Origin of the sequence: Streptomyces griseoflavus (genome assembly GCF_014649995.1) — a bacterium.
Lineage (GTDB): Bacteria > Actinomycetota > Actinomycetes > Streptomycetales > Streptomycetaceae > Streptomyces > Streptomyces griseoflavus.
In genome coordinates this window covers 214,641-272,311 of the sequence record NZ_BMUC01000005.1, presented here as the reverse complement: position 1 = coordinate 272,311, position 57,671 = coordinate 214,641, and the positions used below count along the sequence as shown (strand labels likewise).

The following is a 57,671-nucleotide window of genomic DNA, read 5'->3' as shown; positions in this document are numbered from 1 at the left end:
CCGCGACCGTCTGGGCGCGTCCGCAGTCGCTCTCGACGAGGGTGACGTCCCTGAGGTCCAGCCGCTCCAGGAACTCCGCGATCAGCTCGTTGACCAGGTCGGGCGTCGGCGGCCGGGTCATCGCCCTGCGGTGCGATCCGTAGGGCAGGGTCGGCGCGAGGAGCCGGTGGCCGTCCCGCATCTCGGCGATGACCTTCCGCCAGACCGACGCGTCGTGCACCAGCCCGTGCAGCAGCACGACGACCGGCCCCTCCCCTCCGGTGTCCTCGTACTCGACGGTGCCCGCGCTCAGCTCGATCTCCGGCATGGGGCCAGGCTAGGGGGTGTCTGACACATGAGCGCGGGTGAAGGAGCGGCGTCCGGTGCGTGCGATCGCAAGACGCCGGAGCGTCTTCGTGGCGGAGCCACGTGGACGCTCCGGCAACGCGGCGAGCGTGCGTGCCGGACGCCGCGACGCCGCGGGCATGTGTCAGACACCCCCTGGGGGGTGTCCCCCGTCAGGGCAGCAGGGCGAAGCCGTCGAGCTCGACCAGGGCGCGTTCGTCCCACAGACGGACCACCTGGACGACCGCCATCGCCGGGTAGTCGCGGCCGGCCAGCTCCCGCCAGCGGCGGCCGACCTCGCGGGCGTGCGCGCGGTAGTCGGCGACGTCGGTGGCGTACACGGTGACGCGGGCCAGGTCGGCGGGGGTGCCGCCGGCGGCGCGCAGGGCGGTGAGGAGGTTGCCGAGGGCCCGGGTGAACTGCTCGGGCAGGGTGTCGCCGACCACCTTGCCGTCCGCGTCGAGGGCGGTCTGGCCGGCCAGGAACACCAGCCGGGAGCCGGTGGCGACGACCGCGTGCGAGAAGCCGGCCGGCGGGGAGAGTTCGGGCGGGTTGACGCGCTCGGCGGTCACCGGTCCTCCAGTGTCTTGTACAACTCCTTGGCGATGATGCCCCGTTGCACCTCGCTCGCCCCCTCGTAGATGCGGGGCGCGCGGACTTCCCGGTAGAGGTGTTCGAGCAGGTGCCCGCGTTGCAGGGCGCGCGCGCCGTGCAGCTGGACGGCACGGTCGACGACGTACTGCGCGGTCTCGGTGGCCAGCAGTTTCGCCATCGCGGCCCGCCGGGGGACGTCGGCGGCGCCTTCGTCGTACGCCGTGGCCGCCGCGTACACCATCAGCCGGGCCGCCTCCGTGCGCAGGGCCATCTCGGCCACCTGGTGGGCGACGGACTGCAGGTCCTTCAGCCTGCCGCCGAACGCGTCCCGCCGGGCGGTGTGCTCGAGGGTCGCGTCCAGGGCGGCCCGGGCCATGCCGACGGCGAAGGCGCCGACGCTGGGCCGGAACAGGTTGAGGGTGTCCATGGCGACCCGGAAGCCGCCGTCGGGATCGCCGAGGACGTCGTCGGCGGTCACCGGTACGGCGTCGAAGCGGAGGGTGCCGATGGGGTGCGGGGACAGCATGTCGAGGCGGCCGCCGGTGAGGCCGGGGCGGTCGGCGGGGACGAGGAAGGCGGTCACCCCCCGGGCGCCGGCGCCGGGGGTGGTGCGGGCGAAGACGGTGCAGAAGTCGGCGTCGGGGGCGTTGGAGATCCAGCACTTCTCCCCGGTGAGCCGCCAGCCGGACGGGCCGTCCGGGCGGGCGGCGAGCGACAGCGCCGCCGCGTCCGATCCGGCGCCCGGCTCGCTGAGCGCGAACGCCGCGACCGCGCTGCCGTCACTCACCCGGGGGAGCCAGCGGTCGCGCTGCGCGGGGGTGCCGTGGGCGTGCACGGGGTGGGCGCCCAGGCCCTGGAGGGCGAGCGCGGTCTCCGCCTCGGTGCAGGCGTGGGCGAGGGACTCGCGCATCAGGCACAGGTCGAGCGCGCCGGAGGTGAACAGGCGGGAGAGCAGTCCCAGGGTGCCGAGTTCGGCGACCAGGGCGCGGTTGACGCGGCCGGGTTCCCCCTTCTCGGCGAGCGGTCGCAGCCGGTGTTCCGCCAGTGCGCGCAGCTCCGCGCACCAGGCGAGTTGTGCCGGTTCGAGCGAGAATGCGGTCATCGCCGGTCCCTTCCCTCACCGCCGGGCCCCTCCCGAGGTTATCGCGGACCGTTGACTGCCGTCACCAACACGATACGCTCCTGGTGCGAGCCCACCACGCCAAGGGGGCGAACCGTCATGAATCCACGGGCCACCGCGCACGTCGACACCTTCGCCCGCGACCACCTCCCGCCACCGGAGCAGTGGCCCGAGCTCCGCTTCGACCTGCCGGAGCTGAACTACCCCGAGCGGCTGAACTGCGCCGCCGAGCTGCTGCACGGCCCGCCCGGCGAACGCCCCGTCTTCCGCACGCCCGACGGCACCCCGTGGACGTACGACGACCTGCGGGCCCGGGTCGACCGGCTCGCGCACCTGCTCAGCGGGGACCTCGGGGTCCTGCCCGGCAACCGGGTGCTGTTGCGCGGTCCCACCACGCCGTGGCTGGCCGCGTGCTGGCTCGCGGTGCTGAAGGCGGGCGCGGTCGCCGTCACCGTGCTCGCCCAGCAGCGTCCGCACGAACTGGGCACGATCTGCCGGATCGCCCGGGTCGGCCACGCCCTGTGCGACGTGCGGTCCGTCGACGACCTCGTCAAGGCCGAGGTCCCGGGCCTGCGCATCGCCACGTACGGCGGCGACTCCCCCGACGACCTGCTGAACCGTCCGGCGCCGGCCACCCCGTACGAGGCGGTGCCGACCGCCGCGGACGACGTCGCGCTGATCGCGTTCACCTCCGGCACCACCGGACGCCCCAAGGGCTGCATGCACGTCCACCGGGACGTGCTGGCGATCGCGGACACCTTCTCCCGGCACGTCCTGAAACCGGTGGCGGACGACGTGTTCACGGGCAGTCCGCCGCTCGGCTTCACCTTCGGCCTCGGCGGGCTCGTGGTGTTCCCGATGCGTGCCGGGGCGAGCGCGCTGCTGCTGGAACAGGCCCATCCGCGCCAGCTGTTGGCGGCCGTCGCCGAGCACCGGGTGTCGGTGCTGTTCACGGCGCCCACCGCCTACCGCGCGATGCTCGGCGAGACGGACGGCCACGACCTGTCCTCGCTGCGCCGCTGTGTGTCCGCGGGCGAGAACCTGCCCGCCGCCACCTGGCACGCCTGGCACGAGCGCACCGGCCTGCGCATCATCAACGGCATCGGCGCCACCGAACTGCTGCACATCTTCGTCTCCGCCGCCGACGAGCACATCAGACCCGGGACCACCGGGGTCCCGGTGCCCGGGTGGCAGGCACGCGTGCAGGACCCGGACGGCGTGCCCGTGCCGGACGGGGAGCCGGGACTGCTCGCGGTGCGCGGTCCCGTCGGCTGCCGCTACCTCGCCGACCCGCGCCAGCGGGAGTACGTGCGAGACGGCTGGAACATCACCGGCGACACCTACGTCCGCGACCCGGACGGCTACTTCCGGTACGTGGCCCGCGCCGACGACATGATCATCTCGGCGGGGTACAACATCGCCGGCCCGGAGGTGGAGGACGCGCTGCTGCGCCACCCGGACGTCGTGGAGGCGGCCGTGGTGGGGCGGCCCGACGAGGCGCGCGGCGAGATCGTGGTGGCATACACGGTCCTCAGGGAGGGCGCCGGGCGGGACGCCGAAGCGCTGCGGGCGTTCGTGAAGTCGGAGCTGGCGCCGTACAAGTGCCCGCGCCGGATCGTGTTCCTGGACGCGCTGCCCCGCACGGCCACCGGCAAGCTCCAGCGGTTCCGGCTGCGCGCCCCCGACGGTACGGGAGATGACCAGCGCTGATGCCGGGGAACGGCGCCCGCCGGCACGACCTAAGATGATCAACGTGTCCGACCAGCATGCTCCACGGTCTCTGATCGTCACCTTCTACGGCGCGTACGGCCGCTTCGCGCCGGGCCCGGTGCCCGTCGCCGAGCTGATCCGGCTGCTGGCCGCGGTCGGCGTGGACGCCCCGTCCGTGCGCTCCTCGGTGTCCCGGCTCAAGCGGCGCGGACTGCTCCTCCCGGCACGCACCACGCGGGGCGCGGCCGGCTACGAACTGTCGGACGAGGCCAGGCAGTTGCTGGAGGACGGCGACCGGCGCATCTACGCCGGCGCGCCGCCCGGGGACGAGGGCTGGGTCCTCGCCGTGTTCTCCGTGCCCGAGTCCGAGCGGCAGAAGCGGCACGTCCTGCGCTCCCGCCTGTCCGGCCTGGGCTTCGGCACGGCGGCGCCCGGAGTGTGGATCGCGCCCGCGCGACTGCACGAGGAGACCAGGCACACCCTGGAGCGGCTGCGTCTGGACGGCTACGTCGACCTCTTCCGCGGCGAACACCTCGGCTTCGCCCCCACCTCGCAGGCGGTCGCCCGCTGGTGGGACCTGACGGCCATCGCCGGGCAGCACGAGGCGTTCCTGCGGCGGCACGCGCCGGTGCTGCGCTCCTGGGAGGAGCGCACGGACACCCCGCCGGAGGATGCCTACCGCGACTACCTCCTCGCCCTCGACTCCTGGCGTCACCTCCCCTACGCCGATCCCGGTCTGCCCGCCGCGCTGCTCCCCGCCGACTGGCCGGGGACGCGCTCGGCGGCCGTCTTCGGCGCGCTGCACGAGCGGCTCCGTGACGCGGGAGCGGCCTACGCGGCCCTGGAGACGGCCGGCTGACCCGGGCTTCTCCCCGCCCCCGCGGGTGCCCGCGCGGTCAGTCGTCCAGCGTGAGCCGCGGCCGGGGGGCGTCGGTGCGGCCGGTCTGTGGCCGGCGGCTGCCCGCCCGGTACGGCGCGGGCCAGACGACTCCCGGCCCTTCGTAGCCCTGTTCGGCCGCCGCGTGCAAGGTCCAGTGCGGGTCGTAGAGATGGGGCCGGGCCAGCGCGCACAGGTCCGTGCGCCCGGCGAGGATCAGGGAGTTGACGTCGTCCCAGGAGGAGATGGCGCCCACCGCGATCACCGGCACACCGGCCTCGTTGCGCACCCGGTCGGCGAACGGCGTCTGGTACGAGCGGCCGAACTCCGGCTTCTCCTCGGCGACGACCTGCCCGGTCGACACGTCGATCGCGTCGGCGCCGTGCGCGGCGAAGGCACGGGCGACGGCGACCGCGTCCTCGGCCGTGGTGCCGCCCTCCGCCCAGTCGGTGGCGGAGATGCGGACGGTCATCGGCCGGTCCCCGGGCCACACCGCGCGCACCGCGTCGAAGACCTCCAGCGGGAAGCGCAGCCGCTTCTCCGGTGAGCCGCCGTAGGCGTCGGTGCGGCGGTTGGTCAGCGGGGAGAGGAAGCCGGAAAGCAGGTAGCCGTGGGCGCAGTGCAGTTCGAGGAGGTCGAAACCGGCCCGGGCGGCCCGGACGGCGGCGGCCGCGAACTGTTCGCGCAGGTCGGTGAGCTGGGCACGGGACAGTTCGCGGGGGACCTGGCTGCCCGGCTTGTAGGGCAGCGGGGAGGCGGCGACCAGGGGCCAGTTGCCCTCGTCGAGCGGTTCGTCCATGCCCTCCCACATCAGCCTGGTCGAGCCCTTGCGGCCGCTGTGGCCGAGCTGCACGCCGATCGCGGTGCCGGGTGCGCTCGTGTGCACGAAGTCGGTGATCCGCCGCCACGCCTCGGCCTGCCGGCCGGTGTAGAGCCCCGTGCAGCCGGGGGTGATGCGGCCCTCCGGGCTGACGCACACCATCTCGGTCATCACCAGCCCGGCACCGCCGAGGGCACGGGAGCCGAGGTGGACGAGGTGGAAGTCGCCGGGGACGCCGTCGGCCGCCGAGTACATGTCCATGGGCGAGACGACGACCCGGTTGCGCAGGGTCAGACCGCGCAGCCGGAACGGGGTGAACATCGGGGGCGTGCCGGGCGGGCAGCCGAACCCGCGCTCCACCGCGTCGGTGAAGCGGGCGTCACGCAGCCGCAGGTTGCCGTGGGTGACGCGGCGGCTGCGGGTGAGCAGGTTGAAGGCGAACTGGCGGGGCGGCTGCGCGAGATGGCGGGGCAGGTCCTCGAACCACTCCAGACTGGCCCGGGCCGCGCGCTGGGTGGAGGCGACCACCGGCCGCCGCTCCTCCTCGTAGGCGGACAACGCGGCGTCGACGGTGGGTTGTTCGCGCAGGCAGGCGGCGAGCGCGAGGGCGTCCTCGACGGCGAGCTTGGTGCCGGAGCCGATGGAGAAGTGGGCGGTGTGGGCGGCGTCGCCGAGCAGCACCACGTTGCCGTGCGACCAGCGTTCGCCGACCACCGTGCGGAAGGTCGTCCACGCCGAGTTGTTGGACTTCAGCGGGCGTCCGCCGAGGGCGTCGGCGAAGATCTTGGCGCAGCGCCCGACGGACTCCGTCTCGTCCGCGTCGTCGAACCCGGCGGCGCGCCAGACCTCTTCGCGCATCTCGACGATCACGGTGGAGGCGTCGGCGGAATAGGGGTAGCCGTGGAGCTGCATCACGCCGTGCTCGGTCTCGACGATCTCGAAGCGGAAGGCGTCGAAGGCGAAGTCGGCGGCCAGCCAGATGTAGCGGCACCGGTGCTCGGTGATCCGGGGCCGGAACACGTCCGCGAACGCCTCCCGGGTGGTGCTGTGGACCCCGTCGGCGGCGACGACGAGGTCGTGCGTCCGCGCCAGCCGGGCGGGGTCCGGGGCCTCGGTGCGGAAGCGGAGCTCCACCCCGAGGGACCGGCAGCGGTCGTGCAGGATCTCCAGCAGGCGGTGCCTGCCCAGCGCGGCGAATCCATGTCCTGTCGAGGTGTGCAGGATGCCCCGGTGGACGATGTCGATCGCGTCCCAGCGGGTGAAGTCCTCCTGCAGGGCCGCGTGGACGACGGGGTCGGCGTGTTCGATGCCGCCGAGGGTCTCGTCCGAGAGGACCACGCCGAAGCCGAAGGTCTCGTCGGGGGGATTGCGTTCCCAGAGGGTGATGTGCCGGGCGGGGTCGAGGCGTTTCAGCAACGCGGCGGTGTAGAGACCGCCGGGGCCCCCGCCGATGACCGCGACACGGAGAGGGCGGGGCCGCCCGCCGGGCCGGCGCGGGCCGTCCGCGTCCGGTCGCGTCCCCGCGGCGCTGGCCGCGGATCCGGAACGGTCCCGGGTTCCCCGGGTCCGAGGGGTCCCGTTGGACGGAGGCATCCCGTTACCTCCCCCGCCACTTCGGGGGGCGCTTCTCGGTGAAGGCCGCGTGGAACTCCGCGTAGTCCTCGCCGTTCATCAGGAGGGCCTGGGTGGAGGCGTCCAGTTCGACCGCCGCGGCCAGGGGCATGTCCAGTTCGGCGGTGAGGAGGGCCTTGGTCTGGGCGTGGGCCAGGGCGGGGCCGTCGGCGAGGCGGCGGGCCAGGGACCGGGCGGCCTCGTCGGCGTCGCCCTCGTCCGTGAGCACGCTGATCAGGCCGATGCGCTCGGCCTCGGGGGCGCGGACCGACTCCCCCAGCATGAGCAGCCGGGTCGCGTGGCCGAGGCCCACCACCCGGGGCAGCAGATAGGCCGCGCCCATGTCGCCACCGGAGAGGCCGACCCGGGTGAAGAGGAAGGCGAAGCGGGCGCCCGCGTCGGCGACCCGGAAGTCGGCGGCCAGGGCGAGGACCGCGCCGGCGCCCGCCGCCACCCCGTGGATCGCGGCGATCACCGGGAACGGGCACTCCCGTACCGCCCGCACCACCTGGCCGGTCATCCGGTTGAAGTCGAGGAGCTGGGCGGTGTCCATGGAGAGGGTCGCGCCGATGATCTCGTCCACGTCGCCGCCGGAGCAGAATCCCCGCCCCTCGCCGGCCAGCACCATGGCCCGTACGGCCCGCTCCCGGGACAGCTCCGCGAGCAGGTCGCGCAGGTCGGCGTAGGCGCCGAAGGTGAGCGCGTTGAGCCGGTCGGGGCGGGCGAGGGTGACGGTGGCGACACCGTCGGTGATATCGACGCGCAGATGCTCCCAGTGGCCGGTACGGGCTGCGGAGCCGGTGAAGGGACTCATGAGGGCGGCCTCCTCGGGCGGGCACTGCGCTGCTCACTGAGTTCTGCCCCACGAAGTTATCACTGTTCGGTGACTGTCGTCACGGCCACGCGATACGCGATACGGGATCCGGGGTCAGGCGGCGGGAGAACGGCCAGAGGGCCGGCAGCGGGCGAACGGGCCCGGGGACCGGGGCCGCGCGTCCGTCACGACTCGTCGACACGCCGGTAACAGCGGGACCGGGCGTGCGCGGCGGGCCCGCGGCGCGGGTAGGCCGCCCGTTGCCGGGGCGCGCGCCCCGGACGGCGCCCGGGCAGGGTTCCGGGGCCGCCCCCGCGCGGGGTGGCACCGGGTGCGCCGTACCATTGACGGCTGAACGCAGGAGCACCCGCTCCATGAACGGACCCGCTGTGCACGAACCCTCCGCCGCTTCCTCCTCCTGGCGCGTCGCGCTGCCGCACTCCACCGCGGCAGTGCCCGTGGCCCGTGCGCTGGTCCGTACGGCCCTCGCCGAGCGGGAGCACACCGCCGACTGCGACACGGCGGAGCTGCTGACGGCGGAACTGGTGGCCAACGCCGTGGAACACACCTCGGGGAGCACCCCGATCGAGCTGGTGCTGCGGCTGCTGCCGGCCGGTTTCCAGGTCGAGGTCCACGACGCCGACCCGGCGCCGCCCGGCGACCTCACCCGTCCGACGCCCGGCACGCCCGACCCGTGGCAGGAGCACGGGCGCGGACTCCTGCTGATCCGCACCCTGAGCTCGTCCTGCGGTCACCGCCCCACCGAGTCCGGCAAGGCGGTGTGGTTCCGGCTGCCGGGTCAGCGGCGTCCGGTCTGAACCCCGGAGGGCCCCTCAGGCGAGGGTGGCGACCAGGACCGCCTTGATCGTGTGCATGCGGTTCTCCGCCTCGTCGAAGACCACCGAGTGCGCCGACTCGAACACCTCGTCGGTCACCTCCAGCGACTCCAGGCCGTGCGTCTCGTACACCTCGCGGCCGACCTCGGTCCCCAGGTCGTGGAAGGCGGGCAGGCAGTGCAGGAACTTCACGTCGGGGTTGCCGGTGGCGCGCAGCACGTCCATCGTCACCGCGTACGGCGCGAGGGCGGCGATCCGCTCGTCCCAGACGCCCTTGGGCTCCCCCATGGAGACCCAGACGTCCGTGGCGACGAAGTCGGCGCCCGCGACGCCCTCGGCGATCTCCTCGGTGAGCGTGATGCGGGCCCCGCTGGACACGGCGAGCTCACGGGCCCGGTCGACGACCTCCTGGGCGGGCCAGTAGGACTTCGGGGCGACGACGCGGACGTCCATGCCCAGCAGGGCCGCGGTGACCAGGTAGGAGTTGCCCATGTTGAAACGGGCGTCGCCCAGGTAGGCGAAGGCGATACCGGTGAGCGGCTTGGCGCTGTGCTCGGTCATCGTGAGCACGTCGGCGAGCATCTGCGTGGGGTGCCAGTCGTCGGTGAGACCGTTGTAGACGGGCACGCCCGAGTACCGCGCCAGCTCCTCCACCTTCGCCTGGCTGTCCCCCCGGTACTCGATCGCGTCGTACATCCGGCCCAGCACCCGGGCGGTGTCCTTCACGGACTCCTTGTGGCCCATCTGCGAGCCCGACGGATCGAGGTAGGTCGTCGAGGCGCCCTGGTCGGCGGCCGCCACCTCGAACGCGCAGCGCGTCCGCGTCGAGGTCTTCTCGAAGATCAGCGCGATGTTCCTGCCCCGCAGGTACCGGTGCTCGGTCCCGGCCCGCTTGGCGGCCTTCAGCTCGGCGGCCAGTTCCAGCAGGCCGCGGAACTCCTCCGCGGTGAAGTCCACCTCCTTGAGGAAGGGACGGCCGGCGAGGGCGGTCGGGACAGTCGCCATGGGGCTCTCCAGGGACGGGGACACGGACCCTTGGAAGTGTATACGACTATTTGTATTTCTATACGGCGTCTCGTTCTACGGGACAGCTCATGCAGCGCGGCCCGCCCCTCCCCCGGCCCAGCTCGCTGCCCGGGATCTCTATCACCTCGATGCCCTGCTTGCGCAGATGGGTGTTGGTGGTCGAGTTGCGCTCGTAGGCGACGACGACGCCCGGCTCGACGGCGAGGACGTTGCAGCCGTCGTCCCACTGCTCGCGCTCGGCCGCGTGCACGTCCTGGGTGGCGGTCAGCACCCGGATCTCGCTGAGGCCGAGCGCTGCGGCGATCGCGCGGTGCATGTGCTCCGGCGGATGGTCGGTGACCTTCAGCTCCTTCTCGTCCGAGCCGGGTTCGATCGTGTACGACCGGAGCATGCCGAGGCCCGCGTACTGGGTGAACGTGTCCCCGTCGACCATCGTCATCACGGTGTCGAGGTGCATCAGGGCGCGTCTCTTCGGCATGTCGAGGGCGACGATGGTCCGGGCCGAGCCGGCCGCGAACAGCTTGTGCGCCAGCATCTCCACGGCCTGCGGGGTGGTGCGCTCGCTCATCCCGATCAGCACCGCGCCGTTGCCGATCACCAGCACGTCCCCGCCCTCGATGGTGGACGGGTAGTCGGCCTGCCCCTCGGACCACAGGTGGAAGGACTCCCCGCGGAAGAGCGGATGGTGCCGGTAGATCGCCTCGAAGTGCACGGTCTCGCGCTGCCGGGCCGGCCAGCGCATCGCGTTGATGGACACACCGTCGTAGATCCAGGCGGAGGTGTCACGGGTGAAGAGGTGGTTGGGCAGCGGGCCCAGCAGGAAGTCGTCGAGCTCCATCGCGTGGAAGCGCACGGAGGTCGGCTCCGGGTGGGCGTCCAGGAACTCCCGCTTGGTCGTCCCGCCGACCAGCACCTCGGCCAGGTCCGGCGCCGGAAGCGTCTCGAACGCGGCACGGAGGTGGTCGGTGGCCAGCGGACCGTACTCCTTCTCGTCGAAGACCCGGTCCAGGACGAGCGAGCGTGCCGCCGGGATCGCCAGCGTCTCGGAGAGCAGGTCACCGAAGAGGTGGACGGTGACACCGCGGTCGCGCAGGACGTCGGCGAACCCGTCGTGCTCGGCGCGCGCCCGGCGCACCCAGAGCACGTCGTCGAAGAGCAGGGCGTCCTTGTTGCTGGGAGTGAGCCTTTTGAGCTCGAGATCGGGCCGGTGCAGGATGACGCGGCGCAGCCGCCCGGCCTCGGAGTCGACGTGGTAGGTCATGGTTCCATCCTGACCACCCGGCCGCCCGTTCACCCCCGCTTCGGCACATCCACGCTCCGGCTCCCGTCACCCGTCGGCCGGACTCCCCCGGCCCGCGGACCTGCCCGCGTCACCGGTGGACGGGTGACGCGGGCAGCAGCAGCTCCGGCCGGGCCAGCGCCCGCCGGGCCCCGGGACCCGGTTCCAGGGCGGCCCGGGCGACGATCCAGCCGGCGAGCAGGTGCGGGTCGCCCGGCTCCCGTTCCAGCCCTTCGGCGTACCCCTCGAACGCGGCCGCCGGGTTCCCCGCGGCGAGGTGCTCGTCGGGAGTGCGGGGACGGGCGGGCGGCACGGCGAGGACATGGGTGCGCAGGTCGGGCCAGGTCGTACGGTCGGGGCGGAACCGAGGAGGCGCCGGCGCGTCGCCGGACGGCACGGAGTGCCGCCCGGGTCCGGGCCGGGCCGGCGCGGCGACGTTGCGCAGCCGCCATTCGGTGCGGTGCAGGGTGGCGGCGGTGCGGGCACGGGCCAGGGCGGCCGGGGCGACGGGCTCGCGCAGCCAGGTGTCCAGGGTGCGGGCGAGCCCGGTCACCAGGGCGTGCCCGGTATCCGTGAGGAAACCGCTGGTGAGGAGGGTGCGAACGACGAGCCTGCTCTGCGTGCGGCGCAGGGCGAAGTGGTAGGCGGCCGTCTCGGCGTGCGCCGGTTCGGACAGCCGGTCCCGCCAGAACCCGGCGACACCCGTGAAGGCGTAGGCGCCGTGGAGCAGTCCGGTGAGGTGGCGCGGGTCCGGACGCCAGGGGGCGTAGTAGCGCTCGGCGCGGTCGTCGCGCACCAGCGGGAAGAGGTGGAGCAGCGCGGCGAGCTTGCTGTGCTGGAACTCGTGGACCAGCGCCTCGGCCAGGGCCAGCGGCTCGGAGGGGCGGGAGATGATCATCGCGCCGTAGGAGTCGCCGCTGGAGGCGGACACCCGCACGTCGGGGGGCGGCGGGGGCAGCGGAGCGGTCCTGCCCCAGGGGACGACGGCCCGGATCACGGCCGGGTCCAGCCGCCCGGGCTCCGGCCCGCCGGTGGCCGCGAGGATCGCGACGGCCTCGTCGACCATCCGCTGCCAGGCCACGGCCTCGTCGGCGTCCAGCCGGGCGGGCGGCAGCGGATCGTCGAGGTCCCGGTAGGGGTCCAGGTCCTCCAGGGGCAGGGCGGCGGAGCCGGCCGTGAGAGTACGCAGGGGCAGCCAGCGGGCGTCGTCGGCGGGCGGTGCCGTGTCCACCGGCACGGGCGCGGGGCGGCAGGTCAGCACCGTTCGCCCGCCGGCGCGTGACGGCCCCGTGACGGTCAGCTCCCCGGCACGCGTGCTCGCCGTGCCCGCCGACAGGCCGGCCGCCCCCTCCGGCAGCCGGGCCAGCCCCAGTCCCGGCAGGTGCAGCGCCCCGTCCTCCAGCGCCACGCCCACGGACACCTCCATGCCGGCGTGCAGCGCGGCGACCACCGCGAGGGTGTTCAGCCGGGCCGTCTCCGCCCACAGGGCCGGGCCGGTCGCGGTGCCGTGCAGGCGGCGCAGCATGTGCGCGATCCAGGCGCCCGTCGTCGGCGCCTGGATCAGCCCCTCGACCGCCTCGGGCGCCCGCCCCGCCGCCTCCCTGAGCACCCGCCAGGCGTCCCCGGCCGGGGTCAGCGGCGTGGACACACCCCGAAGCCGGCTGAGCAGCGTGCGCAGCAGCAGCAACCGGCGCGCCCGCTCCCCCTGTTCGAGGAAGGCGACGGCCCGTGCGGAGCCGCCGCCGGCGGCGAGTTCCGCGAAGAGGTGCTCCGGCATGCGCAAGGGGTCGGTGCGCGGCGCTCTCTGCATTGCCGGGAACCTCCGGTCGGTGGGCGGACACGGGCGGACCCCGGGGGGCGCTCCCCTCGTGCGGGGACCGCTATTCGGCCCGGCCGGGCTCGCTGCCTCCTCTGATGCCGCTGCGTGAGCGCAGGACCTCCAGGAGAAGACGGGCGTCGGGACCGAGGGGAGCAAGGCCGTCCACGGCTGTCAGAGGCAGCTGCGCGAGATCCGCCACGTCCGACTCCCGGACAGAAGTCCCCGCCGCCAGGGCCGGTCCCCGGGCGGCGGCTTCCGCGTTGCGCTGAGCGGGCGGCTGATGCAAGGTGCGTCCCCCTTCTCGCACGGTGGCACGCGATGCCCCGTGTCCCTGAAACCATCATGGCCACTGAATCCCGCATCGAAAACCATACGATCACGCCACTCGATCACCATGAACCATGGTGATGTCCTGGAGTACCGGCCAATCCTTGCTGTATACCCACGAGGTGGCGGAGGCGGATCCTGTTTCGCCGTGAAGCAGTTGTGCGCGGACGCCCGTTGTCCCGGAGGGGCACTCCCCGCCCGCACGGCTGGAAACACTCTCTCCTGATCCGCGGTCCGCGGACCGGCGGGCCGTCCGCCCCCGGGGGCGCGCCGACGGCGCACGGCAGCACGGACGGCGGCCGGACGCATCTACGTGGCACAAGCGGAACCGACCGCTACGGGTGTGCCTCCTGCGGCTGACCGGGCTCGCGCGTCGCCGACCCGACGGACCATCAGACACCTTCTATTCTGGGCCAGTTGGTGTCGCATTCACGCACACCTGTCGCCGGCCGCACGGCCGGACCAACAACCGGACCCCGGGGGACACATGAGCCCTGACGCGCTGATCGCGCACTTCGTGGGAGCCTCGGCCCTGATCCTCGTCGCCGCGCACACGGCGGGATGGACGGCCCGCAAGCTGGGGCAGCCGTACATCGTCGGCCAGCTCCTGGCAGGAACGGCACTGGGCCCCTCCCTTCTCGGCAGCGTGGCGCCCGGGGCCTACGAGACGCTGTTCCCGGAACACATCGGCACAGCCCTGTCCGGTTTCGCGCAGTTCGCCCTGGTGGTCTTCCTGTTCGCGGTGGGCTACGAGCTGGATCTGAAGCTGCTGGGCGACCGGGCCCGTACGGCGGTCATGGTGGCCCTCGCGTCGTTCCTGGTGCCGATGGCGGTGGGCAGCGGGGGCGCCCTGCTGTTCTGGGACGAGTTGCGGGCCCTGGGCATGCCGCGTGATCCGTCCCCCTCGACCGTGCTGTTCGCCGGGATCGCCCTGTCCGTCACCGCGGTACCGGTACTGACGGCCATAGTGCGGGAGAACGGTCTGGCCCGCACGGTGCCCGGTGTGGTAGCGATGTCCGCGGCGGGACTCCTCGACGTGGTCTGCTGGACGGTGCTGGCCGGTGCGTTGATGGAGGACGGTGACGACCACACGCCGGGTTGGGCGTGGCGGGCGGTGATCGCGGCCGTGTTCGTCGCCGTGATGTTCCTCGTGGCCCGGCCCCTGCTGCGCCGGCTGCTGTGGCGGCCGCAGGTGGAGCCCTCACTCCGGATGACGCTGCTCATCGGCTTCGCGCTCGGCTCGTCCTGGGTGACGCACTCCCTGGGACTGCATGTGATCTTCGGCGCGCTGCTGGCCGGTGTGGTGACACCCCGGGAGCGGGACGGCACCCTGGACCCCGATCTGCTGCGTCCGCTGAACGACATCAGCGGCCTGCTGCTCCCCTTCTTCTTCGTGGTCTCGGGCCAGGCCGTCGCACTGAACGGAATAGGGGTCGCGGGATGGTTCGCCGTGCTGGTCGTGACGGCCCTGGCGGTGACGGCGAAGATCGGCAGCGGGGTGGCGGCGGCCCGGATCGGTGGTCTGGACCGGCACGACGCACGCACCGTGGGCATTCTCATGAGCGCCCGCGGACTCACCGAGCTGATCGCCCTCAACGCCGGTCTGCAGGCGGGCCTGCTGAGCGAGAGGCTCTACAGCGTTCTGGTGTTCATGGCCCTGGCCACCACACTCTTCACGCAGCCGCTCCTGCTCCTGACCCGCCGCCCGGCCGAACGGCGCGGACACCGGCCCGCGGACCGCGCGGCCCCCTCACCGGCGGCGCCGCCCGAGGACGACGCCCGCACGACCCCGGTGGGGGACTCCCGCTGACAGGACGGCCGGGGCGGCTCGCGGTGCCGCCCCGGCCGGAAGCGCGTCCCCCGCCCCGCGACGACCCGCTACAGCGGCATGGGGGCGATGTCGCACTCGATACGGCGCCCATGACGGGCTGTGACCAGCCAGGGATGTCCCTCGCGGACCACACGGGCGAAGCCCTCCACCGCCTTGCGCTGCGTCTGGTCCGCCTCCGTTCCCCGGCCGAGACCGCGCAGGTCCAGGGCGAGGTTGGCGGTGCAGGACAGGGTCAGCGGGTGCTCCGCACCGGCAGCCACGGTGAGGGCGGCCACGTTGGCCTCGTCGATCTCGTGGGCCCGGCCGAAGTCGAGCCGGGCGTAGGCCGTGTTGGCCCTGCCGATCTCCACCGTCAACGCCATCACGTGCTCGCGTCCCAGCGTGGCCGCGAGACGGTCGGCCGCCTCGTCCTCCAGTTCCGCGGCACGGTCGAGAGCACCGACCGCACGCATGGTGGCGGCGAGATTCGCCTTGGTGAGCAGCGTGTACGCGTGGTCGTCACCGAGCAGCGCGGCGTAGTGCCCCGCCGTCTGCTCGCCCAGCTCACGGGACCTCTCGAGGTCCCCGGCGAGGCGCAGGTCGACCGAGAGGTTGATCGCCGTGGAGAGCGAGTCGGCCTGCACGGGGCCGTACCGGGTCACGAAGTTGCGGAGGGTCTCCTCGGAGAGCTTCAGGGCCTCGGCGAGCGCGCCGTCCCGGCGGAGACAGACGGCGAGATTCCGCGCCGCGCGCAGGGTGAGCGGGTGCTGCTCGCCCATCACGCCGCGGGCCCTTCGGTGCACCTCCTCCTGGAACTCCCGGGCGGCCGGGTAGTTCCCGCTCTCCCTCATGTCGATGGACAGGGCGTTGAGCGTGTTGAGCGTGAGGAAGCTGCGCGGTCCGAAGGTCGACTCGCGCTGCCGGGCGTTCTCCTCGTCCAGGGCCAGCGCCTCGTCGAACTGGCCGCACAGCCGCAGGTCGACCCCCCAGCTGTGAATGGCCCGCAAGGTCGTGGTGTCGTCGGGGCCGAACCTGGAGCGCGCCAGCTCGGTGGCCTCCTGGCCGAGGTCCCGCGCTTCCTCGAACCGTCCCTGGTAGCGCCGGGCGTCGGCCAGCGCGCACAGCGAGTCGACGAGGTCCTCCGGTTCCGCGTCGATGCGCCGGCTGACCTCCAGGGCTCTCTCGGCCAGCGGGATCGCCTCGCCGATCTGACCGACCTGGAGCAGGGCGAAGGCGAACGTCTTCGTGATGCGGATGACGTGGTTGTCCTCCTCCCCGGACGCGGCGAGCCAGGCGCTCCACGCCTGACGGGCGAGGTCCGCCGCACCCTCGTGGTCGCCCCAGTAGTAGAGGAAGAACACGGTGTCGGAGATGAGCTCCCGCACATAGGTGTCGGTGCTGGTGACGGCCCGGGACGCCAGGATGTGCGGCAGGAGCGCCTGGTAGGCGGGCCATTCCTGGGACGAGGCGAAGTGACCCAGTTTGGCCGCGGACAGCAGTTGGTGGGCGGCTTCCCTCATCTGCCGCCGCTGTTCGGGGCCGAGCTTGGCGAGGAGCACCGTCTGCAGCAGGCGGTGCATCTGCAGGGTGTCGGTGCGGGGGTCGGTCTTGATCAGGGAGAACTGGCTGAGGTCGCGTACGGCCCGGCCGAGTTTGACCGACTCCCGCAGTAGCGAGTCCACCTGCGGAGTGATGTTGACACCTCGGCCGCCCCGGAGGATGGACCGCGGAATCGGCTCGGGGGCCATGCTCGCGCAGATGTCGAGGAGCTGGCGGGCGCCGGGGTTGTTCTCCTGGATCCGCTCCAGCGAGATGTCCCAGGCCGCGGCGACCGAGACCGGGTAGTCGGGCGCCGGGTCCAGCTCGAGGATCTCGGGGCTGCGCTGGGCCAGCAGGTCGAGGTACTCCTCGACGAGCATGCCGGTGACCGCGCTCCAGGCGCCCGCCTGTTCGACCGCGAGGGGCAGGTCGCCGAGGGCCTCGGCAAGCCGGTCGGCGTCCTCCGTGGAGAGATCGGGGGAACGCTTCTGGAGCAGCTCGATGGATTCCTGGCGTTCGAACACGTTCACCGGGAGCGGGGTCGCCACCCGCTCCCAGGCGCGGTTGCGGGAGGTGACGATGACCTTGCCGGGGCCGCTGGTCGGGAAGTACCGGCGTACCATCGCGATGTCTTCGGCGTTGTCGAAGACCAGGAGCCAGTTGTCATGGGGTTCGCCGGAACGCAGCGCTTCCAGGACCTTGGCGACCGCCGTGTTGGCCGTGCCCTCCTGTCCCGTCTGGGCGACGCCGAGCCGAGTCGCGAGACTGGCCAGTCCGGCGAGGACGAGGCTCTCCCGCTCGGCCGCGATCCAGCAGATGACGTTGTACTCGTGCTGGTGCGTGTACACGTACTCCAGGGCCAGCTGGGACTTGCCCACGCCGCCGAGCCCGTGCAGGGCGTGCGGCAGCACGGCCGCCGTGTCCTGGGCGGCGAGCTGTTCCTCCACAGCCCTGAGCAGCGCCTGACGGCCGACGAACGAGGTGTTCCTGAGCGGAACATTCTCCAGGATGGCCAGCGTCGCGCTGTTGGGGCTCGGCATGAGCGGTTCAGCCTCCGGGGCTTCGTGTGGGGTCTCGGTCACCAGGCGCGTCCGGGAGTCTCCAGGGGAGACGTGAACGTCCGACGCTGGATGCCTCCCTTCCTGGTCGTCGGGCAAGTCGCCGCCGTACGGGTGGTTCGCCGTCGTGGGCGCCTCCGTGGGCACCCGCTCGGACGGGCCGGGCAGGAGCCGGGAGATGTCCGGCTCGATACGGTTCGCCCTTTCGGAGTAGGGCCCCGAGAGGGCTCGCATCACGGCGAGTTCCGTACGCAGCCAGCCGTGGTCGGCCGGGTCGGGCAGTGTCGCGCCGACCGGGTCGTGCAGTGCGGCGCGCAGCGCGAGTCCCCGTTCGCCGGCGGCGGGCAGGTCGCCGACGACGCTCACGGTGCGGGCGAGCTGGGACCGGGTGGTGGTGGCGAGCAGCGCCTCGCGGACGCCGTCCGCGAATTCGGGCCCGCCGCCGTCGCCCCGGTCCCAGTCGATCAGACCGCCCATCAGGATTTCGGCGAGGTGGTCGGGGCCGGCCTCCGGCATGACCCGCCGCCGTAGCTGATCGACCAGGTCGAAATCGAACGGGATGGCCGCCAGTTGGGCAGCCAGACGGCGGGCTGCGGGTGTGGCCAGCGTCAGGAAGCGGCGCACGGCGGCGGCCGCGGCGCGCGGGGCGCGCAGGCCCGGGGCGGGTGCTCCCTTGGTGAGCATGCCGGCGAGCACCACGGGCAGGGAGCGGCGCACTCCGCGTTCGCCGGTGACGAGATCGGCCCAGGCGGCGACGGACCCGGGTTTGAGGGAGAGCACCGGAACAGGAAGGGACCCGTCGGCCGACTCGGGCAGGGGGCGCAGGGGGTCGGGGCCGCCGGGCGGCGCCCAGTGCCCGAGACAGTCGTTGGGGGCGCCGAAGCCGCCTGCCTCCAGGACCGCCGGGTGGGGGTAGAGGGAGCTGCGGTGGCGCAGGTGGGGCTGGAGGAGGTGGACGAGCGCGGTCGGGCCGGAGTGCCCGAGCCGGCTCAGCAGGGTGTCGGCGGCGGGAGCGGCCCAGCCGTGGGCAAGGCCGTCGGTGACGACGAGGAAGACCCGGCCGCCGCGGCCGTCGAGCAGTTCGCCCGCGTCGGCGACGGCACCGCCGGTGGTCCAGCGGAGCGTCGCGGAGCCGGTTCGCGGCAGGACGAACCTGAGGGTGCGGACACCGCGGAAGGCACCGCTGTGTTCGGCGGCCTCGGCGAGGCCCGCCACCGTCTCCCGCCAGATCCGCATGGTGGGCGCGTCGTCGGCGAGCAGCACCAGGTCGAAGGCCGAGGTACGGGCGGGCCGGAGGAACGGCATCCACATGCCGTCCGCGACGCCTTGCTCGGCGGTGGTCTCCTCGTCGAGTTCCAGCGTGTCGCGGGACGGTACTCGGCGGGCGAGCTGGTGCAGTGCGCGGGCGAGCAGTGCCGTGCGGCGGCCGGGCCCGTACCGCGGCTGGTTGGCCTCGGGCAGCAGGGGGCGGCCGAAGTGGAGGGTGCCGGTGCCCTCGGGGTGCGGTAAGAGCCTGCCGTCCACGGAGCCCGGCCCCGGGGCGGGTCCGGGGAGGCCACCGGGATCCCCGGAGGTCCGGGGCTCGGTCCCGACCGGGGCGCCGGGCCGGCCGGGGGGTGGGGGCGCGGGGGGATCACCCGGGTCCGGGCCGGGCGCGACATCGGCCGGATCCGTGTGGTCGGTGGGCGCTTCGGGGCCGGTTCCGGCCACGGCGACAGGGGCGGGGGCCGCCTTCCCCGTATCCGCGCCGGGGCTCGTGGTGCCGTCGTCGGGCTCCGCCGTCCCGCCGGGACCGCCGTGGCGGCTCCAGTACGCGGCGAGCCACACCATGTCGCCGATTTCCTGCCAGTGCGGCACATCCTGTGCGTCGCCGTACGGGGTCGGCGGCTGGTCACGGCTCAGGGCTTTCCCCAGCGAGACAGCGACGAGCGGCTCTCCGGCCTCACTCGCGTACTCGGCGGACTCGGAGCACGCCGAAGCGGGCGACGGCCCTGTCTCAGGTCCGCCGTCGCCGGGTCCGGATGCGCGCTCCCTGGGAAAGCCGTCGTCCATTCAGCGGCCCTTCGCGAGGTCGCGGAGGAGCATTTCCACGAGCTTAGACCCGTTGCCGTCGGCCTGGAAACCACCCATGGTAGTGATCTGGACAGCGTTGAGTAACTGGTCCAGGGAGTGCATGCCCCCGGCCTCGACGCGCTGGAGGAAGAGGTCGACGAGGCTCTCACTGTGCCGTGAGCGCTCACCGAGGTGCCGGCTCACCATGGCGAGCAGCTGTTCACGGGTGGGCACACTGAGCTCCAGCGGCAGACAGCGCCTGCGGAACGCGGCCGGAAACTCGCGTTCACCGTTGCTGGTGATCACCACGACGGGGAACTCCGCGCATTCCACCCGGCCCTGCCGCAGCACGGCGCGGACTCCGGGGTCGCTGGTGTGGACGCTCGCGGTGTCGGCGGCGTCACGGACCAGCTCCGGGACGTCATAGCTTCCGTTCTCCAGGACGTGCAACAGGTCGTTGGGCAGGTCGATGTCGCTCTTGTCGAGTTCGTCGACAAGGAGCACTCGGGGACGATCGTAGGGCAGCAGAGCGGTCCCCAGTGGCCCGAGCGTGATGAAATCCCCTAACCGGGGCAGGACATGACGTTCACTCAGCTCCGTCGTCGCCTCTCCGTCGGTGGCCTCGGCGCCGGACGTCGGCGCGTCCCTGAGCCCCGCCTGCCAGGCGGCGATGGCCTGGGCGCGTCCCATCGCGTCGTGCACGTAGAGGCCGTCGCGCAACGACGTGCGACTGACGATGTTCCACTCCAGCACCCGGCCCAGTCCCAGTTCCCGGGCGATGACGTAGGCGAGGGTCGACTTGCCTATGCCGGGCGGTCCGCTGATCAGCAGCGGCCGGCGCAGCAGCAGCGCGGCGTTGACGGTGTCGATCTCCTCCGCACCGAGCTGCGCGGTGACCTCGCCGGGGCCGAGCCGGCGCAGCGCGGCCTCCGGGTCGTCGGGTGGGGCCGGCTGCGGCGGGGCGCCGCCGAACCGCCGCCAGGGCGGGGGCTCGGGCAACTCGACGGCGGAGGCCGGGACCTGGCCGGTGGCATGGAAGATCCGCCAGTCCTCCGGCGCGGTCTGCTCCTCCTGCGCGGTCATGCCGATGCCTCCTCGTTGGCGAGATCGCCGTCGTCGGTGTGGATGTCGACCACTCGTGTCGGATCGTCCCAGAAAAAGGCGATGTGTCTGCCCAGCAGGTCCGGGCTCTGTGCGGGGTCGACGGCCTTCTTGCGCAGCCGGTGGATGGCCATGGGGATCTGGGCGGCGATCGGGACGGAGGCGAAGACGGCGGTCACGACTTCGCGGCGCTCCTCGATGAAGGCACCCCGGCGGTCCCATATGGCCAGGGAGATGCCCTCCGCGATGGCGGCCTTCAATGCTTCCAGCGCGGGCGTGTCGGCGGGGGCGTCGAGGACCACGGCGGTGCGTGCGGACTCTCCGGCGAGAGCGGTCTGCCAGGCGTCGAGCCGCTGCGCATCGGCGTCCGTCCACCCGTGCACGGTGACTCCGTGCTTCCGCAGACTGCTCCAGCGCTCCCGCCACTGCCGCCGGACCAGCACGTCGTCGGTGCGCATCCGCTCCAGACTGCGCAGGTGGACGCCGTACTTCAGACCGAGCGGCAGGGGACGGCCGTGACCGACGCGGAAGCTGAGGCCCGCCACGTCGTGGTTGAGGAGGTCGTAGGGCAGGACGAATTCGACGTACGTCGGCTGCTCGCGCCCGTCCGGGTCGGCCGGGACGGACCAGAGGGGGGCACCCTGCCGCAGGGCGCTCTCCACGGCCTGGCCGAGGCCGTCGAGTGTGGTGGTGGCGGGTTCACCCGGCTGCGGGTCCCAGCGGCCGGGGACCGTGTTCAGCCAGGAACGGACGACGATCTCGCCGGTGCCGTCACGAGTGGGCTCCACGGCGACGATCAGGCAGCACGGGGTGTCGGGGTCGGCGGGGGTGCTGCGCCGCAGGGCGCGGCGCCGCGCCAGTGCCGCCGTCAGGTCCGAGCGCTGGGCCCAGCCGTCGACCCATTTGAGGAGGGTCCCGCGGTGACCGGGCGACGCGGCCAGGGTGGCGGCCGTGTCGACCAGCAGCACCGCGGGCGGTAACCCGTCCGGTTGCGCGTTCCACTCCAGGACGTGCGCGAACAGCTGCTCGGGCGTGAGCCCGGAAGGCAGGTAGAGGCCGTTGAGTTCCTCGGCGAGGACGTCCCGCAGCCGGGAGGCGGACACCTCTCCCTTGGCCTCGGCCAGCAGGACGTGCGCGGTGGCGGTGTCGTGCCCGGAGAGCGGGCCGGGAAGGGCCGCGCCGGCCGGCGCGGCGGGGGCGAGCAGCCGGTCGAGTTCTTCGGCCGGCGCGGGTCCCTCGAAGAGCTCGACCACCTTCACCAGTACGCGTTCCCCGCCCTCCGCGTTCAGGGCGGCGCGCACCATGGCCACCACGTCCTCGCGCAGCCGGACGCCGCGTACGTCGACGGTGCGGGCCATCTGTTCCCCGAGCACGGTGGCGAACTGGACCCGCCCCTGGGCGTCCTCCATGCAGCCGAGTTCACACAGGGCGGTGGTGAGCCGGGACAGCAGTTCCAGAGCCTGCGCGCGCGGGATCCCGGCCTCGGGACCGCTGGAACCCTCGCCTCTCTCCACCGACCGTTCCCCCATGAGTCGGTTCATCTGCCTGACCGGCCTGCGAAGTTAGCACGGTAACTGACGGTTAGCCAGGGACAGGTGGTACCGGCGGAAAGGCACCCGGCCGGACTCCCCCGTAAGGGTGAAATCCGGCCGGACTGGTAGGCACGCGTGCGACGGGGTGTCACAAACGCGGGTCGACCGGTTCCGATTCCAGGGCCAGGACGGCGAAGACCGGCTCGTGGACGCGCCACAGGGGTTCGCCCTCGGCGAGGCGGTCCAGGGACTCCAGGCCGAGCGCGTACTCGCGGATCGCGAGGGAGCGTTTGTGGTTGAGGAAGCGGCCGCGCAGGCGGGCCAGGTTCTCGGGTCGGGTGTACTCGGGGCCGTAGATGATGCGCAGGTACTCGCGGCCGCGGCACTTGATGCCGGGCTGGACCAGGCGGCCGGCGCTGTCGCGGACCAGGGCGTCGACCGGCTTGACGACCATGCCCTCGCCGCCGCGTCCGGTCATCTCCAGCCACCAGTCGACGCCGGCCCGCACCGATTCGGGGTCGGTGGTGTCGACGTAGAGGCGGCGAGTGGTGTGGAGCAGGCCGGTGGTGTCGTGTTCGACCATGCGGTCGATGAGGGCGAGCTGCCGGTCGTGGGGCAGGGCGGCCAGGCTGCGGCCCTGGGCGGCGAGGATCTGGAACGGTGCCAGGCGCACGCCGTCCAGGCCGTCGGTGGTCCAGCAGTAGCGGCGGTAGGCGTCGGTGAACGCCGAGGCGTCCTGGGCGCGTTCGCGCTGGCGGTCCAGCAGGTCCCCGACGTCGACGCCGCGGGCCGCCGCGCTCTCCAGGGCGGCCAGGGCGCCCGGGAAGACCGCGCCGGAGGCGGCACCGACCGCGGCGTACTGCGAGCGGAGCAGGCCGGACGCCTTCAGGGACCACGGCATCAGCTCGGCGTCCAGCAGGAGCCAGTCGCCCGCGCCGGAGGCGCCGTCGGATGCGGCGAGTTCGTCCCAGAGGCCGGCGTCGGTGACGGCGGTGCGCAGCCGGGCGAGGATCTCCTCCGTGACGGACGCGTCGTCGAAGAAGGGCCGGCCGGTACGGGTGTAGAGGGAGCCGGTCCCGCCGCCGGCGACGCCGAAGCGCCGGGCGGCGACGTCGGCGTCGCGGCAGACCAGGGCGACCGCGCGCGAGCCCATGTGCTTCTCCTCGCACACGACGCGGGTGACGCCGTCCCGCTCGTACTGGGCGAAGGCCTCCACCGGGTGTTCGAGGTAACCGTCGAGGTGCGAGGTGGCGGTGGGTGCCATCGTCGGCGGGAGGTACGGCAGCAGGCGCGGGTCCATCGCGAAGCGGCTCATCACCTCCAGGGCCGCCGCCGCGTTCTCCTCGCGGACGGACACCCTGCCGGTGTGCCGGGTCTCGACGACGCGGCGGCCGTGCACGTCCGCCAGGTCCAGCGGGCGTCCCTCGTGGCCGCCGGGGGCCTCGGTGCGCAGCGGGCGGGACGGCTCGTACCAGACCCGCCCGGCCGGTACGTCGACCAGTTCGCGCTCCGGCCAGCGCAGCGCGGTGAGTCTGCCGCCGAAGACCGCGCCGGTGTCCAGGCAGATGGTGTTGTTGAGCCAGGTGGCCTCGGGGACCGGGGTGTGGCCGTAGACGACGGCGGCCCGGCCGCGGTAGTCCTCCGCCCACGGGTAGCGCACCGGGAGGCCGAACTCGTCGGTCTCGCCGGTGGTGTCGCCGTACAGGGCGTGGCTGCGGACCCGGCCGGAGGTGCGGCCGTGGTACTTCTCCGGCAGTCCGGCGTGGCAGACCACGAGCCGGCCTCCGTCGAGGACGTAGTGGCTGACGAGGCCGTCGATGAACTGCCGTACCTCGGCGCGGAACGCGTCGCTCTCCTCGTCCATCTGGGCGATGGTCTCGGCGAGTCCGTGGGTGTGCTGCACACCCCGGCCCTTCAGGTACCGGCCGAACTTGTTCTCGTGGTTGCCGGGCACGCAGAGGGCGTTGCCCGACTTCACCATGGTCATCACGCGGCGCAGCACGGCGGGGCTGTCCGGGCCGCGGTCGACGAGGTCGCCGACGAAGACGGCGGTGCGGCCCTCGGGGTGGACGCCGTCGGCGTACCCCAGCTTGGCGAGCAGCGCCTCCAGTTCGGCGGAGCAGCCGTGGACGTCACCGATGATGTCGAAGGGCCCGGTGAGGTGGGTGAGGTCGTTGTACCGCTTCTCGGTGACGACGGTGGCCCGCTCTATCTCCTCGGTGCCGCGCAGTACGTGCACCTTGCGGAAGCCCTCGCGCTCCAGGTGGCGCAGGGAGCGGCGCAGTTCCCGGGTGTGCCGCTGGATGACCCGGCGCGGCATGTCGGCGCGGTCGGTGCGGGCCGCGTTGCGCTCGGCGCACACCTGTTCGGGCACGTCGAGGACGATGGCGATGGGCAGTACGTCGTGCCGCTTGGCGAGGTCGATGAGCTGCCGCCGGGCGTCCTGCTGGACGCTGGTGGCGTCGACGACGGTGCGGCGGCCGGCGGCGAGGCGCTTGCCGGCGATGTAGTGCAGCACGTCGAAGGCGTCGCGGGAGGCGCTCTGGTCGTTCTCGTCGTCGGCGACCAGGCCGCGGCAGAAGTCGGAGGAGATGACCTCGGTGGGCGTGAAGTGCCGTCGGGCGAAGGTGGACTTGCCGGAGCCGGAGGCCCCGATCAGCACGACGAGGGAGAGGTCGGTGACGGGCAGGGCGCGAGCGCCCGCGGTGGTGCCGGCGGTGGTGTCGGTGGTGGTCATGCGGCCTTCTCCTCCTTCGCGGTCCCGGTCCGGAACACGGCCATCTGGGTGGGCGGCCCGACCTCGGGGTCGTCGGGTCCCACGGGTACGAACTCCACGCCGTAGCCGTGCCGTTCGGCGACCTTCCCCGCCCAGGCGCGGAACTCGGCGCGGGTCCACTCGAAGCGGTGGTCGCCGTGCCGGACGTGGCCGGCCGGGAGGCTCTCCCAGCGCACGTTGTACTCGACGTTCGGGGTGGTCACCAGGACCGTGCCGGGGCGGGCGGCACCGAACACCGCGTACTCCAGGGCGGGCAGCCTGGGCGGGTCGAGGTGTTCGATCACCTCGCTGAGCACGGCCGCGTCGTAGCCCTTGAGCCTCTTGTCGGTGTAGGCGAGGGAGCCCTGGAAGAGGGTCACGCGCGCGGACTGCCGCTCCCCCATGCGGTCCAGTTTCAGCCGCCGGGAGGCGATGGTGAGGGCCCGCACCGACACGTCGACGCCGACGATCTCGGTGAACGACGGGTCCTTGAGGAGCTGCTGCACGAGCTGGCCCTGACCGCAGCCGAGGTCGAGCACCCGGGCGGCGCCGGAGGCGCGGAGCGCGGTGAGGATCGCCTCGCGGCGCTGCACGGCGAGCGGGGTCGGCCGCTCCTCCTGCTCGGTCTCCGCCTCGACGGCGTTGTCGATGGCCTCGACGTCGCTGTCGTCGGCCTCGGCCAGCCGGACCAGTTCCAGACGCTCCCTGGCCTGCCGGGTCAGCGACCAGCGGCGGGAGAGGTAGCGGCTGGTGATCAGCTGCTGCTCCGGGTGTCCGGGCAGCCAGCCCTCGCCCGCCCGCAGCAGTTTGTCGACCTCGTCGGAGGCGACCCAGTAGTGCTTGGCGTCGTCGAGGACGGGGAGCAGGACGTAGAGGTGCCGCAAAGCCTCGGCGAGGGTGAGCGTGTCCGCTTCCAGCACCAGGCGCACGTAACGGGAGTCGCCCCACTGCGGGAACTCGCCGTCCAGCGGCACGGGTTCGGCGGTGACCGTCCAGCCGAGGGGTTCGAAGAGGCGGCCGACGAGTCCGGGGCCGCCGCGCGCGGGCAGCGCCGGTACCTCGACGCGCAGCGGGCGCGGCTGCCCCGGGAGGTGCGGGCGCGCGGCGCACACACCGCGCATGGCGCTGGAGAAGACGCCGCTCAGCGCGACGGCGAGCAGCGAGGACGCGGCGTACGGGCGGTCGTTGACGTACTGCGCGAGGGCGGCGTCGGGTGCGCCGCCGCGGCCCTTGCCCTTGCCGCGCCGGACCAGTGCCACCGCGTCCACCTCCAGCAGCAGCGCCGCCGTGCAGCGTTCGGCGTCGGCCTCGGGGTAGAGGACGTGTGCCGTGCCGTAGGAGGTGGAGAACGCCTGCGCCTTGTCGGGGTGCTTGTGCAGCAGGAAACCGAGGTCGGTCGCCGGGCTCTCGGCGGAGCCGGTGGTACTGATCGTCAGGAACACGGTGGTTACACCTCTGACACCTTCTGAACTGGGATGACGCGCCAGGACTCCGGCGCGTGCGCTCAACGTACAGGGAAGGTCTCGCGAGGTCGCACGGAATTTCGGGAGGCCGGTGGGCGGGTCCGCCGCCGGCCTGCGGCGGACCCGTTCGCCGGGCGCGGGTGCTACGGGAGCTGGGACCGCACCTGGGTGGAGATCAGTTCCAGGTGGTCGAGGTCGGACAGGTCGAGGAGCTGGAGGTAGATGCGGCGGGAGCCGGTCTCGGCGTAGCGGCCGATCTTGTCGACGACCTCGGCCGGGGAGCCCGCCAGACCGTTGGCCTTGAGTTCGTCGACCTCGCGGCCGATCGCGGCGGCGCGGCGGGCGACCTCCTGGTCGTCCTTGCCGACGCAGACCACGAGGGCGTTGGAGTAGACGAGGTCGCCCGGGTCGCGGCCGGCTTCCCGGGCGGCGTCGCGGACCCGGCCGAACTGGCGGGCGGTGTCCTCGACGGAGGCGAAGGGCATGTTGAACTCGTCCGCGTAACGGGCCGCGAGACGGGGGGTGCGAGTGGCGCCGTGGCCGCCGATGAGCACCGGCACCTTGGCCTGGGCGGGCTTGGGGAGCGCGGGGGACTCGGTGAGGTCGTAGTAGGTGCCGTGGTGGTCGAAGGTCTTGCCGGGCTCGGTGGCCCACAAACCGGTGACGATCTCCAGTTGCTCCTCGAGGCGGGCGAACTTCTCCTTCGGGAAGGGGATGCCGTACGCCTTGTGCTCCTCCTCGAACCAGCCCGCACCGAGGCCGAGTTCGATGCGGCCGCCGGACATCTGGTCGACCTGGGCGACCTGGATGGCGAGCACGCCGGGGAGGCGGAAGGTGCCGGCGGTCATCAGCGTGCCGAGCCGGATGCGCTTGGTCTCGCGGGCGAGTCCGGCGAGGGTGATCCAGGCGTCGGTGGGGCCGGGCAGGCCGTCGCCGGAGCCCATGCTGAGGTAGTGGTCGGAGCGGAAGAAGGCGTCGAAGCCGAGGTCCTCGGTGGCCTTGGCGACGGTGAGCAAGGTGTCGTAGGTGGCCCCCTGCTGGGGCTCGGTGAAGATGCGCAGATCCATGCCTCCATCCTGCACGTTTCCGCGCGGGGACGGCTCCGCCCGGCCCTCCGGCGCGCCCCGCGCCACGCGGCGGGTGACGTCGGACGGCGTCCGGTGGCGCGGCGCGGTGCGGGGTGGCCGGGCCTCCGACCGGTCCTGGTGGGGGCCTTCGGCCCGGGCGGAGCGCCGGAGCGTGGGCACCCGGGCGGGGGCATCGTCATGCCGGTCCTCGGCGTGCCACCGGCCGGGGCGGCCGTCGTGCCGGAGGCACCGCCGCCGTGCCGGAGGTACCGCCCCCGTGCCGGAGACACCGGGACGGGATGCCCGGGCCGTGGGGCCGGGGAGCACGAAGGGCTGACACGGTGGCGTGCCCGGAGGGTGGGCCCTGGGTGGCTCGGGTAACCGGGGTGCCGGAAGGCTCGGGTACCTCTGGGCTCAAGGCCCTGAGGCCCTGAGGCCCTGAGTGTCCCGGTGTCCGTCGCGGGAGGCGTGGTGTTCAGCCGGCCTCCCGCACCGGTGGGAGCTCGTCGCGGTCCGCCAGCCTGCGGAGCATCTCCAGGACGCGGTCCCGGGACTCGTCCGCCGCGTCGATGGCCTCCATGCACTGCCAGTACATCGCCTCGTCGTCCACGGAGCAGGCGACGGCGACCAGGGCGATGCCGACCTCGCCGAGCAGTCCGCCGAGGCACATCAGGGCCTGGCGGGCGTCGCCCAGCTCGGTCAGCTGGGCCGCGCGCAGTTCCCCCGGGGCGAACTCCGGGGCGTCCAGCACACCGCAGCCGCGGCCCGCCAGCTCGGTCAGCCCCCGTGCCTCTCCGCGCAGTTCGGGTGGGCCGAGGACCGCGAGCCGGCTGCCCATCGCCTGCGCCAGGGCCTGCGCCTGCCACACCTCGGCCAGCATCTCCGGCACGCCGCCGCTCGCGGCCAGCGCCCTCCTGCTTGTCACGATGAGCCGCACAGCGTCCATGCGCTGCCCCCGTCTGTCCGACGCGCTGCCCACGCGTCCGCATCCGTTGCACTCCTCAGTTCACTACCCAGAGTGAGGGGACGTGAGACAAAAAGCCAGAGGAAGACCGAAATCTGCGGACAACAATTCGATCGCGACCCGTTTTTCGAACACGGAGAGTGAGAGCGGAGTCGGCGGCTCCCTACTCACCGGGCGGCTCGGGGACCGGGAACCTGAGCTCGTTCCGGTCGATCTTCGCGGCCAGGGCGGCCAGCAGGTCGACGCCGAGGACCTCGCAGAACTGGAGGAGGTAGGCGAGGACGTCGGCGACCTCGTCGGTGACGCGGTGCGCGGTGTCCGGGTCGTCCATGACGCGGGCGGACTCCTCGGGCGTCAGCCACTGGAAGATCTCCAGGAGTTCGGAGGCCTCCACGCTGAGCGCGGCGACGAGGTTCTTCGGGGTGTGGTACGGCTGCCAGTCGCGGGCGGCCGCGAACTCGGCGAGGCGGTGCCGGAGTTCCGGGAGACCGGGCGGGCGCGGGGTGTCGTGGTCGTGCGGATCAGTCACGGTCCAGGTGTACCACTGTCACCCCGGCCGCTCCGGCGGCCCAGGAGGCGTCGGTCACCGTGCCGGTCGGACGGACGTGTCCGCGCGCGCACTCGCGCGCCGCCAGGCCGAGCAGTTCCGTGCGCCGGCGGGGGTCGAGGGAGCGGTCCAGACCGTCGGCGAGCACCGTGAGGGTGCGCAGCGCGTCGGGCAACTCGCCGGGCACGTCGGTCTCCAGGACCCCGGGTCCGGTGAGCAGCGCCAGCGCGAGGGCGGTGTACCTCAGGTCGCCGTCGGCGAGCCCGCGCAGCTCGGTGCGGCCGCCGTCGGCCCGGTCGAGCAGGGCGCGGACCAGGCGGCCGGGATCGTACGGTTCGGTGAGCAGGTCGGCGACCGGTTCGGTGAGCAGGTCGGCGACCGGTCCGGTGCGGCGGGCGCGCACCGCGTCCACGAGGAGGGCGTGCCCGCGTCCCTGCCCGGCACGGGTGCCCGCCAGGACGTCGGCGAAGTTGTCGCAGCCGCCCGGCAGCGGGCCCGGACCGGCCGGTACGGGCCCGCGCGTCCGGTCGGGGCGGGGGTCGCAGGGGAAGACGGAGCGCAGCGCCACCACCATCTGTTCGGCGGCGGCGAGGACCGTGCGCTGCCCGGGGGTCTTGCCGGCGACGCGCAGCGGCAGCAGTGCGGTGCCGAGCCGGTCGTCCGGCAGCGGGGCGCGGGTCACGGGCGCGCTCCCGGCCGTGTGCCAGGCGGCCTGCACGGCGCGGCGGCGCGGGTCGCTGAGCGCGGTCCGCAGCAGGACCTGCCCGCCGGCCGTCAGCCGCTCCCCCACGACGCGCAGCTCGGGTTCGGCCTGTACGGCGACCTCCGGCCGGACGGGGCCCTCGGGGCCGTCGGCCGTGCAGCCGATGCGGAAACCGCGGCGCTGCTGTGCGTCGGGGCGGGCCCGCTCCGGCACGCAGGCGCCGGGCCGCGGGAACACCTCGTGCAGTTCGGCCCCGGCGCCGAGCCGGGCGAGCGCCTCGTACGCCCGCAGCGCGCTGGTCCTGCCGCTGCCGCTGGGGCCGGCGATCAGGGTGAGCGGTCCGAGGGGAAGCGTGACGCCGCGGTGCACCGCGAACGCGGACAGCAGCAGCTCGGTGACCCGCGGCGGCCCGGGCGGGCGGGCGCTCCCCTGAACGGCGACGGAAACCGGACCCGGGGCCGGAGCCGGAAGCGGGCACGCGCCCGGCGCGCGCTCCGCGTCCGACGGCACGTCCGGCCCGCCGTGGGCCCGGGCCGGGGCCGGGAAGGCGGGGGGACGGTCCGTGGTCCGGGCGGGCGGCGCGGGTGACGAGGGGGTGCCCGGGAGGGACAGGGGCGGCGGGGTCATGTGGGGGACGCCAGGGGATGGGCCGCGGGCGAACCGTTCCGCTGGGTGGACCTTCCTACGATCGGGCGGCGCGGGCCCCGTGACCGCTCGCGCCCCCGCCACCGTGCGCGCCCCCGGCACCGTGCGCGCCCCCGGGGGTCGCGGCACCCGCCCGCGTGGCCGGGCGCCCGGGGCGCCGCGTACCCGGGGTCCGCGGACGGTCAGCTGTCCGGGAGGCCCATTCCCTGCATCAGGCCCGTGACTTCCGTGCCGGACGGGGTGAGCAGGAAGACGTTGCGGTCGACGCGGTGCATTCCGCTGGCCAGGCCGAAGACGACACCCGTGCTGAAGTCCAGGACGCGTTTGGCGACGTCGGGCTCCGCGCTGGTCAGGTCGAGCAGGACGGGTATGCCGGACATCAGGGTCTCGGCGACGTCGCGGGCGTCCGCGAACACGTTCACGCGCAGGACCACGAAGCGGCGCCGCGCCTCGGTCTGGGCCTCGGGCAGCGCGCGGTGACCCACCGCGGACGGCCACGCGTCGCGGCCCCGCAGCGGAACGACCTGGGCGAGCCCCTCCCACTGCTCGTCGGTGACGTCGTGGCTGCTCACCGGCATGCTCCATCCCCTGTCGCGCTGGCTTTCTGCATCGGGCAATTCTTACTCATGGTCACCCGATCGGCCGAATACGACACGCTCCGCCATCGCACCGCGCCCGCTCCCGCCGCCGGCGGAGGTGAGCCGACTGCCCTACGGCGCACCCGCGTTGACCCGTTCGTCCCGGACCTGTTGCATGAACACATGGCTGGTGACGTGGAGGGTGTGGTGGGGCCGGTGCGCGCCTTCGGGACGCGGGAGGACTGGGAGGCGTGGCTGGAGGAGCACCACGAGGACACCGGCGGGGTGTGGGTGAAGATCCCGCGGAAGGGCTCCGGGATCCCCGGGGTCGACTACGCGACCGCGCTGGAGTCCGCGCTGTGCTACGGCTGGATCGACGGGCACAAGAAAGGGCTGGACGACACCCACTGGATCCAGCGCTTCACCCCGCGCCGCCCGCGCAGCAGGTGGTCGGCGGTCAACCGGGAGAAGGCCCTCGACCTGATCGCCCGGGGACGGATGCGGCCGCCCGGCCTGCGCGAGGTGGAGAGGGCGCGGGCGGACGGCCGCTGGGAGGCCGCGTACGCGAGCCAGAGCAGGGCGACGGTGCCGGACGATCTGCGGGCCGCGCTGGACGCGGTGCCGGGCGCCGCCGACTTCTTCGGCACCCTCGACAGCCGCAACCGGTACGCGATCCTCCACCGGATCGAGGAGGCGAAGCGGCCGGCGACCCGCGCGGCCCGGATCGAGAAGTTCGTCGCCATGCTCGCCGAGGGGAAGAAGCTCCACCCCTGACGTCGCGGCGGTCAGCCCGCGACGACCGCCTCGGCCGCCGCGACGCCGCAGACGCGGGCCGCGCCGTGGGTGGCGATGTGCGGGGCACCGCGCGGGGCGGACTGCGGTACTCCCATCTCGACCACCACGGTGCGCGGGTCGGCGGCGAGCAGTGTGTCGACGGCCGTACGCATCCACGGGTGCCGGTGCTCGTCGCGGACCACGGCGACGACGCGCAGGCCCGCCGCCGCCCTCAGCGCCGCCTCACCGGCGCCGGGGCCGGTGAAGTGGCCGGTGGTGGTGCCGGGCAGCAGCCGTTCCAGCTCCGCGCCGACGCCCCACGGGGTCTCGTCGCCCACGGCGATGTTCGGCGCCGGGCTGAAGGTGGCCACGTACACCGGCCCGGTGACCGGAGCGGAGCCCGCGGCGCGGGTGACGGTCACCGCGCGGCGGGCCGCGGTGAGGCCGATCTCCGGCCGGGGGTCGGCGGTCGCCGCCGGGGAACGCCGTACGCCGGCGGTCCACTCGGCCAGCGCGCGCACCCGGGCGGCCGCGTCGGCGAGCCGCTCCTCCGGGAGTTCACCGGAGCGTACGGCGCCCACCAGCGCGTTCTGCAGGTTGCGCACGGTGTCCTCGTCGCACAGCCCGCCGCCCACGCAGATCGCGTCGGCGCCGGCGGCGATGGCGAGGACGACCCCGTGTTCGAGGCCGTAGGTGCCGGAGATGGCACGCATCTCCATGCCGTCGGTGACGATCAGGCCCTGGTAGCCGAGTTCGCCGCGCAGCAGGTCGGTGAGGATGCGCCGGGAGAGCGTGGCCGGGCGGTCGGCGTCGAGCACCGGCACCCGGATGTGGGCGCTCATGACGGCCCGGGTGCCGGCCGCGATCGCGGCGCGGAACGGCTGGAGTTCCCGCTCGTGCAGCGTGGTGGTGTCGAGGTCGATCTGCGGGAGCGCGTGGTGGGAGTCGACGCTGGTGTCGCCGTGACCGGGGAAGTGCTTGGTGCAGGCGGCGACGCCGGTGGACTGCAGACCCTCCACGTACGCGGCGGTGTGCCGGGCGACCAGGGCGGTGTCCCGGCCGAAGGAGCGCACGCCGATCACCGGGTTGTCGGGGTCGGCGTTGACGTCCGCGGAGGGCGCCCAGTTGAAGTTGACCCCGCACTCGGCGAGCCGGCGGCCCAGTTCGCGGGCGACGTCCCGGGTCAGGCCGGTGTCGTCGACCGCGCCGAGTGCGTGGTTGCCGGGGAAGGAGGAACCGGTGCGCACCTCCAGTCGGGTGACGTCGCCGCTCTCCTCGTCGATGGCCACCAGCAGGTCGTCCCGTTCGGCCCGCAGTTGCGCGGTGAGGGCGGTGACCTGCTCGGCGGTGGCGACGTTGCGGCCGAAGAGGGCGACGGAGGCGAGGCCCTCGCCCAGCCGGCGGCGCACCCAGTCGGGCGCGGTGGTGCCGGCGAAGCCCGGCTGCAGTACGGCGAGCGCGTCCCGGGTGAGGGTGTCGGTGCCGGTGGTGAATGTCGTCATCGGGTGGCGTTATCCCTTCACTGCGCCCGCGGTGAGGCCGCTGACGGCCCTGCGCTGCAGGAAGACGAAGAGGATCAGGATCGGGATGGCGAACAGGGAGGAGGCGGCCATGGTCGCGCCCCAGTCGTTGCCGAACTGGGTCTGGAAGCTGGACAGCCACAGCGGCAGGGTCTGCGCACCGCCGGATTCCTTGCTGAGCACCAGGACGAGGGGGAACTCGTTCCACGCGGTGATGAAGCCGAACATGGACGTGGACATCAGGCCCGGCGCGAGCAGCGGCAGGATGACCCGGCGGAACGCCTGGCCGCGGGTGCAGCCGTCGACCATCGCCGACTCCTCCAGCTCCTTCGGCACGGCGGCGACGAAGCCGCGCAGCGTCAGGAGGGTGAAGGGCAGGATCATCATCATGTAGAAGGCCGTGAGCGGCACCAGGCTGTTCAGCATGGAGGCGTCCCGCACGATCATGTAGATCGCGATGACCATGACCTCCCAGGGCGCCATCTGGGCCAGCATGAAGCCGATGACGAAGCCGCGCCGCCCCTTGAACCGCATCCGCGCCAGGGCGAAGGAGCCGGCCAGCGCGATGATCAGCGAGAACACCACGGCCAGGCAGGTGACGGTCAGCGAGTTGCGGACGTAGGTCCAGAAGTGGTCGGCGTCGGTCGCGGTCCTGAAGTGCTCGAACGTGACGTTCGTGGGGAACCACACCGGGTTCTCCGCGATGATGTCGCCGGTCGGCTTCAGGGCCGTGGCGAACATCCAGTACACGGGGAAGACGCAGGCGATGAACACGACGACGGCCGTGGCGTTGGGCCACACGCGGCCGAAGAGCGAGCGCTTCACAGCTCGTCCTCCTCTTGCTTGAGCACGATCCTGAGGTAGTAGGCGGTCAGGCCGAGCATGATCAGGATGGTCAGTACGGCGATCGCCGCGCCCATGCCGTAGTGCTGGTTGCCGACGCCCTCGACGTAGGCGTAGACGGGCAGGATCTCGGTGAGCCGGTCGGGCCCGCCGCCGTTGAAGGTGAAGACCTGGACGAACGCCTTGAAGATCCAGATGATCTCCAGGAACGTCGTGGCGTACAGGAACGGCCGCAGGAACGGCAGGGTGACCGTGGTGAAGCTGCGCCAGGCGCCGGCGCCGTCGAGGGCGGCCGCCTCGTACAGTTCGCCGGGGATGGTGGTGGTCGCCGCGTAGAGGTTGATCGCGACGAAGGGGACGGACATCCACACGATCAGCAGGGTGACGACGAAGAACGTCGACATCTGGCTGCTGGTCCAGCTGTAGTCGGCCATGGAGTGCCAGCCGAGCTTGTCCAGGACCCAGTTGACCACGCCGAAGCGCTGCGCGAACAGCCACTGGTAGACGGTGGTGGCGGCCACCACGGGCATGGCCCAGGCCAGCACCAGGCCGATCAGCAGAGTGAGCCGCATCCGCTTGCCGAGGCGGGCGAGCAGCAGACCGGTCAGGGCGCCCAGGACCATGGTCAGGACGACGTTGACCGCCGTGAACAGGATGGAGCGGAGGGTGACCCGCCAGAAGTCCTCGCCGGTGAGGACCTCCTTGTAGTTGTCGAAGCCGTTCCACTCGGTGACGTGCTGGATCAGCTGCGCCATGTTGAGGTTCTGGAACGACAGCAGCAGGTCCTTCAGCAGCGGCCAGCCGAGCAGCAGCACGGTGGCCGCGCAGGCGGGCAGCAGCAGGAGGTACGGGGCGAGCGCGCCGGCGCGCGACGCGGCTCTCGGTTTCGGCCCGCCGGGTCCGGTGTCGTCCCCCTTGCGGACGTCCGCAGGGCCGGAGTGCGGCCGTTCGGTCTGCACGGTCATGCTCGCGATCTTTCTTCTCGGCGTGCTCAACACGGGGCGGGGGCCGTCGCGTCGGTCGGCCCCCGCCCCGGTCGGAGCGCGTGCGCTACTACTGCTGCTGCGCCAGGCGCTTGTTGAACTCGCCCTCGACCTGCTTGGCGGCTTCGGCCGGGGACTTGCCGTTCAGGACGGCGGTCAGGTACGTCTTGATCGGGTTGGGCGCGTTCTCGACCGCGGCCCACTCGGGGATCAGCGGCGTGGTGCCGCCGACGGCGGCGGCCGGTGCGGCGGCCTCGGCGGGGGCGTTGCCCTGCAGGTTGCTCTGCAGCGACTCCTTGTTGGGGATGACGCCGTTGAGCTTGGCCAGCTGGCCCTCGAACCGGTCGGAGAGGGCGATCTTCAGGAACTCCTTGGCGAGTTCCTGCTTCTTGCTGCCGGCGGCGACGGCGAGGTTGGAGCCGCCGAGGAAGACACCCTCGGGCTTGTCGGCCGCGGCACCGGGGATGGTGAAGTAGCCGATGTCCTGCTCGATCTTCGGGTTGGCCTTGATCGCGATGCCGGCTTCCCAGCCCATGCCGATGAACGCGCCGACGTTGCCCTTGGCGAAGACCTCGCCCTGCTGCGGGGTGGCCTCGTCCTTGTCCTTGGGGGCCTTGGACAGGGCCTGGAACTTCTTGTACGTCTCGGTGGCTGCGGCGACCTTCGGGTCGTCGAGGTTGGAGACGTACTTGTCGCCGTCCTTCTTGACCAGTTCGCCGCCCTCGCCGATGACGAGGCCGACGAAGTGGTACCAGTTCTGGCCGGGCAGGTAGATCGGCTCGGCGTCGGTCTTGTCACCGATGGTCTTGAGCGCGGTGTAGAACTCGTCGCGGGTCTTGGGGGTGTCCTTGAGACCGGCGTCCGCCCAGACCTTCTTGTTGTAGAGGACGACGCGGTTGGCGAAGTACCAGGGCGCGGCGTACTGCTTGCCCTCGAAGACGGACGACTCGTTGAGCGACTCGGTCCACTCGCCGCCGATCTCGGACTTGAGGTCGGCGAGGTCGGCGAGGCCGCCGGTCTTGGCGTAGGCCGGGGTCTGGGTGTTGCCGATCTCGAAGACGTCCGGCGGGTTCTCCTCGGACAGCGCGGTGGTCAGCTTCTGCTGGATGCCGTTCCACTGCTGGATCTCGAACTTGACCTTCGCCTTGGTCTTCTTCTCGAACTCGGCGGTGAGGTCCTTCTGCCACTGGTCCGGCGACGAGCCGTCCATCACCCACACGGTGAGCGTCTCGCCGGCGTACCCGTCCGCTCCGGCCTTCTTGTCGCCGTCGCCGCTGTCGCCGCCGCACGCAGCGACGGAGAACAACATGCCCGCGACCCCGATCGCGGCTATCAGCTTGCGCTTCACGCGCCACCCCTCCTCAGGAATGCCTTCCACACCCACGCCCTCGGCGGTGACCCTGACAACGGCGCAACGGCTCGGGGGGCTGGGACCCGGCTTCCTCTAAATGGTTTAGACCAGCAAGGGGAGCTTGGCCTAGACCTATGGCCCTGTCAAGGGTCGTGAACTCACGCCTGGGTAACGGCTCGGCCGCTCCTGGCGGTCCGTAGAACTCCACCCAAACGGGGACGGGTCGCGGGTTGGACTAGACCAAAGCGAGAACTCACCGTTATAACGGGACCGCCGAGCGTGCGGCGCCGAACCCGGCCGTCCGCCGACGGGCACCGCGGCCGGCTCCCTGCCGTCCGCGCGCCGGACACCGCAGCCGGAAGGCAGGTCATGAGCACCGACGTCATCAGCGCCCGGGCCGGAACGGGGGCACCGGACCGTATCGGCCGCGTGCCCAAGTACTACCGCATCAAGCAGCGGTTACTGCAGATGACCGACGAGCGCGCGCCGGGCGCCCCGATGCCGGCCGAGCGCCTGCTCGCCGTCGAGTTCCGCACCTCCCGCACCACGGTCCGCAGGGCGCTGCAGGAACTGGTGGGCGAGGGCCGGCTGGACCGCATCCAGGGCAAGGGCACGTTCGTCGCCCGCCCGAAGGTCTACCGGACGCTCCAGCTCACCTCGTACACCGAGGACATGCGGGCCCAGGGGCTCCGTCCGGCCTCGCAGGTGCTGGACATCGGCTACATCCCCGCCGACGCGGAACTGGCGGCCCTGCTGGAGGTGGAGCCGGAGGACAGGGTGCTGCGCATCGAGCGGCTGCGGCTGGCCGGCGGGGAGCCGATGGCGATCGAGGCGACCCATCTGTCCGCCCGTCGCTTTCCCCACCTGCGGCGCAACCTCTCCCGTTACACCTCGCTGTACACCACCCTCGCCGAGGTGTACGGGGTGCGGCCGGCGGAGGCGGACGAGACGATCGAGACCTCACCGGCGACGCCGCGGGAGGCCGGGCTGCTCGGCACGGACGTGGGGCTGCCGATGCTGCTGCTGTCCCGCCACGCGCGGGACGAGACGGGAAAGCCGGTGGAGTGGGTCCGCTCGGTGTACCGCGGCTCGCGCTACAAGTTCACGGCGACCCTGACCCGCCCGACACCCTGACCGGCGGATTCCTGTTCAACCTTATTTATTTATACGGGAGTTGGAAAGTCGTTTCTTGACAGGGCGCATGGGGCCGGTCCACCATCCAATGGTCTGAACCATTCACGGCGCCTTCCCGTCGCGGACGCCGCGTGACATCGATGTCACCTTCCGTCCGCCGTGCCCGGCGCGCGGGGCGCGCTCCCCCGGGGGCGCGCCCCGATGCCGTCTCCGCGCACGCCGCCGTCCGGCCGTGACGGACCGCGTGGCGGACCCGCGTGACGCCGACAGGTCACCGGCCGGGCCGTCCGCCCGTCCCCCTGTTGTCCGCATGCCGTGAGCGAGCCCGAACTCCGGAGTACCGCATGACGACGAACCACCGTTTCTTATACCGCGCCGCCTCCGAGCGCCCCTACTTCAGCGCCGACGGCGAGACCTACCTCGCCGGGACGCAGCTGAGGCACCTGAGGAAGGACCTGCCGCTGCGGGTGCTCACCGAGGAGCAGTTCGCGTCCTGGCAGAGCCACGGGTACGTGGTGGTCCGGGAGGCCGTCTCCCCCGACGCCGCCAAGCGACTGCTCGCCTTCGCCTGGGAGTTCCAGGGCCTGGATCCGCAGCGCCCCGACACCTGGTACGAGGAGCGCGCCTTCCGCTCGGACCTCGACAGGGACCTGTTCGTCTACGGCTTCGTCGAGGCGTACCACCACCAGCTGATCTGGGACAGCCGGCAGTCGCGGCGGGTCCACGACGCGTTCGTGGACGTGTGGGACTGCGAGGAGTTGTGGGTCACCCTGGACCGCCTCAACCTCAACCCGCCGAATGTGAGGAACCGTTCGCGTGCCTTGATCGACCCCGCGGACGAGGGCTTCGACATCGAGCTGCACTGGGACGTGGACACCACGGCGAGCATCCCGCCACAGCGGGTGCAGGGCATCATCGCGCTCACCGACACCGAGGACGACCACGGCGGTTTCCAGTGCTCGCCGGAGCTGTTCCGCCGGTTCGACGAGTGGCGGACGGGGCAGCCGGCCGACCGGGACCCGATCCGGCCCGGCACCGACCCCGCGGAGTTCCCGGTGGTGCGCCCCCGGTTGAAGGCGGGCGACCTGCTGATCTTCAACGGGATGCTGGCGCACGGCGTGGCCCCGAACTCCTCGGCCGACGGGGTGCGGGCGGTGCAGTACCTGTCGATGATGCCGGCCCTCGAGGAGCACGAGGAACTGCGCCGCTCGCGGGTGGAGTCCTGGCGCACACTCGGCACGCCCGACTGGAACGCGACCCTGCTCGGCGACCCGGTGAAGCACGAGTCGCTGCGCTACGGGCCCGCCGAACTCGACGGCCTCGGACGCAGACTGCTGGGCCTCGACGCCTGGCACGGGCGGACCCGATGAAGCGGGGGGACGACGTGCACCGGATATGCCTGGCGCTCCCCACCGACCGGGAGTGCTCCGCGACCATCACGGCCGTCGGCGCCGAAGCCGCGTACGCCGCGGGGAACTTCGACGTCGAGGTGGTGCTGCTGGTCCTCGACTCCTCCGACGCGCCGACCCGGGCGGCCCACGCCCGGACGGTCGCCGCGCTGCCCGAGGTGCCGCACGTCCTCGTGCGCCACCTCGACGAGTCCGCCCAACGGGACGTCCTGCGCGGGGCCGTCGAGCGGGCCGCGCTCCCGGAGCCGGAGCGGATCCTCGGTCTCATGCTCCCGGACGCGCTCTCCTACGGCGCCTGCACCAACCGGGCGTTCCTGATCGCGGCGGCGCTGGGCTGCCGGTCGGTGCACCGGCGCGACTCCGACTGCGCCTACCAGGTCTTCGAGGGCGCGCCCGTGTACCCCGTGCACCACGAGCTGACCTCCCTCGGCAAGCGGGCCGCCGACGCCCGCACCGGGGTGTCGGAGGTGGCCCTCGACCCCGCGATCGACCACCGGCCCGTGTCGATGGTGGGCGCCTCCTTCATCGGGGAGCTCTCCGTCGACATCGGCGGCATCCTGGAGCTCGACAAGGAGGTCTACGAGGAGGTCGTCGGCCTGTGGGCGCCCGCCCACTGGTCCGCGGAGCAGCGGCGGGAGCTGGCCGCGGAGTCCTTCCGGGGTGCCGGGCTGCTGCCCTTCGCGGGCGACCGCTCGACGCTGACGGTCGTCGACCCGATGCGTGTCGACATGTCCAACATCGCGTTCACCCGGGACGTGTACGAGCGGCTGCCGCTGCCGCCCGCCACCGCCACCATCGGCAGCGACTACTTCCTCATCCACGCCGTGTACGACGCCGCGCTGCCCGGCGTCCTGCACAACCGGCACATCGAGAACTACTACACCGGGGAGCGCCGCACCCCCGCCGGGTTCCTGGCGTACCAGACCCGGTTCGTGAAGTTCCTGCTGTCGATGCTGTACCTCCATCACGTCTACCGGCGGATGGCGGACGCGGGTGACGCGCTGCTGGACGATACCGGCCGGCTCGACCCCGCGCCCTTCGCGGCGTTCCTCGCCGAGAGCGTGCGGCTGGACCGCACGGAGAACGAGCGGCGGCTGGACACCGTGGCCGAGGCGTACGGGCGACTGGGCGGGAAGTACGCCGAGTTCGCGCGCGGGATGACGGCGGACCGGCAGCGGCTGCTGGACGAGGCGGCGCGGGACACCGAGGACTTCGTGCTGCTCATCGGCGCCTGGGAGGCCCTCGTGTACGCGAGCCGGGGCGCGCTCCGGTGAACGGGGCCCTGCGCACCGCGCTCGCGGCCGCCGCCGAGGACGCGCTGATCTACGACCTGGACGGGATCGCCGCCCAGTACGACGCGCTGACCGCCGAGTTGCCCGGCGTCGACGTACGGTTCGCCATGAAGGCGTGTCCGGTCCAGGAGGTCCTGGCCCACCTGGCGGACCGGGGCGCCGGCTTCGACGCGGCGAGCCCCCGGGAGATCGTCCGGGCGCTGGCGACCGGCGTCCCCGCGCGCCGCGTGCACTACGGCAACACGGTGAAGTCCGACCGCGACATCGCCCGGGCGTTCGGCCTGGGCATACGGGACTTCGCCACGGACAGTACCGAGGACGTGACCGCGCTCGCCCGGCACGCGCCGGGTGCACGGGTGTTCTGCAGGCTGGCCACCACGGGCGAGGGCGCGGTGTGGGGGCTGAGCCGGAAGTTCGGGTGCTCGGCGGACGACGCCGTGCGGGTGCTGGAGACCGCCCGGGACGCGGGTCTGGTCCCCGCCGGGCTGTCGGTGCACGTCGGTTCGCAGCAGATGACCGCCGGGGCGTGGCGGCGGGCCTTCGACGACCTCGCCGGGGTGCTCGGGGCGCTGCACGGCCGCGGGATCGTGCCGGACCACGTCAACCTGGGCGGGGGCCTGCCCGCGCTCGGCTACGCCGACCGGCGGGGCGACCGGCTGGACCCGCCGCTGGACAAGATCTTCGCGGTGCTGCGCGAGGGCATGGAACGGCTGGCGGAGCGGTCCCCCCGGCGCCTGGACTTCGTCGTGGAGCCGGGCCGCCATCTGGTCGCCGACCACGGCGCCGTCAGGGCCCGGGTCTCCCGGCTGACGTCCCGGCGCGGGCCGGACGGGGAGCGCGAGCACTGGCTGTATCTGAGCTGCGGCAAGTTCAACGGCCTGTACGAGATGGACGGGGTGCGGTATCCGCTCGTCTTCCCGTCCCATCCCCAGGCGGGGGACGCCGACCTGGTGCCGGCCGTCGTCGCGGGACCCACCTGCGACAGCGACGACGCCTACGCCTCCGGGCACCGGCGGGTGCGGGTGCCGAGGTCGGTGGCGTCCGGCGACCCGGTCTGGGTGCTGTCCGCCGGCGCGTACGCCGCCAGTTACATGACTGAGGAGTTCAACGGCTTCGGTCCGCTCCCCCGCGTCTGCGTCCGCGGGGACGCCCCGGAGGTACGCGTCCGCACCGTCCGCGAGGAGGACTGGGAGCGGATCGCCGCCCTGGAGGCGGCGGTGTACGAGCCGGTGTCCCTGTCCGAGGGGATCGACGCGCTGCGCTCGCGGGGCCGGGCGTCCCCGGCGACGTGCTTCGTCCTGGAGGCCGGGAGCCGTGTCGCGGGCTACGCGCTCGCCCTGCCGTACCCGCGGTACCGCTACCCGGACCTCCGCCGGCCGGAGGAGGGGACGTACGACTCGCGCAATCTGCATCTGCACGACCTCGTGGTCGCCGGCGACCTCCGCGGCCGGGGGCTGGGCAGCGCTCTGCTGCGGCGTCTCACCGACTCCGCCCGGCGGCTGTCGTACGAGCGGATCTCGCTGATCGCCGTCGGCGGGACGGAGCGCTTCTGGGCCGGACACGGCTACCGGCCCGACCCGGGGGCCGGGCTCCCCGGGGATTACGGCGAGGGTGCCGTCTACCTGTCCCGCCCGGTCCGCGACGACCGCTCCGGCGGTCCCGAAGAGGGGTCCTGACCACTCATGCTGCCTCATCCCGGCGACTTCCGCCGTGACCAGATGGCGACGGCCGCACTGTTCTGCTTCCTCGGCTTCCAGTACGCCACCTGGGTCTCCCGGCTGCCCGCGCTCAAGTCCCGTTTCGGGCTGGGCGAGACGCAGCTGGGGCTGCTGCTGATGATCTGCGGGGTCGGGGCGGCGGTGTCCTTCCCGCTGGTGGCGCCGCTGATGCGGCTGCTCGGCTCGCGCGGGCTGGCGGTGTGGTCCGCCCTGGTGCTGGTGGCGGTGCTGCCCGCGCTGGCCGCGGCCGGCAGCTACCCGCTCGCCCTGGCGGTCGTCTTCGTCGACGGTGTCGCGGTCGGCTGTCTGAACGTCGCCATGAACGCGCGGGGCGCCGCCCTGGAGAAGCACTACGGACGGGCCGCGATGGCCCAGTTGCACGCGATGTTCAGCGGCGGGGCGTTCGGGGGCGCGCTGCTGGCCTCCGCGACGAACACCGTCACCCACTCGGTGACCGCGCACTTCGCGGTGGCGGCGCTGCTGCTGGTGCTGCTGCTGGCCGCGTCCAGGCCCCGGGTCCTCGCCGAGGACCCGGCTCCACCCTCCCGGGAGCGGCAGGCGGGCGGGCGCGGGAAGGGACTCGGACGCCTGGCCGGGGCCTCGCGCACCGCGCTCTGGCTGGGGTGCGCCATGGTGTTCGGCACGGTCACCGAGGGCGCCATGAACGACTGGTCGGCCCTCTACCTCACCGAGGAGACGGGCGCGTCGGGGCGGCTGGCGCCGCTGGGCATCGCCTTCTTCTCGGTGACGATGGTGGTGGCCCGGCTGCTGGGCGACGGCCGGCGCAGCCGGTGGGGCGACGCGACGCTGGTGCGGGCGGGCAGCGTGCTGGCCGGCACGGGTCTCGCGCTCGCCCTGCTGTCCGGCGGCACCTGGCCGGCTCTCGTCGGCTTCGCCTGCGTGGGCCTGGGCATGGCGGCGGTGACCCCCTGCCTCTACGTCGCCGCCGCGGCGGAGGGGCCGGGCGCCCTGGCCCTGGTCGCCGCCATGGGCACCACCGGCCTCCTCGCGGGCCCGGCGCTCATCGGCTTCGTCGCCGGCCGCACCGACCTGACCGTCGGCATGGCGGTGGTCGCGGCCTGCGCGGTCCTGGTGGCCGTGTGCTCGTGGCGGGTGGGACGCATGGAGCGGGAGGGGGCGCCCGTGGCGCGCTGAACACCGTGGCCGGGGTGGGCCGTTGTCAGGCTCGCCGGGGCCGCAGGACCGGGGCGAGCACGATGACGAGGAGCCCGGCGAGGGGTACCACCAGCAGGCCCGCGCGCAGGCTGGTGGCGTCGGCGACGAGTCCGACGACGGGCGGGGAGCACAGGAATCCCAGGCGCATCAGCCAGGAGACGATGGTGAGCCCCGATCCCGGCTTGAGGCCGGGCAGTTCGTCGGCTTCGTGCATCGCCGCCGGTACGAGGGTGGCCACGCCGAACCCGGCGGCGGCGAAGCCGAGGATCGTGCCCGGGACCGTGGGCACGGCCAGCGCCAGGCCCATGCCGGCCAGCACGACGGCCCCGCCGGCCCGGGCCACCTGCCGCTGACCGAACCGGTCCACGAGCCGGTCGCCCATCAGGCGGCCGACGAACTGCGCCCCGACCAGGGCGATGAACCCGCAGGCCGCCAGCGTGACCGACGCGTCCAGCGACTCGGAAAGGTACAGCGTGGCCCAGGAGTTGCCCGCGTCCTCGACGAGCGTGCCCGCGGTGGCGATGAGGACGAGGGCGGCCAGCACGTACGCGGTGCGCCGCGACCTCACCCCCGCCCCGCCCCGGCGTCCCGGGTCGAGGTCCGTACCGCCCGCCTCCTCCGCGGCCGGCTCGGTCTCGGGGCCGGGCAGGCAGTGGCGCAGCGCCACGCAGGCGGCGACGCCGAACAGCACGCCGGAGATGAGCAGGTGCTGTCCCCGGGGGAGGTCGAGGGCGATGGCCCCCGCGGCCATGGCGCCGCCGGTGACGGCGCCGATGGACCAGATGGCGTGGAAGGAGTTGATGATGCTGCGTCCGTAGCGGCGCTGTACCCGCAGGCCGTGGGCGTTCTGACCGACGTCCGTGATCGCGTCCATGGCTCCGGCCAGGAAGAGCGCCCCCGCGAAGAGGGCCACCGAGCCGGCGAGACCCGCCGCCAGCACGGCGGCGCCCGTCAGCAGGGTCCCGAGGACGGCCACGCGCGCCGAGCCCAGCTTGCGCACCAGGACGCCCGCGGCGAGGCCGGCGACGATGGCGCCCGTCGGGAACGCCGCGACGGCCAGGCCGTAGGCGGCGTTGCCGATGCCGAGGTCGTCCTTGATCTGCGGGTAGCGCGGCAGCAGGTTGGCGAACAGGGCGCCGTTGGTGAGGAACAGCACCGCCACGGCCGCGCGGGCCCGCCGGTCGGCCCGGGTGGGCTCCCGCAGTACGTCAACAGTCATGCGCGGAGCCTACAGCGAGAGCGTACGTTCGTACATTGCAGGTGGCGCGCCTACGGGCGCCCCTCCCACGAGACGCGCTCCTCACGGTCGCCCAGGCGCACGAGGCACATCGCCGGCAGCGACCCCGCCATGGCGGGCGGGAACCACGCCGTCCTCGGAGACGGCCGCGACTGCCGTAGGCCCGGGTGAACGTCCCGCCGGCCGGCGACGACACCACGGCCGCGGCGCCGGTGGCCGGGTCGTACTCGGTGGTGGTCGCCGGGACCGCCCCACCGACGACCCGGGCTGACCGTGCCCGACGACGGCGCCGGCCCGTCCCCCGGGCCGGCGCCGGGTCGCCGGGGCACGGGCCCGGCCCGCCTCGGGGGCCGGGCCGCCGCGCCGGGCGGCACCCCGCACGCCGGCCCGGAGGGACGGCAGTTCCGGCCGACGGCGGCGCTACCGCTGAGCTGGGGCTGGACAGCACCGGTGGTCCGGGCGGAGGAACCGTCGGGTGCGGGCGGCCTTCCGGGCGCGCCACCGGGCGGGCTCAGCCGCCGGCCGGAATCCTCGCCAGGTCGAGGGCGATGTCGGTGATCATGTCCTCCTGGCCGCCGACCATGCCGCGCCGTCCGACCTCGACGAGGATCGCGCGGGTGTCGACCCCGTAGCGGCGGGACGCTGCCTCGGCGTGGCGCAGGAAGCTGGAGTAGACGCCGGCGTAGCCGAGGGTGAGGGTTTCGCGGTCGACGCGGACCTCACGGTCCTGGAGGGGGCGGACGAGGTCGTCGGCGGCGTCCATGAGGGGGAACAGGTCGCAGCCGTGGTCCCAGTCCATGAGGTCGGCGACCGCGATGAACGCCTCCAGGGGGCAGTTGCCGGCGCCGGCGCCCTGGCCTGCGAGGGAGGCGTCGACGCGGGTGACGCCGTGCTCGACGGCGACGACCGAGTTGGCCACGCCGAGGGCGAGGTTGTGGTGGGCGTGGATGCCCAGTTCCGTGGCGGGGTCGAGGGCGTCGCGGTAGGCGCGGACGCGGTCGCGCACCCCGTCCATGGTGAGCCGTCCGCCGGAGTCGGTGACGTAGACGCACTGGGCGCCGTAGGACTCCATCAGCTTGGCCTGGCGGGCGAGTTCGCCCGGTTCGGCCATGTGGGACATCATCAGGAACCCGGCCACGTCCATGCCCAGGTCACGGGCGGCGGCGATGTGCTGGGCGGAGATGTCGGCCTCGGTGCAGTGGGTCGCGACCCGCACGGAGCGGATGCCGAGGGCGTGGGCCTGCTTCAGGTCGTGCAGGGTGCCGATGCCCGGCAGGAGGAGCGTGGTGGGGACCGCGTGGGTGACCGCGCCGACGACGGCTTCGATCCATTCCCAGTCGGTGTGGGCGCCGACACCGTAGGTGATGCTGGAGCCGGACAGGCCGTCACCGTGGGCGATCTCGATCGCGGCGACCCCGGCGGTGTCGAGGGCGGCCGCGATGGTACGCGCCTGCTCGGCGGTGTAGCGGTGGCGGACGGCGTGCATGCCGTCCCGCAGGGTCACGTCCTGGATGTAGAGAGAGGTCATCGGGATGCCACCTCCGTGGCGCGGTGTGCGGCCATGCGTTCGGCGGTGCGCAGGGCGGCCGAGGTCATGATGTCGAGGTTGCCGGCGTAGGCGGGCAGGTAGTGGGCGGCGCCCTCCACCTCCAGGAAGACGGACACCCTGGTGGCCTCGCCGGTCCGCGAGGCCGCGGGCAGCAGGGAACGCAGCGGGTCGTCGGCCGCCACGCGGTCGAACTGCACGTCCTGCTTCAACCGGTATCCGGGGACGTAGGCCTGGACGCGGGCCACCATCTCCTCCACGGAGGCGGTCACCGCGGTGTCGTCGCAGTCGCCGACCAGGCAGTGCACGGTGTCCCGCATGATCAGCGGGGGCTCGGCCGGGTTGAGGACGATGATCGCCTTGCCCCGGGTCGCGCCACCGACCCGCTCGATGGCCGACGAGGTCGTCTCGGTGAACTCGTCGATGTTGGCGCGGGTGCCGGGGCCGGCCGAACGGGACGAGATCGAGGCGACGATCTCCCCGTAGTGCACCGGCGTCACGGCGGCGACGGCGGCCACGACCGGAATGGTGGCCTGGCCGCCGCAGGTGACCATGTTGACGTTGGGTGCGTCCAGGTGCGCCTCCCCGTTGACCGGCGGCACCACGTACGGGCCGAGCGCGGCCGGGGTCAGGTCGACGACCGTGCGGCCCAGCGCGCGCAGCACCTCGTCGTGGCGGCGGTGGGCGCCCGCGGAGGTGGCGTCGAACACGATCGACACGTCCGCGAACTCGTCCATCGCCACCAGGCCGTCCACGCCCTCGTGGGTGGTCGCCACCTTCAGGCGGCGGGCACGCGCCAGCCCGTCGGAATCGGGATCGATCCCGACCATGGCGGCGATCTCCAGCGACTCCGAGAGCCGCAGGATCTTGATCATCAGGTCGGTGCCGATGTTGCCCGACCCGATCACGGCGACCTTCGTGGTCATGCTCCCGCTCCTTCCGCGGTGGCCTGGCCGAACACGGCTCCGACCGTGCCCAGTCCCTCGATGTGCGCCGAGAACTCGTCACCTTCGGCGGCGACGGCCATCGGCCCCAACGCCCCCGTCAGCACGACGTCCCCGGCCTTCAGCGGATCACCCAGACCGGCGAGGGTGGAGGCCAGCCAGAGGGCCGCGGTCAGCGGGCTGCCCAGACAGTCCGCGCCCGTGCCCCGGGAGACGGTCCCGCCGTTCTTCGTCAGGGTCATGCTCACGGCGCGCAGGTCGACCCGGTCCAGCGGGACCGGGGTCCCGCCCAGGACGAACAGACCGCAGGAGGCGTTGTCGGCGACCGTGTCCACGATGGTGATGTCCCACCCGGCGATCCGGCTGTCCACGATCTCCAACGCGGGCAGCGCGAAGGCGGTGGCCCGCAGCAGGTCGGCGACCGTCGGCTCCCGGTGCGGCAGGTCCGCGCCCAGGACCAGGGCGACCTCCGCCTCCACCTTCGGCTGCAACAGCCGTCCGGGCGCGACCGGCTGCCCCTGCGGCACCGCCATGTCGGCGAACAGCACTCCGAAGTCCGGCTGGCCGACACCGAGCTGACGCTGCACGGCCGGAGACGTCAGACCGATCTTCCGGCCCACCGGACGGCGCCCCGCCGCCACGGCGCGCTCCACGTTCAGCCGCTGCACCGCGTAAGCGGCCTCGACATCGGCCTGCGGCAGCAGCGAACGCACGGGCGCGCAGGGCGACTTGGTTGCGGCGGCCGCCTCCAGGACAGCCGCCGCCTTCGACACGGCGGCGGAGCCGTCACGGCTGGTCATGGCTGCTCCCGGTGTGGGCTGCGGGGGTGCGAGGCGGACATGCGGGATACCTCCGGGAGAGGACTGCGGCGGACGACGGGGGGGGCGGACTGCGGGTTGTTCAGAAGAGCACCGACGGCGGTACGGGGTGGCCGAAGGTGTGGAGTCCGTAGGCCTGGTAGATCGGGTCGGCGTTGTTGCTGGCGTGGTTCATCGCGGCGTGGATGTCGCGCCAGCACCGCTGGAGGGTGGAGTCGCCGCGCAGCGCCGAGCCGCCGGCGTGCAGGAAGAGTTCGTCGACGGCGTTCACCGCGCGGCGGGCGATGCGCACCTGGTTGCGGCGGACGCGCAGCCGCTCCTCGGCCGGGAACCGTTCGTCGCGCTGTGCCTGCTCCCACATCCGCTCGATGTCACCGAACAGCTGGACCTCGCCGGCCTGCAGGTCGGAGATCGCCCGGCCCAGTACGGCGAGCTGGTGCGGATCGTTGGCGGTGCGCACCCCGCGTGCCGTGACCCGGCCGCGCATCGAGGCGACGAACGCGGCGAGGGCGCCCTGCGCCATCGCGACCGTGGCGGTGGTGATGCCGGCGGTGAACATCGGGTGGAACGGCATCCGGTAGAGCGGCGAGTCGCCGCGGCCGACCCGGTGGGCCAGGCCGCCGTCCTCCATCGGGACCGGGTCGAGGATCCGGTGTTCCGGGATGAACTTGTCCTCGATGACGATGTCCTTGCTGCCCGTGCCGCGCAGCCCGACCACGTCCCAGGAGTCCTGGACTATCTCGTAGTCCGCCCGTGGGAGCACGAAGTGGCGCAGTCCGCCCGGGACCGGCTTGCCGTCGCCGTCCACGATCAGGCCGCCCAGGACGATCCACCGGCAGTGGTCGGTGCCCGAGGAGAACGGCCAGCGGCCGGAGAACCGGTACCCGCCCTCGACCGGGGTGGCCCGCCCCAGCGGGGCGTACGGCGAGGCGATCCAGGTGTCCGGGTCCTCGCCCCAGATCTCCTTCTGCAGCGCGATGTCCATCTGCGCCACCTCGAAGGCGTGGACGCCGACCACGCCGGCCACCCAGCCCGCCGAGGAGGACTGCACGCCGATGTCGCGCAGGGTGCGGAAGAAGTCGACCGGGCTCGCCTCGTGGCCGCCGAACTCGGCGGGCTGCAGCATCCGGATGACGCCGCTGGCGCGCAGTACCTCGGCGGCCTTGTCGGTCAGCCGGCCCAGCTCGTCGCTGGGAGCGGCCTCGGCGGCGATCTCCTCGGCGCGGGCGAGGATCCGCTCGTGTACCTCGTGCATGGTCGAAGGGGCCTTTCTTCCTCGGTTCTTCCTCAGTTGTGGAGCAGGAAGTCGGTGACGGTGCGGTTGAACTCGTCGGCGTGCTCCAGCTGGGCCCAGTGGCCGCAGCCGGCCAGCAGCACCATCCGGGAGCGGGGCACCAGGGAGACGAGCTTGAGTGAGCTCTCGTAGTGCACGACCCGGTCGTCGCGGCCGTGGAAGAACAGGGACGGAGCGGTGATGCCGGCGATCTGGGCGTGGGTGGCCATGTGCGGGCGGGGCCGGCCGATGCCGGCGGCGAAGTTGGCGAGGTGATCGGGGCGTTCGACGGCCGCCTTGTGACGCAGGCGGACCAGTTCCTCCGAGGCGTGCGCCGGGTCGAACGTCATCACGTCGACCAGGTCGCGGAAGTTGGCCTCGGTGGGTTCGCGGTAGGTGCGCTGCAGCACCTTCACCCCCTCGCTGGGGCCGCCGCCGGGCACGAAGAGGTGGGCGCCGCCGACTCCGGCTCCCATGGTGACGAGGTGGCTGACCCGCTCCTGGTGGGTCGCGGCGAACAGGATCGAGGTGGCACCGCCCATCGAGTTGCCGATGAACGCCGCCTTGTCGATGCCCAGCGCGTCGAGGAACTCCAGCGCGGTCGCGGCGTGGTCGCGGTCGTCGTAGCCGACCGGGTCGGACTTGCCCCAGCCGGGCATGTCGACGGCCAGGCAGCGGAACCGCTTGCCGAGCTCGCGGATGTTCGCCGCGAAGTTGCTCCAGCCGGTGGCGCCGGGACCGGAGCCGTGCAGCAGCACCAGCGGCCGGCCCTCGCCGTACTCGTGGTAGTGGACGCGCCCGCTCGGCAGTTCCACGAAGCGGCTGGTCGCTTCCTCGGTGAAGGTGTCGGTCATGGTCGGGGGTTCTCCTGGTGTCGGGGTCGGCGCGACGGGCACGCGCCCGGTGGGGAACGGACGGCTGCCGGATCAGCCCTGTACGGGCGGGCCGGCGAGGAGTGTCTGCAGGTCCCGCGGTTCGTCGGAGTCCGGTACGGCGTGGAGCGCGTCGAACCAGGACCGCGTCACGGGTCCGTGTCCCGCGCACTGGTGGAACTTCGCGGCCAGTTCGTCGCGGGACAGCGGCCGGTGGGAGTCGCCGCGGGAGTGGTGGACGTCACGGACCAGGACCCGGCCGTCGTCGGTGTGCAGCCGGACGACGGTGTGGCCGGGCTCGTCGGCGGGGGGCCTTTCGGCGAGCGTGATCCGGGACATCAGGCCGGGCACGCCCGGGCGCCGCAGTGCCTCGTCGGTGAAGTCGCCGAGCCGTACGTCCCCGGTGAGCAGGGCGACGGCGAGGGTGTACTCCAGGGAGAACTTGGCCTCGAGCCCGTTGCCCGGCCGGGTGGTGCGCAGCGGCCGGGTGCCGCCGTGTTCGAGGGTCACCTCCACCCGGGCGATGCCGGCGGTGCCGGTGCCCAGCTCCTCGCGCAGGGAGATCCCCGCGTCGATCGCGCGCTGGGTGGCGAAGCAGGAGGGGTACGCCTTGATCGCGTAGTCGTCGACCCAGGCGGTCATCCAGTGTTCCAGGCGTTGGCCCAGCACCGCGGTGCGCTCGGGGTCGTGGTCACCGAAGAGGTCGAGGAAGCCGCCGCGCGCCTCCAGCTGGGCGGGGTGCGCGGTGAAGCCCCTCGTGGCGAGGCCGACGGCCATCACCGCGTCCCGGGAGGTGAGGCCGGCGTGCATCGGCTTGGTCATCGAGCCGAAGTTGGCGAGGCTCCCGGCCGCCTGGGAGGCGGCGATGCCCAAGGCGTGGGAGGTCGCGCCGGTGTCCAGGCCGAGCAGCCGGGAGGCGGCGGCGGTGGCGGCGAGCCGCCCGGTGGTGGAGGTGTTGTGCCAGCCGCGACCGTAGTGGACGGCGTGCGGCAGGATCTCCGAGACCGCGCGGAAGACGGCGGAGCCGACGCTGTAGGCGGCGACGAGGTCCCCGCCGGTCAGCGGGCGGCGGGCGGCGAGCGCGAAGAGTGTCGGCAGCAGGACCGCCGCGGGGTGCATCGCCATCGAGGGGGCGGCGTCGTCCCAGTCCAGGGCGTGTGCGGCGGTGCCGTTGACCAGGGCGGCGTCGGCCGGGCCGAAGCGTTCCCCCGTGCCCCAGACGGTGGCCGAGCCCGCCGTGCCCGTCCGCGCGCCGGTGGACGGCGCCTGGTCGGCCACCCAGTCGCGCACCAGGACGGCGGCGGGGGTGGCGAGCCCGGCGACGGCGACCCCGACGGTGTCGGCCACCAGCTGGCGCAGGGCCGCCCGGGGTGCGGGCTCCGGGCGGCGGTCCGGGTCGCAGACGAAGCCGGCCAGCTGTGCGGTGGCGCCGGCCTGCTGCGACGTGGGGGAGGCAACGCTCACGGCTGTCCTCTCGAAGGTGGTTCCGCGGGCTACTCGGTGACCCGCGAGGACCAGTCTCGGAGCAGCGCGACCGGATCGGTCGCGGGCTCGCATCCAGCGGAAAGCCAGTTGCCCGGCCGGGGGCGCGGGGCCGCCCGCCGGGAGCGTGGGAGGGTGTCCCGTCCGGGCGGTACGGGTCATCGGCGGCGGGCTCGCCAGGGGCGCGCCGGGACGGAACCGTACGGGCGCGGGTCGGCCGGCGGAGGCCGGGCGCCGGCGTCGCGCCGCACCGGGGCGCGTTCGACGGCCCTCGGGACGGGGTGGGTGCGTTGTCGCCCCCGCCGCCCCTTCCCGTCCCGTCCTCGGGGGCGCCGCCCCCGACCCCGTCACCCCGCTCGGTGGTCACGTCGACGCCACGGCCCGGGCGCGAAAAACGCTAGGTGACCGGCCGCCCGGGGGGTGCCCCGCCCGGGGGAGGGCAAGTCGCCGGTGCCCCGGGGCGCCTTGCCGACGGCTTCGGGCTCAGCCTGTGGCCCTCCCGGCGCACCGGCCGCACCCCGGCGCGTGCAGCGGCCGGAGCCCGTCGGCGAAGTCGACGAACGAGCCACCCGTGCCCCGCGCCACGACTTCCCCCGTCACCCCGGGGACGGGGCCTGCTCAACCAGCGCGACCGCACCCGGCCCCGTCCACTCAGGGCGGAAACCAGCCAATCGGGCCCCCACGCAGCGGCTCCCCCGTCACCCCCGGGACAAGGCCGCCTCAGTCGGCGCGACCGGAACCCGCCGCATCACAGCCTCGGTGTCGGCGCCCGTGCGGCGGTGGCGCCGGCGGGGCGGGTCAGGCGTGGGTGCGGGTGAGTGGGGTGTCGTCGGCGCTGTTGCGGAGGGCGGTGGAGATGTCGCGGGCCGTCGTGCGGGCCAGACGGCCCAGGGACACCGGAGGATGCTCGCCCCGGCGGCCGCCGATCATCACGCAGGTGCTCACCGTCTGGTCGTCGGCGAAGACGGGCGCGGCCGCCCAGACCAGCGGGGAGGTGTGCCGCGCGCCCGTCGGCGAGTGCGCGAACCCGAGCCGGCGGACCTGGGCGAGCTGCTGCCGCCAGGCGAACTGCTCCTCGCCGCGCAGCGGGCGCGAGGCCGGCCTGCGGTCCGGGTCGCCGCTCCAGGCCAGCAGGGCCAGGCCGGCCGGGTGCTCGTCCAGCACGGGTGTCCCCAACTGCTCCCAGACCCGGACCGTGCCCCGCCCGGCGATCTTGTCGATGATGTGCAGCCGGTCGCCCTCGCGGGTGGCCAGGGCGACCGGGAGCCGGGTGCTCGCGTGCAGGTCGACCAGGGCCGGGCGGGCGCAGTCACGCAGCAGGCGGATGTCCGGGACGCCGTGGCCGAGGCGCCACAGGCGCGGGCCGAGCCGGTAGCGGCCGCGGCCGGTGCGTTCGATCGCGCCGTGCTCGGAGAGCGTGGCGAGCATCCGGTGCACGGTGGCCGGCGGCAGGTCGGTCACCGCGCAGATGTCGGCGACCGAACGCTCCGGCTCACCGCCGGCGAAACAGCCGAGGATGTCGAAGGCCCGCGCCAGCACGCCGCGCTTGCCGTTGATCTCGCTCATCTCGACTCCGTCTCGTCACCCGAGGCTCCCGCAGGGAACGGTTTCAGCCATGTGAAAGATGTGTGTACACGGAACGTACGTGACGTCCCGCGTTACGTCGAGGTTTCCGGGAGACGACCGAGATGAAATTCCGATTGGTGAGGGATCCGGCCACGCGCGGGCCGCGCTTTGTCACTGTCGTCGTGCCCGTCACGGACACATCCTCCGCACGAGCCCAGCTCTCGGGCACGACAGAAGGACTGGACCCCTCATGGCTTCCACTCGATTTCGCGCTCTCGCCACGACCGCCGTCGCGGCGCTGGCCCTGTGTACCGCCTGTTCCTCCGACGGCGCCGGCTCGAAGGCCTCGGCCGACGGCCCGCTCAAGCTGGCCGTCTTCGCTTCGCTCAACGGTGTCCCGGCCTTCGCCGCGGACGACGAGGGTGTCTTCGACAAGCACGGCCTCGACGTCGACATCAGTACGGCGAAGACGTCCACCGAGATGGTCCCGCAGTTGCTGGGCGGCAAGGTGAACCTCGCCCTGCTGGACACCGCGACCTCGCTCGTGGCCGCCGGCCAGGGCGTCGACCTGGTCTACGTCGCCGCGGCCACCGACGGAGGCATCCCCGAGGGCCAGGAGGAGTTCAGCTTCGCCAACGTGTGGGTCGAGAAGGACTCCCCCATCACGTCGCTGGCCGACCTGACGGGCAAGACCGTCGGCGTGCCGCAGATCAAGAGCGCTCCGTGGGTCGACCTGCGGGGTTCCGTCGACGAGGCCGGCGGCGACAGCTCCACGATCAAGTTCATCGAGTCGCCCGACACGCTGGCCGCGCTGAAGTCCGGTCAGGTCGACGCGACCACCACCCCCGAGCCGGTGGGCACCGTGGAACGCGCCAAGGGCGAGCTGCGCCCGCTCGCCCCGGTGAACTCCGGCGGTGGCGGCATGGCGTACGTCTGGGTCACGACCCGGGCCTTCGCCGAGGCGAACAAGGACACCCTGAAGGCGTTCGCCGAGGCGGTGCGCGAGGGCAACGCGGCCGTCAACGCCGACCGCCCGCTGCTGGTGAGAACCGCCGCCGAGGTCCTGAAGGCGGACGCCGGCCTCCTGGAGAAGGCGGCGTTCCCGGTCTACGCGGAGAAGCCGCTGACCAAGGACGACATCGAGTTCTCGGTCGCGTACATGAACAAGTACGACATGTTCGAGAAGGCCGCGCCGGACGCCGGGAAGCTGATCCTGCCGTGACCCGCACCCCACTCGCAGCGGCGCCCCCGGGTGTCCGGCGCCTGGTCAACAGGCTGCTGGCGATCCTGGCCGCGCTCGCCGTCTGGCACCTGTTCGCCCGCGGGCCGGGCGCCTCCAGCGGATTCCCGACGCCCGGCGAGAGCCTGGGCTCCGCGGCGGACCTGGCCGGCACCGGCGCCTACTGGTCGAACATCGCCACCTCGGTCGAGACCGCCCTGCTGGGCCTGGCCCTGGCCGTCCTGGTCGGCCTGCCCGTCGGCCTGCTGATCGGCGCCAACGAGCACGCCCGGCGCAGCACCCAGCTGGTCCTCGACTTCGGCCGGACGGTGCCCGCGATCGCGCTGCTGCCGCTGTTCCTCCTGCTGTTCGGCGCGACCCGTGACCTCGGCCTGGTCCTGATCCTGGTGTCGGCCGTCTGGCCGGTCATCATCCAGACCTCCTACGCGGTCGGCGAGATCTCGCCGCAGCTGCGCCGGGTGGGGCGGGCGTACCACCTGTCCCGGTGGCACCGGCTGCGCTACCTGATCGCGCCGTCGATGCTGCCCTTCGTCTTCGTCGGCCTGCGGATCGCCGCGACGATCTCGCTGCTGATGGCGATCAGCTCGGAGTTCCTCGGCGGCTCCGACGGCCTCGGCTACGTACTGCTGCAGGCGATGCAGGTCAACGACACCCACCGGGCGTTCGTCTACTCGTTCACCGCGGCGCTCCTCGGCCTGGTGCTCAACCTGGTGTTCGTGCTGCTGCAGCGCCGCGTGCTGTGGTGGCACCCCTCGGTCCGCAAGGGAGGTGCCGCGTGAAGGGCACGCTGAGGTTCGCCACGGCCGTCGCACGGGAACTGTGGCTCCCGGTGCTGCTGGTCGCCGCCTGGTGGTGGCTCAGTGCCGGCAGCACCTCGATCTACTGGCCGGCGCTGTCGGAGATCACCGACCGCTTCGTCGACCTGTGGTTCTTCGACCACCTCCGCGAGGACGCGCTGCCCAGCGTGATCCGGCTGGTCTCCGGGTTCGGGATCGGGTTCGTCGCCGCCGTGGCGCTCGGCCTGCTCCTCGGGTCCCTGCCCGCGCTGGAGGACGCGACCCGGCCGCTGGTGGAGTTCATGCGGGCGCTGCCCAGCGTGGCGCTGCTGCCGATCATGATGCTGCTGCTCGGCACCGACGACGACATGAAGGTGATCACCATCGCCTTCGTCTCCACCTGGCCGATCCTGCTCAACACCGTCGAGGGCGTCCGCTCCGTCGACCCGGTCCTGCGCCAGGTCGCGGCCGGCTACCGGCTGAGCACCTGGCACCGGATCCGCTACCTCGTGATCCCGGCCGCCCTGCCGCAGGTCTTCGCCGGTGCCCGGGTGGCGCTGTCGATGTCGGTGGTGGCGATGGTGCTCACCGAGATGGTCGGCAGCCCCGGCGGGCTGGGCTACTTCGTCCTGAACGCGCAGCGCACGTTCGACATCGTCGCGATGTGGACCGGCCTGATCGTCCTGGGCCTGATCGGCTACGCGGCCAACAAGGCGTTCGGCCTCGTCGAGGCCCGGGTGCTGGCCTGGCACCGCGGCTACACCAAGCAGAAGGAGGACCAGCGTTGAAGACGCAGACCACCCTGGAGGAGGGACGGCCGGACGGCGGTGCCTCCGGCCCGATCATGCGGATCCGCGGCCTGGGCCACAGCTACGGCGACCGCCAGGTCCTCGAGGGCCTCGACTTCGAGGTCGGGCGCGGCGAACTGATGTGCATCGTGGGCCCCTCGGGCGTCGGCAAGACCACGCTCCTGGAGTGCCTGACCGGGCTGCGCCGCCCCAGCGAGGGCGAGGTGCTGTTCGACGGCGCGCGGATCGAGGCGCCGCCGCGCGGCCTGGCCATCGTCTTCCAGGACTACAGCCGCTCGCTGATGCCGTGGCTCAGCGTCCTGGACAACGTGGTGCTGCCGCTGCGCTCGGCGGGCGTCGGCAAGGCCGAGCGGGAGACGACCGCCCGGGAGGCGCTGTCGGAGGTGGGTCTGTCGGACTTCACCGGCCACTACCCCTGGCAGCTCTCCGGCGGCATGCAGCAGCGGGTCGCGATCGCGCGGGCGCTGGCCTACCGGCCGGCCGTGGTGGTCATGGACGAGCCGTTCGCCTCGGTGGACGCCCAGACGCGGGCGGACCTGGAGGACCTGCTGCTGCGGGTGCGTGAACACCTCGGCATCACGGTGCTGCTGGTCACCCACGACATCGACGAGGCCGTCTACCTCTCCGACCGGGTGCTGGCCCTCGGCGGGAAGCCGGCCGGTATCCGCAGTCTGCTCACCGTCGACCTGCCCGCCCCGCGCGAGCAGGTCGCCACCAAGGCGCTGCCGCGGTTCGCCGAACTGCGCAGCCAGGTCTACAGGTTGATACGCGATGTCTGACACGATCACGGGCGCGGCGCCGACCGCGATCGACCCGCACACGTTCCGCGAGGCGCTGGGACACCACCCCACCGGGGTGGCCCTGGTCACCGCGACCCTCGACAGCGGCGAGCACATCGGGATGGTGGTCGGCACGTTCAACTCCGTGTCGATCGACCCGCCCCTCGTCTCGTTCATGCCGGACCGCAACTCGGGCACCTTCGCCCGGCTGCGGGAGGCGGACACCTTCTGCGTCAACGTCCTCGCCGCCGACCAGGCCGACCTCGTCACGGGCTGGCGCGGCCCGGAGTCCTTCGCCGGCGTGGAGTGGCGGCCGTCGCCGTCCGGCGCGCCGATCCTGCGCGACTCGGTCGCCTGGGTCGACTGCTCCTACCACCAGCTGGTCGACGCCGGTGACCACTACATCGCGCTCGGCGCGGTCCGTGCGCTCGAGGTGCAGCGGCCGACCTCCCCGCTGCTGTTCTTCCAGGGCGGCTTCGGCGGTTTCGCGCCGTCGTCGTTCCTGGTGCCCGGCGAGCACGACCTGATCCGGGCCGCCCGGCTCAGCGAGGTGGCGATGGAGCCGCTGGCCGCGCTGGCCGCCGAGGAGTCGGCCGACGTGTCGCTGCTCGCGTCGATCGGCGACCACGACGTGGTGATCGGCACCGAGCGGGGCTCGGCGACGCCCACCTACTTCGAGATCGGTCTGCGGCTGCCGCACCTGCCGCCCATCGGAGCGGTGCACCTCGACCCCGCCGACGGGGCGGGTCTGGCCCGCTGGCTCGACCGGCTGCCGCGCAAGGACGAGGCCGCGCGGGGGCGCTGCCTGGAGATCGCGGAGCGGGTCGCCGCGCAGGGCCACTCGCTCTGCCTGGTCGGCCACACCCCGGACCCGGACACCTGGCAGGACGTCACCCGCTACATCCACGGCGATCCGACACCCCGGCGCCGGCGGCAGGTGCTCACCATGCACCTGGACCACCTCGACTGCTACGAGCCCGACCTGGACCCGGACGGCACCTACGACGTCCGTTCGATCACCGTGGCGGTGCCGATGGCCGGTACGCCGCGGCTGGCGGTCCGGATGTCGTTCCCGCCGGCCGGGGCCGACGGCCGGACCGTCGACCGGTGGACCGCGCAGGTGCGCGACCGGGCGGCCGAGGTCGCCGACCTGATCCA

At 73.1% G+C, this 57,671-nt stretch carries 45 protein-coding genes and 1 pseudogene (1 of these 46 only partly in view); 16 read left to right on the top strand and 30 right to left on the bottom strand.

Annotated features, from left to right (window positions below; all coding sequences use genetic code 11):
- From IE172_RS14045 to IE172_RS14035, 3 genes are all read right to left on the bottom strand, one after another.
- Positions 1–307: the start of an alpha/beta fold hydrolase gene (locus tag IE172_RS14045; protein ID WP_190097539.1), read on the bottom strand. It extends 518 nt beyond the left edge of the window; 307 of the gene's 825 nt are visible here — the first part of the coding sequence; its start codon is at positions 305–307; its stop codon lies beyond the left edge, outside the window.
- 190 nt (positions 308–497) lie between these two features.
- On the bottom strand, positions 498–896 hold the full coding sequence (locus IE172_RS14040) for a RidA family protein (protein WP_190097538.1): 399 nt from the start codon (positions 894–896) through the stop codon (positions 498–500).
- Complete coding sequence (locus IE172_RS14035; RefSeq protein ID WP_190097537.1) at positions 893–2,020, bottom strand: acyl-CoA dehydrogenase family protein; 1,128 nt, start codon at positions 2,018–2,020, stop codon at positions 893–895. The genes IE172_RS14040 and IE172_RS14035 overlap by 4 nt, the downstream gene beginning before the upstream one ends.
- A 117-nt stretch (positions 2,021–2,137) precedes the next feature.
- On the opposite strand from IE172_RS14035, the gene IE172_RS14030 reads away from it, so the two are divergent.
- The gene (locus tag IE172_RS14030; RefSeq protein ID WP_190097536.1) at positions 2,138–3,748 is read left to right on the top strand and encodes an AMP-binding protein; all 1,611 of its coding nucleotides are present in this window, start codon (positions 2,138–2,140) and stop codon (positions 3,746–3,748) included.
- Positions 3,749–3,782: 34 nt separating this feature from the next.
- The gene (locus tag IE172_RS14025) at positions 3,783–4,607 is read left to right on the top strand and encodes a PaaX family transcriptional regulator (RefSeq protein ID WP_190097620.1); all 825 of its coding nucleotides are present in this window, start codon (positions 3,783–3,785) and stop codon (positions 4,605–4,607) included.
- Positions 4,608–4,644: 37 nt separating this feature from the next.
- Here the strand turns inward: IE172_RS14025 and IE172_RS14020 are convergent, their stop codons facing one another.
- Positions 4,645–7,038, bottom strand: coding sequence for a bifunctional salicylyl-CoA 5-hydroxylase/oxidoreductase (locus IE172_RS14020; protein WP_229886024.1), 2,394 nt, complete (start codon positions 7,036–7,038; stop codon positions 4,645–4,647).
- A gap of 4 nt (positions 7,039–7,042) precedes the next feature.
- Positions 7,043–7,870 (bottom strand): enoyl-CoA hydratase family protein, encoded by an 828-nt coding sequence (locus tag IE172_RS14015; protein ID WP_190097535.1) that lies wholly within the window; start codon positions 7,868–7,870, stop codon positions 7,043–7,045.
- Between the two features lie 374 nt (positions 7,871–8,244).
- On the opposite strand from IE172_RS14015, the gene IE172_RS14010 reads away from it, so the two are divergent.
- On the top strand, positions 8,245–8,688 hold the full coding sequence (locus IE172_RS14010) for an ATP-binding protein (protein WP_190097534.1): 444 nt from the start codon (positions 8,245–8,247) through the stop codon (positions 8,686–8,688).
- 15 nt (positions 8,689–8,703) lie between these two features.
- Here IE172_RS14010 and argF read toward each other — a convergent pair whose 3' ends face one another.
- The 3 genes from argF to IE172_RS13995 form a co-directional block, all read right to left on the bottom strand.
- The gene (gene argF / locus IE172_RS14005) at positions 8,704–9,711 is read right to left on the bottom strand and encodes an ornithine carbamoyltransferase (RefSeq protein ID WP_190097533.1); all 1,008 of its coding nucleotides are present in this window, start codon (positions 9,709–9,711) and stop codon (positions 8,704–8,706) included.
- 58 nt (positions 9,712–9,769) lie between these two features.
- Complete coding sequence (locus IE172_RS14000) at positions 9,770–10,993, bottom strand: arginine deiminase (protein ID WP_190097532.1); 1,224 nt, start codon at positions 10,991–10,993, stop codon at positions 9,770–9,772.
- Between the two features lie 109 nt (positions 10,994–11,102).
- On the bottom strand, positions 11,103–12,821 hold the full coding sequence (locus tag IE172_RS13995) for an aKG-HExxH-type peptide beta-hydroxylase (protein WP_190097531.1): 1,719 nt from the start codon (positions 12,819–12,821) through the stop codon (positions 11,103–11,105).
- 823 nt (positions 12,822–13,644) lie between these two features.
- On the opposite strand from IE172_RS13995, the gene IE172_RS13990 reads away from it, so the two are divergent.
- Entirely contained in the window at positions 13,645–14,967 is a 1,323-nt protein-coding gene (locus tag IE172_RS13990; RefSeq protein ID WP_190097530.1) for a cation:proton antiporter, read from the top strand.
- Between the two features lie 68 nt (positions 14,968–15,035).
- Here IE172_RS13990 and fxsT read toward each other — a convergent pair whose 3' ends face one another.
- From fxsT to IE172_RS13940, 10 genes are all read right to left on the bottom strand, one after another.
- Positions 15,036–19,616, bottom strand: coding sequence for an FxSxx-COOH system tetratricopeptide repeat protein (gene fxsT, locus IE172_RS13985; protein ID WP_190097529.1), 4,581 nt, complete (start codon positions 19,614–19,616; stop codon positions 15,036–15,038).
- Positions 19,617–20,699 (bottom strand): AAA family ATPase, encoded by a 1,083-nt coding sequence (locus IE172_RS13980; RefSeq protein WP_190097528.1) that lies wholly within the window; start codon positions 20,697–20,699, stop codon positions 19,617–19,619.
- Positions 20,696–22,231, bottom strand: coding sequence for a VMAP-C domain-containing protein (locus IE172_RS13975; RefSeq protein ID WP_190097618.1), 1,536 nt, complete (start codon positions 22,229–22,231; stop codon positions 20,696–20,698). Before IE172_RS13975 ends, IE172_RS13980 begins: the two co-directional genes overlap by 4 nt.
- A gap of 166 nt (positions 22,232–22,397) precedes the next feature.
- Positions 22,398–24,986, bottom strand: coding sequence for a polynucleotide kinase-phosphatase (locus tag IE172_RS13970; protein ID WP_190097527.1), 2,589 nt, complete (start codon positions 24,984–24,986; stop codon positions 22,398–22,400).
- The gene (locus tag IE172_RS13965; RefSeq protein ID WP_190097526.1) at positions 24,983–26,446 is read right to left on the bottom strand and encodes a 3' terminal RNA ribose 2'-O-methyltransferase Hen1; all 1,464 of its coding nucleotides are present in this window, start codon (positions 26,444–26,446) and stop codon (positions 24,983–24,985) included. The genes IE172_RS13970 and IE172_RS13965 overlap by 4 nt, the downstream gene beginning before the upstream one ends.
- Before the next feature lie 164 nt (positions 26,447–26,610).
- Entirely contained in the window at positions 26,611–27,534 is a 924-nt protein-coding gene (locus tag IE172_RS13960) for an LLM class F420-dependent oxidoreductase (protein WP_190097525.1), read from the bottom strand.
- 475 nt (positions 27,535–28,009) lie between these two features.
- A complete protein-coding gene (locus IE172_RS13955) occupies positions 28,010–28,480 on the bottom strand; it encodes a DUF6099 family protein (RefSeq protein ID WP_190097524.1) in 471 nt (156 codons plus the stop codon).
- Between the two features lie 181 nt (positions 28,481–28,661).
- A complete protein-coding gene (locus IE172_RS13950; RefSeq protein ID WP_190097523.1) occupies positions 28,662–29,027 on the bottom strand; it encodes a nucleotide pyrophosphohydrolase in 366 nt (121 codons plus the stop codon).
- The gene (locus IE172_RS13945; RefSeq protein ID WP_229886023.1) at positions 29,020–30,375 is read right to left on the bottom strand and encodes an AAA family ATPase; all 1,356 of its coding nucleotides are present in this window, start codon (positions 30,373–30,375) and stop codon (positions 29,020–29,022) included. Before IE172_RS13945 ends, IE172_RS13950 begins: the two co-directional genes overlap by 8 nt.
- A 200-nt stretch (positions 30,376–30,575) precedes the next feature.
- Positions 30,576–30,971, bottom strand: a complete 396-nt coding sequence (locus tag IE172_RS13940) for a cell division protein SepF (RefSeq protein ID WP_190097522.1) — start codon at positions 30,969–30,971, stop codon at positions 30,576–30,578.
- Positions 30,972–31,154: 183 nt separating this feature from the next.
- Here IE172_RS13940 and IE172_RS13935 point away from each other — a divergent pair, with 183 nt between their 5' ends.
- Positions 31,155–31,745, top strand: coding sequence for a YdeI/OmpD-associated family protein (locus IE172_RS13935; RefSeq protein ID WP_190097521.1), 591 nt, complete (start codon positions 31,155–31,157; stop codon positions 31,743–31,745).
- Between the two features lie 11 nt (positions 31,746–31,756).
- On the opposite strand, the gene IE172_RS13930 is transcribed toward IE172_RS13935, so the two are convergent.
- From IE172_RS13930 to IE172_RS13915, 4 genes are all read right to left on the bottom strand, one after another.
- Positions 31,757–33,247 carry a glycoside hydrolase family 3 protein gene (locus IE172_RS13930; RefSeq protein WP_190097520.1) on the bottom strand — a complete coding sequence of 497 codons (1,491 nt, stop codon included), beginning with the start codon at positions 33,245–33,247 and terminating at the stop codon, positions 31,757–31,759.
- A gap of 9 nt (positions 33,248–33,256) precedes the next feature.
- The gene (locus IE172_RS13925; protein ID WP_190097519.1) at positions 33,257–34,090 is read right to left on the bottom strand and encodes a carbohydrate ABC transporter permease; all 834 of its coding nucleotides are present in this window, start codon (positions 34,088–34,090) and stop codon (positions 33,257–33,259) included.
- Positions 34,087–35,073 carry a carbohydrate ABC transporter permease gene (locus IE172_RS13920; protein WP_190097518.1) on the bottom strand — a complete coding sequence of 329 codons (987 nt, stop codon included), beginning with the start codon at positions 35,071–35,073 and terminating at the stop codon, positions 34,087–34,089. The genes IE172_RS13925 and IE172_RS13920 overlap by 4 nt, the downstream gene beginning before the upstream one ends.
- 88 nt (positions 35,074–35,161) lie before the next feature.
- Complete coding sequence (locus tag IE172_RS13915) at positions 35,162–36,439, bottom strand: extracellular solute-binding protein (protein ID WP_190097517.1); 1,278 nt, start codon at positions 36,437–36,439, stop codon at positions 35,162–35,164.
- A gap of 372 nt (positions 36,440–36,811) precedes the next feature.
- Here IE172_RS13915 and IE172_RS13910 point away from each other — a divergent pair, with 372 nt between their 5' ends.
- The 6 genes and pseudogenes from IE172_RS13910 (at position 36,812) to IE172_RS13890 (ending at position 43,150) form a co-directional block, all read left to right on the top strand.
- Positions 36,812–37,576, top strand: coding sequence for a GntR family transcriptional regulator (locus IE172_RS13910; RefSeq protein ID WP_190097516.1), 765 nt, complete (start codon positions 36,812–36,814; stop codon positions 37,574–37,576).
- Between the two features lie 344 nt (positions 37,577–37,920).
- Complete coding sequence (locus IE172_RS13905; RefSeq protein WP_190097515.1) at positions 37,921–38,946, top strand: phytanoyl-CoA dioxygenase family protein; 1,026 nt, start codon at positions 37,921–37,923, stop codon at positions 38,944–38,946.
- Positions 38,943–40,259 (top strand): DUF6271 family protein, encoded by a 1,317-nt coding sequence (locus tag IE172_RS13900; protein WP_190097514.1) that lies wholly within the window; start codon positions 38,943–38,945, stop codon positions 40,257–40,259. Before IE172_RS13905 ends, IE172_RS13900 begins: the two co-directional genes overlap by 4 nt.
- Positions 40,217–41,419, top strand: a pseudogene (locus IE172_RS13895) (type III PLP-dependent enzyme); the annotation flags it as partial. The gene IE172_RS13900 and the pseudogene IE172_RS13895, both read left to right, overlap by 43 nt.
- Positions 41,420–41,494: 75 nt before the next feature.
- Positions 41,495–41,953 carry a GNAT family N-acetyltransferase gene (locus IE172_RS34480; protein WP_229886052.1) on the top strand — a complete coding sequence of 153 codons (459 nt, stop codon included), beginning with the start codon at positions 41,495–41,497 and terminating at the stop codon, positions 41,951–41,953.
- Positions 41,954–41,959: 6 nt separating this feature from the next.
- Positions 41,960–43,150 (top strand): MFS transporter, encoded by a 1,191-nt coding sequence (locus IE172_RS13890; protein WP_190097513.1) that lies wholly within the window; start codon positions 41,960–41,962, stop codon positions 43,148–43,150.
- A gap of 25 nt (positions 43,151–43,175) precedes the next feature.
- Here IE172_RS13890 and IE172_RS13885 read toward each other — a convergent pair whose 3' ends face one another.
- From IE172_RS13885 to IE172_RS13850, 8 genes are all read right to left on the bottom strand, one after another.
- Positions 43,176–44,390 carry an MFS transporter gene (locus tag IE172_RS13885; RefSeq protein WP_190097512.1) on the bottom strand — a complete coding sequence of 405 codons (1,215 nt, stop codon included), beginning with the start codon at positions 44,388–44,390 and terminating at the stop codon, positions 43,176–43,178.
- 529 nt (positions 44,391–44,919) lie between these two features.
- Positions 44,920–45,936 (bottom strand): 4-hydroxy-2-oxovalerate aldolase, encoded by a 1,017-nt coding sequence (gene dmpG, locus IE172_RS13880; RefSeq protein WP_190097511.1) that lies wholly within the window; start codon positions 45,934–45,936, stop codon positions 44,920–44,922.
- Complete coding sequence (locus IE172_RS13875) at positions 45,933–46,880, bottom strand: acetaldehyde dehydrogenase (acetylating) (protein ID WP_190097510.1); 948 nt, start codon at positions 46,878–46,880, stop codon at positions 45,933–45,935. The genes dmpG and IE172_RS13875 overlap by 4 nt, the downstream gene beginning before the upstream one ends.
- Positions 46,877–47,698 carry a 2-keto-4-pentenoate hydratase gene (locus tag IE172_RS13870; protein ID WP_190097509.1) on the bottom strand — a complete coding sequence of 274 codons (822 nt, stop codon included), beginning with the start codon at positions 47,696–47,698 and terminating at the stop codon, positions 46,877–46,879. The genes IE172_RS13875 and IE172_RS13870 overlap by 4 nt, the downstream gene beginning before the upstream one ends.
- Before the next feature lie 100 nt (positions 47,699–47,798).
- Entirely contained in the window at positions 47,799–48,971 is a 1,173-nt protein-coding gene (locus IE172_RS13865; RefSeq protein ID WP_190097508.1) for an acyl-CoA dehydrogenase family protein, read from the bottom strand.
- A gap of 32 nt (positions 48,972–49,003) precedes the next feature.
- A complete protein-coding gene (locus tag IE172_RS13860; protein WP_190097507.1) occupies positions 49,004–49,843 on the bottom strand; it encodes an alpha/beta fold hydrolase in 840 nt (279 codons plus the stop codon).
- A gap of 72 nt (positions 49,844–49,915) precedes the next feature.
- Positions 49,916–51,325 carry an MmgE/PrpD family protein gene (locus IE172_RS13855; protein WP_190097506.1) on the bottom strand — a complete coding sequence of 470 codons (1,410 nt, stop codon included), beginning with the start codon at positions 51,323–51,325 and terminating at the stop codon, positions 49,916–49,918.
- Positions 51,326–52,141: 816 nt separating this feature from the next.
- On the bottom strand, positions 52,142–52,909 hold the full coding sequence (locus IE172_RS13850) for an IclR family transcriptional regulator (protein WP_190097505.1): 768 nt from the start codon (positions 52,907–52,909) through the stop codon (positions 52,142–52,144).
- Between the two features lie 250 nt (positions 52,910–53,159).
- On the opposite strand from IE172_RS13850, the gene IE172_RS13845 reads away from it, so the two are divergent.
- The 5 genes from IE172_RS13845 to IE172_RS13825 form a co-directional block, all read left to right on the top strand.
- Positions 53,160–54,131, top strand: a complete 972-nt coding sequence (locus IE172_RS13845; protein WP_190097504.1) for an ABC transporter substrate-binding protein — start codon at positions 53,160–53,162, stop codon at positions 54,129–54,131.
- Positions 54,128–54,928, top strand: a complete 801-nt coding sequence (locus IE172_RS13840; protein ID WP_190097503.1) for an ABC transporter permease — start codon at positions 54,128–54,130, stop codon at positions 54,926–54,928. The genes IE172_RS13845 and IE172_RS13840 overlap by 4 nt, the downstream gene beginning before the upstream one ends.
- On the top strand, positions 54,925–55,713 hold the full coding sequence (locus IE172_RS13835; RefSeq protein WP_190097502.1) for an ABC transporter permease: 789 nt from the start codon (positions 54,925–54,927) through the stop codon (positions 55,711–55,713). Before IE172_RS13840 ends, IE172_RS13835 begins: the two co-directional genes overlap by 4 nt.
- Entirely contained in the window at positions 55,710–56,513 is an 804-nt protein-coding gene (locus IE172_RS13830) for an ABC transporter ATP-binding protein (protein ID WP_190097501.1), read from the top strand. The genes IE172_RS13835 and IE172_RS13830 overlap by 4 nt, the downstream gene beginning before the upstream one ends.
- A partial coding sequence (locus tag IE172_RS13825; protein WP_190097500.1) for a flavin reductase family protein occupies positions 56,506–57,671 on the top strand: 1,166 nt, incomplete at its 3' end. The genes IE172_RS13830 and IE172_RS13825, both read left to right, overlap by 8 nt.

Coding starts and splice junctions, on each gene's coding strand:
- IE172_RS14035 (WP_190097537.1), bottom strand. CDS start 2,020: ATGACCGCATTCTCGCTCGAACCGGCACAACTCGCCTGGTGCGCGGAG.
- IE172_RS14030 (WP_190097536.1), top strand. CDS start 2,138: ATGAATCCACGGGCCACCGCGCACGTCGACACCTTCGCCCGCGACCAC.
- IE172_RS14025 (WP_190097620.1), top strand. CDS start 3,783: ATGATCAACGTGTCCGACCAGCATGCTCCACGGTCTCTGATCGTCACC.
- IE172_RS14020 (WP_229886024.1), bottom strand. CDS start 7,038: ATGCCTCCGTCCAACGGGACCCCTCGGACCCGGGGAACCCGGGACCGT.
- IE172_RS14015 (WP_190097535.1), bottom strand. CDS start 7,870: ATGAGTCCCTTCACCGGCTCCGCAGCCCGTACCGGCCACTGGGAGCAT.
- IE172_RS14010 (WP_190097534.1), top strand. CDS start 8,245: ATGAACGGACCCGCTGTGCACGAACCCTCCGCCGCTTCCTCCTCCTGG.
- argF (WP_190097533.1), bottom strand. CDS start 9,711: ATGGCGACTGTCCCGACCGCCCTCGCCGGCCGTCCCTTCCTCAAGGAG.
- IE172_RS14000 (WP_190097532.1), bottom strand. CDS start 10,993: ATGACCTACCACGTCGACTCCGAGGCCGGGCGGCTGCGCCGCGTCATC.
- IE172_RS13995 (WP_190097531.1), bottom strand. CDS start 12,821: ATGCAGAGAGCGCCGCGCACCGACCCCTTGCGCATGCCGGAGCACCTC.
- IE172_RS13990 (WP_190097530.1), top strand. CDS start 13,645: ATGAGCCCTGACGCGCTGATCGCGCACTTCGTGGGAGCCTCGGCCCTG.
- fxsT (WP_190097529.1), bottom strand. CDS start 19,616: ATGGACGACGGCTTTCCCAGGGAGCGCGCATCCGGACCCGGCGACGGC.
- IE172_RS13980 (WP_190097528.1), bottom strand. CDS start 20,699: ATGACCGCGCAGGAGGAGCAGACCGCGCCGGAGGACTGGCGGATCTTC.
- IE172_RS13970 (WP_190097527.1), bottom strand. CDS start 24,986: ATGACCACCACCGACACCACCGCCGGCACCACCGCGGGCGCTCGCGCC.
- IE172_RS13960 (WP_190097525.1), bottom strand. CDS start 27,534: ATGGATCTGCGCATCTTCACCGAGCCCCAGCAGGGGGCCACCTACGAC.
- IE172_RS13955 (WP_190097524.1), bottom strand. CDS start 28,480: ATGGACGCTGTGCGGCTCATCGTGACAAGCAGGAGGGCGCTGGCCGCG.
- IE172_RS13945 (WP_229886023.1), bottom strand. CDS start 30,375: ATGACCCCGCCGCCCCTGTCCCTCCCGGGCACCCCCTCGTCACCCGCG.
- IE172_RS13940 (WP_190097522.1), bottom strand. CDS start 30,971: ATGCCGGTGAGCAGCCACGACGTCACCGACGAGCAGTGGGAGGGGCTC.
- IE172_RS13935 (WP_190097521.1), top strand. CDS start 31,155: ATGGCTGGTGACGTGGAGGGTGTGGTGGGGCCGGTGCGCGCCTTCGGG.
- IE172_RS13930 (WP_190097520.1), bottom strand. CDS start 33,247: ATGACGACATTCACCACCGGCACCGACACCCTCACCCGGGACGCGCTC.
- IE172_RS13920 (WP_190097518.1), bottom strand. CDS start 35,073: ATGACCGTGCAGACCGAACGGCCGCACTCCGGCCCTGCGGACGTCCGC.
- IE172_RS13910 (WP_190097516.1), top strand. CDS start 36,812: ATGAGCACCGACGTCATCAGCGCCCGGGCCGGAACGGGGGCACCGGAC.
- IE172_RS13905 (WP_190097515.1), top strand. CDS start 37,921: ATGACGACGAACCACCGTTTCTTATACCGCGCCGCCTCCGAGCGCCCC.
- IE172_RS13900 (WP_190097514.1), top strand. CDS start 38,943: ATGAAGCGGGGGGACGACGTGCACCGGATATGCCTGGCGCTCCCCACC.
- IE172_RS13890 (WP_190097513.1), top strand. CDS start 41,960: ATGCTGCCTCATCCCGGCGACTTCCGCCGTGACCAGATGGCGACGGCC.
- IE172_RS13885 (WP_190097512.1), bottom strand. CDS start 44,390: ATGACTGTTGACGTACTGCGGGAGCCCACCCGGGCCGACCGGCGGGCC.
- dmpG (WP_190097511.1), bottom strand. CDS start 45,936: ATGACCTCTCTCTACATCCAGGACGTGACCCTGCGGGACGGCATGCAC.
- IE172_RS13875 (WP_190097510.1), bottom strand. CDS start 46,880: ATGACCACGAAGGTCGCCGTGATCGGGTCGGGCAACATCGGCACCGAC.
- IE172_RS13870 (WP_190097509.1), bottom strand. CDS start 47,698: ATGACCAGCCGTGACGGCTCCGCCGCCGTGTCGAAGGCGGCGGCTGTC.
- IE172_RS13865 (WP_190097508.1), bottom strand. CDS start 48,971: ATGCACGAGGTACACGAGCGGATCCTCGCCCGCGCCGAGGAGATCGCC.
- IE172_RS13860 (WP_190097507.1), bottom strand. CDS start 49,843: ATGACCGACACCTTCACCGAGGAAGCGACCAGCCGCTTCGTGGAACTG.
- IE172_RS13850 (WP_190097505.1), bottom strand. CDS start 52,909: ATGAGCGAGATCAACGGCAAGCGCGGCGTGCTGGCGCGGGCCTTCGAC.
- IE172_RS13845 (WP_190097504.1), top strand. CDS start 53,160: ATGGCTTCCACTCGATTTCGCGCTCTCGCCACGACCGCCGTCGCGGCG.